The sequence below is a fragment of the Duganella sp. 1224 genome (genome assembly GCF_013408245.1).
GTDB lineage: Bacteria > Pseudomonadota > Gammaproteobacteria > Burkholderiales > Burkholderiaceae_D > Rugamonas.
In genome coordinates this window covers 2,503,539-2,560,845 of record NZ_JACBYS010000001.1, presented here as the reverse complement: position 1 = coordinate 2,560,845, position 57,307 = coordinate 2,503,539, and the positions used below count along the sequence as shown (strand labels likewise).

At 62.9% G+C, this 57,307-nt stretch carries 48 protein-coding genes and 1 pseudogene (1 of these 49 running past the window's edge); 32 read left to right on the top strand and 17 right to left on the bottom strand.

Going from position 1 to position 57,307, the window contains the following annotated elements:
* The first annotated feature begins 587 nt into the window (after positions 1–587).
* The 8 genes from FHW58_RS11435 (at position 588) to FHW58_RS11400 (ending at position 13,831) form a co-directional block, all read left to right on the top strand.
* Positions 588–962 carry a hypothetical protein gene (locus FHW58_RS11435; RefSeq protein ID WP_179673107.1) on the top strand — a complete coding sequence of 125 codons (375 nt, stop codon included), beginning with the start codon at positions 588–590 and terminating at the stop codon, positions 960–962.
* Positions 963–1,260: 298 nt separating this feature from the next.
* Positions 1,261–2,172: a WYL domain-containing protein gene (locus FHW58_RS11430; RefSeq protein WP_179673391.1), complete on the top strand. Its 912-nt coding sequence runs from the start codon at positions 1,261–1,263 to the stop codon at positions 2,170–2,172.
* A 46-nt stretch (positions 2,173–2,218) separates the two neighbouring features.
* A complete protein-coding gene (locus tag FHW58_RS11425; RefSeq protein WP_179673106.1) occupies positions 2,219–4,723 on the top strand; it encodes a class I SAM-dependent DNA methyltransferase in 2,505 nt (834 codons plus the stop codon).
* Positions 4,716–6,053 (top strand): restriction endonuclease subunit S, encoded by a 1,338-nt coding sequence (locus tag FHW58_RS11420; RefSeq protein WP_179673105.1) that lies wholly within the window; start codon positions 4,716–4,718, stop codon positions 6,051–6,053. Before FHW58_RS11425 ends, FHW58_RS11420 begins: the two co-directional genes overlap by 8 nt.
* Positions 6,053–9,370 (top strand): type I restriction endonuclease subunit R, encoded by a 3,318-nt coding sequence (locus tag FHW58_RS11415; RefSeq protein ID WP_179673104.1) that lies wholly within the window; start codon positions 6,053–6,055, stop codon positions 9,368–9,370. The genes FHW58_RS11420 and FHW58_RS11415 overlap by 1 nt, the downstream gene beginning before the upstream one ends.
* 4 nt (positions 9,371–9,374) lie before the next feature.
* A complete protein-coding gene (locus FHW58_RS11410; protein ID WP_218892660.1) occupies positions 9,375–10,133 on the top strand; it encodes a M48 family metallopeptidase in 759 nt (252 codons plus the stop codon).
* A 6-nt stretch (positions 10,134–10,139) separates the two neighbouring features.
* Positions 10,140–12,521, top strand: coding sequence for an McrB family protein (locus FHW58_RS11405; RefSeq protein WP_179673103.1), 2,382 nt, complete (start codon positions 10,140–10,142; stop codon positions 12,519–12,521).
* Positions 12,521–13,831: an McrC family protein gene (locus FHW58_RS11400; RefSeq protein ID WP_179673102.1), complete on the top strand. Its 1,311-nt coding sequence runs from the start codon at positions 12,521–12,523 to the stop codon at positions 13,829–13,831. Before FHW58_RS11405 ends, FHW58_RS11400 begins: the two co-directional genes overlap by 1 nt.
* 152 nt (positions 13,832–13,983) lie before the next feature.
* On the opposite strand, the pseudogene FHW58_RS11395 reads toward FHW58_RS11400, so the two are convergent.
* Both FHW58_RS11395 and FHW58_RS11390 read right to left on the bottom strand, forming a co-directional pair.
* Positions 13,984–15,179: pseudogene (locus FHW58_RS11395) on the bottom strand (IS256 family transposase).
* A 349-nt stretch (positions 15,180–15,528) separates the two neighbouring features.
* Positions 15,529–19,644: a HigA family addiction module antitoxin gene (locus FHW58_RS11390; RefSeq protein WP_179673101.1), complete on the bottom strand. Its 4,116-nt coding sequence runs from the start codon at positions 19,642–19,644 to the stop codon at positions 15,529–15,531.
* Positions 19,645–19,751: 107 nt separating this feature from the next.
* On the opposite strand from FHW58_RS11390, the gene FHW58_RS11385 reads away from it, so the two are divergent.
* Positions 19,752–20,558, top strand: a complete 807-nt coding sequence (locus FHW58_RS11385) for a LysR substrate-binding domain-containing protein (RefSeq protein WP_229265129.1) — start codon at positions 19,752–19,754, stop codon at positions 20,556–20,558.
* Between the two features lie 13 nt (positions 20,559–20,571).
* Here the strand turns inward: FHW58_RS11385 and FHW58_RS11380 are convergent, their stop codons facing one another.
* From FHW58_RS11380 to FHW58_RS11365, 4 genes are all read right to left on the bottom strand, one after another.
* Positions 20,572–20,937, bottom strand: a complete 366-nt coding sequence (locus FHW58_RS11380; protein ID WP_179673100.1) for an Arc family DNA-binding protein — start codon at positions 20,935–20,937, stop codon at positions 20,572–20,574.
* Between the two features lie 99 nt (positions 20,938–21,036).
* The gene (locus FHW58_RS11375) at positions 21,037–22,353 is read right to left on the bottom strand and encodes a bifunctional 2-polyprenyl-6-hydroxyphenol methylase/3-demethylubiquinol 3-O-methyltransferase UbiG (protein ID WP_179673099.1); all 1,317 of its coding nucleotides are present in this window, start codon (positions 22,351–22,353) and stop codon (positions 21,037–21,039) included.
* A gap of 43 nt (positions 22,354–22,396) precedes the next feature.
* Positions 22,397–23,533 (bottom strand): GDSL-type esterase/lipase family protein, encoded by a 1,137-nt coding sequence (locus tag FHW58_RS11370; protein ID WP_179673098.1) that lies wholly within the window; start codon positions 23,531–23,533, stop codon positions 22,397–22,399.
* The gene (locus FHW58_RS11365) at positions 23,530–24,111 is read right to left on the bottom strand and encodes a TetR/AcrR family transcriptional regulator (protein WP_179673097.1); all 582 of its coding nucleotides are present in this window, start codon (positions 24,109–24,111) and stop codon (positions 23,530–23,532) included. The genes FHW58_RS11370 and FHW58_RS11365 overlap by 4 nt, the downstream gene beginning before the upstream one ends.
* Positions 24,112–24,224: 113 nt before the next feature.
* On the opposite strand from FHW58_RS11365, the gene FHW58_RS11360 reads away from it, so the two are divergent.
* From FHW58_RS11360 to FHW58_RS11330, 7 genes are read left to right on the top strand one after another with little or no spacing between them, the layout of a single operon-like run.
* Positions 24,225–24,908, top strand: a complete 684-nt coding sequence (locus tag FHW58_RS11360) for a glutamine amidotransferase (protein WP_179673096.1) — start codon at positions 24,225–24,227, stop codon at positions 24,906–24,908.
* Entirely contained in the window at positions 24,908–25,600 is a 693-nt protein-coding gene (locus tag FHW58_RS11355) for an MOSC domain-containing protein (protein ID WP_179673095.1), read from the top strand. The genes FHW58_RS11360 and FHW58_RS11355 overlap by 1 nt, the downstream gene beginning before the upstream one ends.
* 58 nt (positions 25,601–25,658) lie before the next feature.
* Positions 25,659–26,045: a hypothetical protein gene (locus tag FHW58_RS11350; protein ID WP_179673094.1), complete on the top strand. Its 387-nt coding sequence runs from the start codon at positions 25,659–25,661 to the stop codon at positions 26,043–26,045.
* 60 nt (positions 26,046–26,105) lie between these two features.
* Entirely contained in the window at positions 26,106–26,741 is a 636-nt protein-coding gene (paoA, locus tag FHW58_RS11345; RefSeq protein ID WP_179673093.1) for an aldehyde dehydrogenase iron-sulfur subunit PaoA, read from the top strand.
* Positions 26,738–27,691: a xanthine dehydrogenase family protein subunit M gene (locus tag FHW58_RS11340; protein ID WP_179673092.1), complete on the top strand. Its 954-nt coding sequence runs from the start codon at positions 26,738–26,740 to the stop codon at positions 27,689–27,691. Before paoA ends, FHW58_RS11340 begins: the two co-directional genes overlap by 4 nt.
* 5 nt (positions 27,692–27,696) lie before the next feature.
* Entirely contained in the window at positions 27,697–29,889 is a 2,193-nt protein-coding gene (gene paoC / locus FHW58_RS11335; protein WP_179673091.1) for an aldehyde oxidoreductase molybdenum-binding subunit PaoC, read from the top strand.
* Positions 29,890–29,931: 42 nt separating this feature from the next.
* Positions 29,932–30,147, top strand: coding sequence for a hypothetical protein (locus FHW58_RS11330; RefSeq protein WP_179673090.1), 216 nt, complete (start codon positions 29,932–29,934; stop codon positions 30,145–30,147).
* A gap of 6 nt (positions 30,148–30,153) precedes the next feature.
* On the opposite strand, the gene FHW58_RS11325 is transcribed toward FHW58_RS11330, so the two are convergent.
* Together FHW58_RS11325 and FHW58_RS11320 are read right to left on the bottom strand one after the other, a co-directional pair.
* Positions 30,154–31,365 (bottom strand): serine hydrolase, encoded by a 1,212-nt coding sequence (locus FHW58_RS11325; RefSeq protein WP_179673089.1) that lies wholly within the window; start codon positions 31,363–31,365, stop codon positions 30,154–30,156.
* Positions 31,366–31,367: 2 nt separating this feature from the next.
* Positions 31,368–32,507 (bottom strand): pyridoxal phosphate-dependent aminotransferase, encoded by a 1,140-nt coding sequence (locus tag FHW58_RS11320; protein WP_179673088.1) that lies wholly within the window; start codon positions 32,505–32,507, stop codon positions 31,368–31,370.
* Between the two features lie 51 nt (positions 32,508–32,558).
* Here FHW58_RS11320 and FHW58_RS11315 point away from each other — a divergent pair, with 51 nt between their 5' ends.
* The 5 genes from FHW58_RS11315 (at position 32,559) to FHW58_RS11295 (ending at position 39,341) form a co-directional block, all read left to right on the top strand.
* The gene (locus FHW58_RS11315; protein ID WP_229265128.1) at positions 32,559–36,104 is read left to right on the top strand and encodes a DUF748 domain-containing protein; all 3,546 of its coding nucleotides are present in this window, start codon (positions 32,559–32,561) and stop codon (positions 36,102–36,104) included.
* A 1-nt stretch (position 36,105) separates the two neighbouring features.
* Positions 36,106–36,960: a DMT family transporter gene (locus FHW58_RS11310; RefSeq protein WP_179673087.1), complete on the top strand. Its 855-nt coding sequence runs from the start codon at positions 36,106–36,108 to the stop codon at positions 36,958–36,960.
* A 149-nt stretch (positions 36,961–37,109) separates the two neighbouring features.
* Positions 37,110–37,427, top strand: a complete 318-nt coding sequence (locus FHW58_RS11305; protein WP_179673086.1) for a hypothetical protein — start codon at positions 37,110–37,112, stop codon at positions 37,425–37,427.
* A gap of 100 nt (positions 37,428–37,527) precedes the next feature.
* On the top strand, positions 37,528–38,727 hold the full coding sequence (alaC, locus tag FHW58_RS11300; RefSeq protein WP_179673085.1) for an alanine transaminase: 1,200 nt from the start codon (positions 37,528–37,530) through the stop codon (positions 38,725–38,727).
* Between the two features lie 86 nt (positions 38,728–38,813).
* A complete protein-coding gene (locus tag FHW58_RS11295; RefSeq protein WP_179673084.1) occupies positions 38,814–39,341 on the top strand; it encodes a hypothetical protein in 528 nt (175 codons plus the stop codon).
* A gap of 3 nt (positions 39,342–39,344) precedes the next feature.
* Here FHW58_RS11295 and FHW58_RS11290 read toward each other — a convergent pair whose 3' ends face one another.
* A complete protein-coding gene (locus FHW58_RS11290; protein WP_179673083.1) occupies positions 39,345–40,361 on the bottom strand; it encodes a zinc-binding alcohol dehydrogenase family protein in 1,017 nt (338 codons plus the stop codon).
* Between the two features lie 99 nt (positions 40,362–40,460).
* Between FHW58_RS11290 and FHW58_RS11285 the strand changes: the two genes are divergently transcribed.
* Entirely contained in the window at positions 40,461–41,360 is a 900-nt protein-coding gene (locus FHW58_RS11285) for a LysR family transcriptional regulator (protein WP_179673082.1), read from the top strand.
* A gap of 85 nt (positions 41,361–41,445) precedes the next feature.
* On the top strand, positions 41,446–42,522 hold the full coding sequence (locus tag FHW58_RS11280) for an AI-2E family transporter (protein ID WP_179673081.1): 1,077 nt from the start codon (positions 41,446–41,448) through the stop codon (positions 42,520–42,522).
* A 72-nt stretch (positions 42,523–42,594) separates the two neighbouring features.
* Here the strand turns inward: FHW58_RS11280 and FHW58_RS11275 are convergent, their stop codons facing one another.
* Positions 42,595–42,825, bottom strand: coding sequence for a hypothetical protein (locus tag FHW58_RS11275; protein WP_179673080.1), 231 nt, complete (start codon positions 42,823–42,825; stop codon positions 42,595–42,597).
* Between the two features lie 228 nt (positions 42,826–43,053).
* Here FHW58_RS11275 and FHW58_RS11270 point away from each other — a divergent pair, with 228 nt between their 5' ends.
* From FHW58_RS11270 to FHW58_RS11260, 3 genes are read left to right on the top strand one after another with little or no spacing between them, the layout of a single operon-like run.
* Positions 43,054–43,677: a phosphatase PAP2 family protein gene (locus FHW58_RS11270; RefSeq protein ID WP_179673079.1), complete on the top strand. Its 624-nt coding sequence runs from the start codon at positions 43,054–43,056 to the stop codon at positions 43,675–43,677.
* 5 nt (positions 43,678–43,682) lie between these two features.
* Positions 43,683–44,579: a diacylglycerol kinase family protein gene (locus FHW58_RS11265; RefSeq protein ID WP_179673078.1), complete on the top strand. Its 897-nt coding sequence runs from the start codon at positions 43,683–43,685 to the stop codon at positions 44,577–44,579.
* Positions 44,580–44,588: 9 nt separating this feature from the next.
* Positions 44,589–45,407, top strand: a complete 819-nt coding sequence (locus FHW58_RS11260; RefSeq protein ID WP_179673077.1) for a metallophosphoesterase — start codon at positions 44,589–44,591, stop codon at positions 45,405–45,407.
* Positions 45,408–45,500: 93 nt separating this feature from the next.
* Here the strand turns inward: FHW58_RS11260 and cls are convergent, their stop codons facing one another.
* Positions 45,501–46,892, bottom strand: a complete 1,392-nt coding sequence (gene cls / locus FHW58_RS11255) for a cardiolipin synthase (protein WP_179673387.1) — start codon at positions 46,890–46,892, stop codon at positions 45,501–45,503.
* A 2-nt stretch (positions 46,893–46,894) separates the two neighbouring features.
* Positions 46,895–48,919 (bottom strand): site-specific recombinase, encoded by a 2,025-nt coding sequence (locus FHW58_RS11250; protein ID WP_179673076.1) that lies wholly within the window; start codon positions 48,917–48,919, stop codon positions 46,895–46,897.
* Positions 48,920–49,095: 176 nt separating this feature from the next.
* Here FHW58_RS11250 and FHW58_RS11245 point away from each other — a divergent pair, with 176 nt between their 5' ends.
* Positions 49,096–50,163, top strand: a complete 1,068-nt coding sequence (locus FHW58_RS11245; protein WP_179673075.1) for a porin — start codon at positions 49,096–49,098, stop codon at positions 50,161–50,163.
* 36 nt (positions 50,164–50,199) lie between these two features.
* Positions 50,200–51,036: a branched-chain amino acid aminotransferase gene (locus tag FHW58_RS11240; RefSeq protein ID WP_179673074.1), complete on the top strand. Its 837-nt coding sequence runs from the start codon at positions 50,200–50,202 to the stop codon at positions 51,034–51,036.
* 19 nt (positions 51,037–51,055) lie between these two features.
* On the opposite strand, the gene FHW58_RS11235 is transcribed toward FHW58_RS11240, so the two are convergent.
* The 3 genes from FHW58_RS11235 to FHW58_RS11225 form a co-directional block, all read right to left on the bottom strand.
* Positions 51,056–51,583, bottom strand: a complete 528-nt coding sequence (locus FHW58_RS11235) for a DUF3617 domain-containing protein (RefSeq protein ID WP_179673073.1) — start codon at positions 51,581–51,583, stop codon at positions 51,056–51,058.
* Positions 51,584–51,647: 64 nt separating this feature from the next.
* A complete protein-coding gene (locus FHW58_RS11230) occupies positions 51,648–51,794 on the bottom strand; it encodes a lmo0937 family membrane protein (RefSeq protein WP_019921959.1) in 147 nt (48 codons plus the stop codon).
* Positions 51,795–51,873: 79 nt separating this feature from the next.
* Complete coding sequence (locus FHW58_RS11225) at positions 51,874–52,497, bottom strand: glycine zipper 2TM domain-containing protein (RefSeq protein ID WP_179673072.1); 624 nt, start codon at positions 52,495–52,497, stop codon at positions 51,874–51,876.
* 121 nt (positions 52,498–52,618) lie between these two features.
* On the opposite strand from FHW58_RS11225, the gene FHW58_RS11220 reads away from it, so the two are divergent.
* On the top strand, positions 52,619–53,338 hold the full coding sequence (locus FHW58_RS11220) for a Crp/Fnr family transcriptional regulator (protein ID WP_179673071.1): 720 nt from the start codon (positions 52,619–52,621) through the stop codon (positions 53,336–53,338).
* 104 nt (positions 53,339–53,442) lie between these two features.
* Here FHW58_RS11220 and FHW58_RS11215 read toward each other — a convergent pair whose 3' ends face one another.
* Both FHW58_RS11215 and FHW58_RS11210 read right to left on the bottom strand, forming a co-directional pair.
* Complete coding sequence (locus tag FHW58_RS11215; RefSeq protein ID WP_179673070.1) at positions 53,443–53,667, bottom strand: glycine zipper 2TM domain-containing protein; 225 nt, start codon at positions 53,665–53,667, stop codon at positions 53,443–53,445.
* Between the two features lie 108 nt (positions 53,668–53,775).
* Complete coding sequence (locus tag FHW58_RS11210; protein ID WP_179673069.1) at positions 53,776–55,746, bottom strand: AsmA family protein; 1,971 nt, start codon at positions 55,744–55,746, stop codon at positions 53,776–53,778.
* A 128-nt stretch (positions 55,747–55,874) separates the two neighbouring features.
* Here FHW58_RS11210 and FHW58_RS11205 point away from each other — a divergent pair, with 128 nt between their 5' ends.
* The 3 genes in view from FHW58_RS11205 to FHW58_RS11195 are tightly spaced (at most 40 nt apart) and all read left to right on the top strand, a layout consistent with a single transcriptional unit that may run on beyond the window.
* Entirely contained in the window at positions 55,875–56,258 is a 384-nt protein-coding gene (locus tag FHW58_RS11205; RefSeq protein ID WP_373996655.1) for a DUF4398 domain-containing protein, read from the top strand.
* Positions 56,259–56,283: 25 nt separating this feature from the next.
* A complete protein-coding gene (locus tag FHW58_RS11200; protein ID WP_179673068.1) occupies positions 56,284–57,198 on the top strand; it encodes an OmpA family protein in 915 nt (304 codons plus the stop codon).
* Between the two features lie 40 nt (positions 57,199–57,238).
* Positions 57,239–57,307, top strand: partial view of a bacterioferritin gene (locus FHW58_RS11195; RefSeq protein WP_179673067.1) — the 5' end (the start) only. The gene runs 477 nt beyond the window's last position; the window shows 69 of its 546 coding nt (coding positions 1–69); its start codon is at positions 57,239–57,241; the stop codon falls past the right edge of the window.

The following is a 57,307-nucleotide window of genomic DNA, read 5'->3' as shown; positions in this document are numbered from 1 at the left end:
AGTGTCACCTGATACTAAAAACCAAACAACCGTACCAGCTTGTAAAGGTCATGTCTAGGCGGAGCCAGAAGGAAAATTGATTTCAGAAATGAATAGCAGCTTAAATTACTACCTGCGGTGCGTCCCATTGATCATTGCGGGCATGGTGTTCGACGCCACCGTATTTGACGGGTTAAGGCGTATCGAGCTAGAAAATTTCAGGAATATATTGTTGAAAGGAGAACGGCAAGTTAAGGCACTGTCGGTCGGCGTGACTGGCTTGGCTTAGCAAGGTAATCTCACCCATTGAGGGCATACTCCCGCAGCCAGCTTGGCTGCGGGAGTATGCCCTCTTTGCGTTTCTGTGGACGAATCGTCCGGATCATTTCAATTTTCACTTTCAAAGGAGTACCCACGCGACCATTCCCATCACCCCTGGAGCATCTCACTGCATTTGTCATCGTCTTTGCAGCGGGCGTCATATCGACGGCTAGCTTTATCGGCTACATGGAGCGTGTACGGCGTAACGCCGTCCGTGACCACTACAAGCGGGCCAATGTTGAACGTAACCTCTCAGCCGTACAGATGGAGCAAAGGAGCATCGAAAAATGACACTTCGTTGCCCTCGATGTGAATCTGACCAAATCGCCACTAAAAATTACGCAAGAATGGTCACCTGTTCAATCGGCACGATTGCTGGCGCGGTTCGTGGCTGGCTAGGCGCAGCAAGTGGCGCGGAGCTGGGCGCTTCCCTCGGGATTGTTGCAGGACCGCCTGGCATCGCTATCGGTGGCATAGCAGGCGCCATCGTCGGTGCGCTTGTGTGCGGTGCTACCGGTGCCTCTGCTGGTGCCGTGCTGGGAGAAATTATTGATGAGAGCGTTCTCAAAAACTTCCTATGTCTGAGTTGTGAATTCAGCTTCGGAAAGGTGAGCGCCGAAGACCCGGAGGCAGTCACTGCGTCGGAAATGGGGACGTGGTAACGACCACGCCGCGCTAACTCATACTAAGCGCACGGCGGCCTTCGGGCTGCTGTGCTCTTCCTTAGTAACACTTTCTCCAGGCGTCTAGACGTTCGATCCCGATAAGGATCGACGCCTATGCACGCACCTAGTAATGCCGTGGCCCCGAGTCCGTCGGGTCGACAATTTGGCCGCTTGCTCAAACTTGACCCTAGACGCATAATGTCATCATTTTGATGATATTAGGCGTGTGCAAATGAGAAAACGTGAAGTTGGCCTCGATCTTTCCGTCGTTTGCGGCGGTTGAGAGCGCTTGACCATGCACCCTCAACGCGTCACGCTCCTGAGTCATTCACAACGAGAGCGGCTCGCCTACATCGACTTCCGCCTATACTTCATTGGTCAGATCGGCCGACCTGATCTGAGTAGTCGCTTCGGAGTGGCACCGGCGGGGGCAACACGTGACCTGGCGCTGTACCGTGAGGTCGCCCCCCAAAACATTGAGTTCGACGGTAGCAATAAGATCTACCGTATAGGTAAGAGTTTCGTTCCGGTCTTCGAGCACGCACCGCAGCGTGTCCTGTCGGCGCTCTCGTTGGGTTTTGGTGATGGAGTGAACGGGGAGCCAGAGCCGTTATTGCCATGCGAGTCCCTTGCTGCACTAACCAATCCCTGCATGGATGTGCTGGCACCTATCTGCCGAGCCATCCACGCCAAGCGTCCTGTAGCCATCCGCTACTACTCAGTGAACAGCGGAGAGTCCGAACGGGTGATCGTCCCCTTCGCACTCGTTGACAGCGGCCTACGTTGGCACGTCCGAGCGTTCGACCGCAAGACCGGAGAGTTCCGCGACTTCGTCATCACCCGGATCGAATCTCCCAGGACACTAGACGAAAATCCCAAGGTTGGCGAACGCCCGGACGACGACATCCAGTGGACACGAATTATCGAGATCGAGCTGGTTCCGCATCCAGACCAACCTAGACCTGAAATCACTGCACGCGACTATGGCTTCACGGGCGGCGCGCTGGCGCTGAAGCTTCGTGCTGCTGCAGCTGGATACATGCTCCGGCGCTGGAGCGTCGACTGCTCCCCCGACCACCATCTGCGTGGCCCCGAATATCGCCTGTGGCTCAAAGACCATCTAGCACTTTACGGCGTGAAGAACGCAATGCTGGCTCCAGGCTATCGCTCGCCAGATACGCAAACAGCCTCGAGCAAGGCCGACTGATGCGCCGCGCCAATACAGAACAACCGACTTTAACTGGATCCCTTACATGCCCTTAACCCTGCCACAGCTAGAACGCCACCTCTTCAAAGCCGCCGACATTCTGCGCGGTAAGATGGATGCCTCCGAGTTCAAGGAGTACATCTTCGGAATGCTGTTCCTCAAGCGCTGCTCCGACGTGTTCGAACAGCGCCGTGCCGAGGTGATACAGCTCGAAATCGATGCGGGCAAGACGCCCGCCGAAGCAGAGTCCTCGGCCGAGAACAAACGTTGGTACAAGAAGGATGGCTACTTCTGGGTGCCCAAGGAGTCGCGCTATGGCTACCTGGTCGACAACTCGCGTCAGGCCAATGTCGGCAGCCTGCTGAGCAAGGCGCTGGCCGGGATCGAGGGTGAAAATGTCAGCCTCTACGACGTTCTGGAGCACATCGACTTCACTCGCAAAATCGGCCAGAGCAAGATTCCCGATATCAAGCTGCAGCAGCTCATCACGCATTTCAGCCTGCACCGCTTGTGCAACGAAGACTTTGAGTTTCCCGATCTGCTGGGAGCGGCCTACGAATACCTGATTGGTGAGTTTGCCGATTCGGCGGGCAAGAAAGGCGGCGAGTTCTATACGCCACGCTCAGTGGTGCGGATGATGGTGCGGCTAATCAAACCCGAGCTTCAGCACGACATCTACGACCCCTGCTGTGGTTCCGGCGGCATGTTGATCGCCGCCAAGGAATATATCGACGAGCATGGCGAAGACGGCCGCAAGGCCAACCTGTTCGGGCAGGAATTCAACGGCACGGTCTGGTCAATTGCAAAGATGAACATGCTGCTGCACGGCATCAGTACCGCCAACCTGCAAAACGAAGATACACTGGCGGAGCCGCAGCACGTAGAAGGTGGCGAGCTGATGCACTTCGACCGCGTGCTAACCAATCCGCCGTTTTCCATCCATTGGGGTAATACCGAGAAGGACGCCGACGGCAAGCCCGCCTGGAGGCCTAAATTCGAGGCCGAGCGCTTCCCCTACGGTCAGGTGCCGCTGGGTGCCAAAAAGGCCGACCTGATGTTCCTACAGCACATGCTGGCCGTCACGCGCGACGGTGGCATGGTGGCCACGGTGTTACCTCACGGCGTGCTTTTCCGGGGGGGCGAGGAAAAAAATATCCGCGCCGGCATCATTGAGGATGACCTGCTCGAAGCCGTTATCGGTGTCGCACCTAACTTGTTCTACGGCACACCAATACCGGCATGCGTATTGGTGTTGCGCCAGAGAGTACAGAACGGCGCCAAGCGCGTCAGCGGCAAGCCATCGGAGCGCCAGGGCAAGGTGCTGTTCATCAACGCAGATCGCGAGTTCTTCGAAGGTCGCGCGCAGAACTACCTGTTGCCCGAGCACATCGAGAAGATCGTCACCACCTTCGACGAGTTTCGTGCCATCGACGGCTTCTCGGCCATCGTCGACAAGGCCACACTCAAGGCCAACGACTACAGCCTCAACATCCGCCGCTACGCCGACAACGCGCCGCCGCCCGAGCCGCACGACGTGCGCGCCCATCTGGTGGGCGGCATCCCCAAAACCGAGGTGGTCGACAAGGCAAGCTTGTTCAGCGCACACGGCCTGAACCCGCTGGACCTGCTGGTGGAAAGGGATGCCAAGTATTTCGACTTCGCGCCTGCCCTCGATACACGGCAAGCCCTCAAACCGACCATCGAAACCAATGCTGGCCTAGTCGCCAAGGAAGCGGCTATCCGCGCCGCCTTCGAGCAATGGTGGCAAGGCCACAGCGCCCGCATCACGGCGCTGTCCGGGCAGATGGACAACGCCGCCAGCCTGGTCGCGCTGCGCAACGACCTGTTGGCCAGCTTCAGTCAAAGCCTAGAGGCTATTGGTCTGCTCGACCGCTTCCAGGTGCGCGGCATCGTAGCCGGTTTCTGGTACCAGACCAAATACGACTTCCTCACCCTGATGGCACGTGGAGCCAAGGGCGTGGCAGACGCCTGGCGCATCAGCATCGTCACCGCGCTGGAAGACAAGGCCAGCAAGGAAAGCCCGCTGGAGCACAAGCTGGTCAAGTTCCTGATGAGTGATTTCGTAGATGGCATCACCGAACTGGAAGCCAAGAAGGCCGAGCTGGACAGCCAGATCAAGGCCGCCGGCCCCAAGGATGCCGAGGACGAGGATGACGATGCTTCCGATGCAGTGGAGGATGAGGCCGACGAAGAAAATACCGTGGACGAAGCCCAGATCAAAGCCTGGAAGAAGGAGTTGACTGCAGTCAAGAAGCAGCTCAAGGCCAGGAATGACAGCTTCAAACAGCATATTGATGAAGCGGTGGGTGGTCTGACAGCGGAGGCATCCGCCGAGCTGCTGCTGACCATCCTGCACAACGACATGCGCTCAATAGTCGAGCGCTACATGGCTGCCCAGCTTAAGCAGATCGTGGCCGCGTTCGAGAACTGGTGGGACAAGTATCGCGTTACTCTGATCGAGATTGAGGGCAAGCGCGATGAGGCGGCGAAAGCCTTGCAGGAATTTTTGAAGGGGTTGCGGTATGTCTAATCAGCTCGCTACCGACCTTCCCGAGGGCTGGAGCTCCACAACCCTTGGGCAAGTATCTGAGTGCATCCTTGGCGGTACCCCATCGACAGAGGTGCGGCAGTTCTGGGGCGGTGACGTTCCTTGGATGGCGTCCGGTGATGTTCATCTCCGAAGGATCACCGATGTTCCCGGTCGGATTACGACGCTTGGCTTGCGTTCGTCGAATGCAACCCTGACTAACCCGCCCGCTGTCGCCGTTGGCCTAGCTGGTCAAGGAAAAACGCGGGGAACAGTAGCGGTTACTTTATGCGCCCTCAGCACCAATCAGTCCATCGCGCTTCTGAAAGCAAACGGAAGCGACCTGCGCACAGACTATCTGTTTCACAACTTGGATCGAAGATACGAGGAGCTCCGTGCGCGTTCGTCTGGTGGCGGTCGCGGCGGACTATCAAAGGCCATCTTGGAAGCCGTCCCGATCGAACTGCCTCCCTTAAGTGAGCAGCAAAAAGTCGCGCAGATCCTCGACACCCTCGATATCGCCATAGACGAGACAGAGGCGATCATCGCCAAGCTCAAGGCCGTCAAGCAGGGCCTACTGCAAGACGTGCTGACGTGCGGCATCGGTGCTAACGGCGAACTGCGCCCCCCGCAAGCCGAGGCTCCGCATCTCTACAAGGAGTCGCCGTTGGGGTGGATTCCGAAGGAGTGGGATGCAGTCAGGTTAGCTGCTTTGGTTTTAAGTATTGGACAAGGATGGAGCCCCGATTGCGACTCACTCCCTGCAGACTCTGGATCTTGGGGAGTCCTGAAAACTACTGCGATCACTTGGGCCGGTTACAGCGATCAAGAGAGCAAAGCATTGCCACCAATCTTCAAAGCGCGGCCCGATCTTGAGGTTAAGGCAGAGGACATACTGATTACACGGGCAGGACCTGCGAGCCGTGTCGGAGTTGTCGCCTATGTTGAATCGAGCCGTAAGAAGTTGATGATTTCTGACAAGATGTACCGTCTGCGGACTCTTTCTACAGAGATTCCCGCATACATCGCTTTGGCGCTATCAAGTCGAGTTGTCCAGACTGAACTCGGTCGTGCATTGAGTGGTATGGCTGAGTCTCAGACAAATATCTCGCAGGCAATTGTTAAAGATTTAATTGTCTTGCGACCACCATTCGAAGAGCAGTCCGCCATCGTCGATCGTGTCCGGGCGAGTGATGGTCGAATTCGCGCAGAGGATGAGTCTCTTGAGAAGTTAAAGGCATTTAAAGCTGGCTTGATGGATGACCTTCTCACCGGCCGCGTCCGCGTCATACCACTGCTGGCCGAAGCCGTACAACAACAAGGGGGCACCTGATGGGCTGGGAACTCAAAGACGTCGAAAAGCCTTTCCTGGCCCAGTTGCAGTCGCTGGGTTGGGCGCATATCGAGGGCAGCATTGACGACCCGTCGGTGACCGGCCGAACTGGCTTTGCCGAAGTAATTCAAGAGGGGCTGGTGCGCGAACAACTGCGCGCGCTGAACCTTGGGCCTGATGGTGCGCCGTGGCTGGACGAGGTTCGGCTGTCGGAAGCCATAGCTGCCATCACCCGGCTGGGCACGCACAAGCTGATGGAAGCCAACGAGAAGGCGACATCGTTGTTGATCCGTGGCCTGACTGTGGAAGGCCTGTCCGGCTGGGACGGCGGGCGTGGCCAGATCATACGCTACATAGACTGGGATACCCCGGCCAACAATCGCTTCACGGTGATCAACCAGTACCGCGTCGATTGCCCGCCCGGCTTCAACAGCGGCAAGCAATTCATCGTGCCCGATTTGGTGTTGCTGGTGAACGGAATCCCGCTGGTGGTAGTGGAATGCAAGAGCCCGTCCGTCCCTGAGCCGCTGGCCGCGGCCGTAGATCAACTGCGGCGCTACAGCAACCAGCGCAAGGCGGCATTTGAGGTGGATGACAATGAGGGCAACGAACCCCTGTTTGGCACCAACCAGTTGCTGGTAGCCAGCACCTTTGACGAGGCTCGCGTGGGCTGCGTGGGTGCGGCCTTCGAGCACTACGCCCAGTGGAAGACGGTAGTTGGCCCCGATGGCACCGGTACTGAGATTGAAGTGGCGCAAGGCTTGGGCAAGCCAGTCCTCTCCGAGCAGGAGCGATTGATCGCCGGGCTGCTGTCCCCATCGCATCTGCTGGATGTGGTGAAGAACTTCATGTTGTTCATGCAGACAGGCGGTCACACCATCAAGACGGTGTGCCGTTACCAGCAGTATCGGGCGGTAAATCGGGCGGTTGCGCGTCTCAAGACCGGCCAGACGCGACTACAGCACGGCGAGCACGACAAGCGCGGCGGCATCATCTGGCACACCCAAGGCTCGGGCAAGTCGCTCACCATGGTGTTCCTGGTGCGCAAGATGCGCGGGGACACGCAACTGAGGAGCTTCAAAGTCATAGTCGTAACCGACCGCAAGGACTTGCAGGGCCAATTATCCGTGACCGCCACGCTGACCGGCGAGTTGGTTGATGTTGCCGAGAGCACGGCGGGCGTCAAGGCATTGGCGCGGCGCAAGGGCCCAGGGCTGATCTTTGCCACGATCCAAAAATACCGCAACCCGGACAGCGTCGGTGATGCGCCGTTGACTGAGGACGATCTACCTAAGGTGGAGGAATCGAAGGCTACCTATAAAGTCGACGAAAATTTTGAGGTGCTGAACGAGGACGACAGCGTCCTCGTGCTGGTGGACGAAGCGCACCGCACCCAGGCGGGAGACCTGCATGCCAACCTCCTGGCAGGGTTGCCCAACTGCGCGCGCATCGGCTTTACCGGCACGCCAATCCTCATGGGAGACAAGAAGCGCACCCATGAGATTTTTGGCGAGTTCATTGACCGTTACACCATCAAGGAAGCCGAGGCAGACGGCGCCACGGTGCCGGTGCTTTACGAAGGCCGCACAGCCAACGGCGCTGTCAAAGACGGCTCCAGCCTCGACGAACTGTTCGAAGACCTGTTCCGCCAGCACTCGCCGGAGCAACTGGAGGCGATCAAGAAAAAGTACGCCACCAAGGGCCACATCTTTGACGCCCCGGCGCTGATCGGAGACAAAGCGCGCGACATCCTTCGCCACTACGTCACCAACATCCTGCCTAACGGCTACAAGGCGCAAGTGGTGGCATACAGCCGGTTGGCGGCGATTCGCTATTTCGAGGCCCTGCGGTCAGCCCGCGATGAGTTGCTGGCCGAGGCCCACGCGCTCTCGACTGAGGACAGAACGCTGGATGACGAGGCGCTGTGTCAGCGCCCTGTGAGCATGCAGGCGGTGGTGCAGGCCTGGCGTTACCGCGACACTCTGGCGCGCATTGAATTCGCGCCCATCATTTCGGGCAGCAACAACGACGCCCCAGCCTGGAAGCAGTGGACCGACGGTGCCGCGCACGAGCAGCTGATCAAGCGCTTCAAGAAGCCGCTGTTCCATGCCAAACCCGAGAAGACAGACCCGCTGGTCTTTCTGGTGGTGAAGTCGATGCTGCTCACTGGCTTTGATGCGCCCATCGAAGGCGTGATGTACCTCGATCGCCCGATCCGCGAGGCGGAGTTGCTGCAGGCAATTGCCCGCGTCAACCGCACTGGCTTCGGCAAGCGCTGTGGCATCGTGGTGGACTACTACGGCGTCGCGCAGCATTTGAAGGAGGCGTTGGCGGCCTATGCCGATGAGGACCTGGAAGGCGCGCTGGCCAGCCTGAAGGACGAGGTACCGGTACTGCGCGACCGGCACCTGCGCATGGTGGATCTGTTCCGCCAGCGGGGTATTGAATCGCTGGAGGACACCGAAGCCTGCGTCGAGGCGCTAGGTAGCGAGAAGTTGCGCGCCGAGTTCGCGGTCAAGCTCAAGGCCTTCCTCGGATCGCTCGACACAGTATTGCCGCGACCGGACGGGTTGCCGTACACCAGTGACGCCAAGAAACTCGCTTATATTTACGCTCGCGCCCGCAACCGCTACAAGGACACGCCGGTGCTGGGTAAGGATGTGGGCGCCAAGGTGCGCAAGCTGATCGACGATCATGTGATCTCAATGGGGATTGACCCCAAGATCCCGCCGATTCAGCTGACCGATGCCCAGTTCGACACGCACGTTGCGCGGTCCGCGAACGACCGCGCCAAGGCGTCCGAAATGGAACACGCTATTCGCTCGCACATCCGCAAGTACACCGATGAAGACCCCGTGCTGTACCGAAAGCTCTCGGAGCACTTGAACGACATTCTCAAAACGCTGGGCGAAAAGTGGAACGAGGTGATCTCGCAACTGCAGAAGATCATCGACGAGCTGCGCACTGGCAAGGCAGGTAGTGCTGATGCGCCAAGCGACTTGCCCGAGCATTGCGCGCCTTTCCTGCGCACCGTACTGGACGTGGTGTGTGCTGGACAGACGCCCACCGCAGCCGAATTGCTGCGACTGAAGGATGTGTCCGTGGAGTTGGTGGACCTTTTGGTGCAGGAGCTGCAAGGCAACCGCGATATCTGGAGCCCGCATAAACGTGCGGCACAGGAAGACCTAAATACGCAACTGTTCGAGCACTTGATGCGCCTGAGGCCCCCCTTGGTGGACACCGACAAGGCGGGCGTGCTGGCGGACAAATTGATGGAGCAGGCGCGCGCCAGTCACGACAAACTGGTGCAGGTGTAAAGCCATGCTGACGCCCCTGAAATCTACTAACCGCCACGTGGATGGCCCTGCGGCCAAGGCTGAGGCCGTGGCTAGTATCCACGTGGACGACTTGCAATTCACGATACGGCGCAGCGCCCGGCGCCGGTCGATGCAAATCACGGTGGAACGAACGGGGGAACTGATTCTGAGCGCGCCACCCGAGGTGGGCATCGACCAACTCCGCGAATTTGTCAGCGAGAAGCGCTTCTGGATCTACACCAAACTGGCTGAGAAGGATCGGCTACTACGCAAGGTGCCGCGCAAAGAGTTTGTTGGTGGCGAGGGCTTCCTGTACCTGGGGCGCAGCCATCGGCTGAAATTGGTCGGTGACCAAGACACGCCCCTGAAGTTGGTGAATGGTCGCTTTGCGCTGCGTCACGATGCGCAAGCAGGCGCACGGGAGCACTTCATCCGCTGGTATAGCGAAAGGGCTCGGGTCTGGCTGTCGGGCCGGGTGGGCGATTACCAGTCACGAATGGAGGTGACACCGGCTGGCGTGAAGGTGCAGGACCTCGGCTATCGCTGGGGTTCTTGCGGAAAGGGCGACTGGCTGTACTTCCACTGGAAGACTATTTTGCTGCCTGCCCGTATCGCGGAATATGTGGTGGTGCACGAGATTGCCCACCTTCACGAGCCGCACCACAACCCTGCCTTCTGGCTGCGCGTTGAGCGTGCAATGCCCGACTATGCGCAGCGAAGGGCCTGGCTGGCCGAACACGGAATTGATGTTGAGGGAATATAAAAAAACATGGCGGACTATTTCACCAGTGACCACTTCAAACTGCTGAACAAGTGGAAGGGGCAAAAGCGCGATGAATCCAACCCCGAGCAGAACCGCGCCTACGAAGAGTTGAAGAAGGCCTACGAGGTCACCGAGGCTTGGGCCAACGAGGTGAAGACCAAGTTGTTCCCGACGGGTGTGGTTAAGGTTCGCAAACGCCCGACCAGTCAGGCGAATTCCTTCTTGCCATACAACTGGGCACGCATCTACCCGGCAGCGGATTCCCCCAAGGAACTGGCTTATACCGTGGGGATTGGGGCTGATGATGGCTTTGTGGTCAAGATCGACACTGTCGCGCTTGATGAGGGCGCGCCTGTGCGTCGTGACTACCTTGCACTACGCGGCGCCTACGACAACGCGTCGCCCATCGTCGCTATGCTTCCGGCATCAGAAGGGCTGGGTAAATCGCTGGCTGAATTAGTCGATTGGAGCATCGAGGCCATTCGCAAATTCCGCTTCCGTTTTGACGAGGTGGTGACAAAGCTGGATTTGGCGGAAAAGCTCAGCGACGAAGATCTGCTCAAGCACTTCGATGGCAAGCCTGTCTTCAAAACCTTCCGGGCTTCTTGGTCGGCGCAGGACAAGGCTACGTTTTGCCGGCTGGCCAGAGTTGTTCACGCGGCGGGGCTAGATTGGTGGCATTTGGGCAAAGGAATTCAGGTGCGCTTTGGCCGCAAGAACCCAGGCAGTGAGCGTGCGATCGGCGTGCTCGGTGTGATCCGTGGGACCCGCACCCGAAAGATATCCTGGACACGTGATGTCGGTGCCGTGCCCAAGTTGAACCGGGAGCTACTGATCGATGATCTGGTGGCGAAAATTGAAGCCGCCTTGGTCTCCGAGCGTGAAACGCTGGACGAGTGGTTGGTGTTGGAAACCGAACGCCCAGGTCTGTGGCCAGATCAACTTCGGGATGATCCGACGGAGTCGGACGAGGAGTCCGATGACGAGGAGCCACCAATGGACGCCGCTGTCACGCAAGCCTTCAATCGCATCTACTACGGGCCGCCCGGGACCGGCAAGACATACGAAGTTTCTAAATTGCTCCGGCGGGACTATGAGCAGGCGATGACCTCGGTGTCTACGGCGGAATGGCAGAGCCAATTTATCGCTGACAGGATTGCTCCGCTGAAATGGTGGGAAGCTGCAGTCCTTGCGTTGATCGACCTTGGCGGCAAGGCCAACGTGAGCCAGCTATTGGGGCATCCCTTCATCGGTGCGCTGGCGATGGCAAAAGGCCGCAAGGAGAACCTGCGACAGACAATCTGGACGACACTGCAAGAACGTACGGTTGATGAATCCACGTCTGTCAAACAGAGGCTGCGCTTTAGCCCGCAGGTATTTGACAAAAGCGAGGAGTCTGTTTGGCAACTGACCGGTGAATGGGAAGAAGCCTGCGCCGACCTCGTTGCCTTACTCAAGGAGTACCGGGCTGGCGCTCAGTCTTCGGAAATCCTTCGTCACTACAGTTTTGTCACGTTCCATCAATCGTACGGCTATGAGGAGTTCGTGGAAGGCCTGCGTCCGGTGCTAGATGACGATACTGGCTCGGGTGCGATCAAGTACGAAATACGCCCAGGCGCATTCAAGGACCTGTGCCGCAAGGCACGCCTCGCACCGGAGCAGCGCTTTGCCATGGTCATTGACGAGATCAACCGGGGTAACATCAGCAAGATTTTCGGCGAACTGATCACATTGATCGAACCGGACAAGCGAGAGGGTGCTGAAAACACCATCTCGGTTACGTTGCCGTACTCGGGCGAGTCATTCTCGGTACCACCCAACGTTGACATCATCGGCACGATGAACACAGCGGATCGGTCGCTTGCCCTGCTGGATACGGCGCTGCGTCGCAGGTTCGACTTTGTACCTGTGCTGCCCGATGCTCGTGATGAGGCGGGTGCGCCACTTTTTGGTCTGCGGGTGACATTGGGTGGGCAGGTGATCGACATCCCTCGAATGCTGTCTGTCATCAATCAGCGAGTCGAGGCGCTTTACGACCGAGATCATTGCATCGGTCATGCTTACTTCACATCGCTTGCGCAAGTTCCTGACGGAGACGAACGGCTCGTGGCGCTGTCGCAGGTCTTCAGTAATCGCATCGTCCCCTTGCTCGAGGAATACTTCTTCGAGGACTGGCAAAAAATCCGGCTTGTGCTGGCAGACAACCAGAAGCTCGAGGCGGCTCGGTTTGTGATTGAAAGCCAGGATCATGAAGAGGATCTGGCGCGCTTGTTCGGCAGCGATCACAGCCTGGACACCTATGCCACCAAGCCGCGCTACGTGGTTCAGGATGCGTCATTCACCAACCCGGACGCCTACATCGGCATCTATCAGACACTTCCAGCCTGATGAATGGCTTGACGATTTACGAGTTTGACGCCCTGGTAGCAGTTGGGGCGGACTTCTCTGGTATCGATGGTGTGCACCTGGTTCCGGCCAGCGTATTTGGCTGGCTTGAGGAGCAATGCCTGCGCGCTGCAGACGCGGGAGATGCCGCTTGGCTGCGTTTGGCCCAGCGTCGTGGGCGCCGTGTTATCCAGGTGACCAGCTTTGTCGGCGTCATTCGTGCGCCGGACGGTTACCAGATAGAAGTGCTGCCGAAAGTCGGTAAGGCCATCGGTGGCGGTGCGGTCGAGGCGCGTCAGTTGCTGATTGAAATGCTGTGCTGTCTGCATGGCTTTCGGCACGTGTTGACCAATAGAGCCCAACTTTGTGCGGCGCGGATGCCGCTACTGGAAATTTTCATCAGCGAGTTTCTACGTGCTGTCGAGCACGTCGTCAAGCGTGGGCTTCGGAGTGACTATCGCCAACGGCAAGACAACTTGTTTGCCTTGCGTGGCAAGCTCCTAATGTCGCCACACTTGCGGCAGAACCTGTTCCGGGCAGACCGCTTTTTCACCGAGCACGATGAGTATTCGACGGACCGACCAGAAAACCGACTACTGCACGCTGCGTTACGGCGCGTGGTGATTCTGACTGGAACGCCGGCCAGCCAGCAGCTGGCCCGAGAGTTGGATTTCGTTTTTGCGGAAGTTCCGCCTTCCACGCAAACACGAATCGATTTCCAGCAGGTGCGCCTGGACAGAGGCATGGGCTACTACGTCGATGCCCTTGCTTGGGCACGCCTCATCTTGAACGAAGAATCTCCGCTGACGGGCTCGGGGCGCCACACCGCTCCATCATTGCTGTTTCCGATGGAGGCCGTCTTTGAAGCGTATGTGGCCAAGCATCTTGTACGGCAGCTGGCCCCAACTCTTATCTTGAAGACCCAGGCACGCAGTCATCACTTGGTTCGCCACCGCGAACAGAATTGGTTTCGGTTGAAGCCAGATTTGCTGATTCGGGATTTAGATAGAGATTTACTGGTGCTCGACACCAAGTGGAAGCTGCTTGATAGCCTGAAGGCGAACGGAACGGACAAATACGGTTTGTCCCAGAGCGACTTTTACCAGCTGCAAGCCTATGGATTGAGTTATCTGGATGGCACCGGGGATGTTGTGTTGATCTACCCCAGAACGGATGCATTCGACCACGCGCTGCCCGTTTTTGATTTTCCGAAGGCCAGCGGGATGCGTCTTTGGGTACTTCCGTTTTGCCTTAAGGAGCGTCGTCTGATGCTCCCAGCATTCCTGCAACTGGAATCGATCTTTGTTGCGTAGAACAGGAACGCACGCGTCATGACGCCATCTAGTCGCAGTTTTGCATCATCGTCCACGTTCATTGGGAGCGGTGAGGTGGTCGTGATCTGTATCTGGATGGTGTCCCCAGAAGTGGTGTACGAGAAGTGATTCTCAAGGGGCTGGGTCCCCGGTTAGTTGATCACGGCAGAGAGCCGTGCAGACTGATTGTCGCTCAAGCTTTGTAATCCTTCAAGCTGCATGTAGCGCCGCTGCAGCGACCATTCGTCATTCTGCTCCAGCATCATGGCGCCCACCAGACGCACGATGGCGCGGTCGTTGGGGAAAATGCCGACCACGTTGGTGCGCCGTTTGACTTCGGCGTTCAAGCGCTCCAAGGGATTGGTGCTATGGATTTGTGTTCGGTGCGCGCGCGGAAAACTCATGAAGGTTAGTACCTCGCTTTCGGCATCGTCCATCATGGCGGCCAGTTTGGGGAACTTGGCGCGTAGTTGGTCGGCCGCGATGCGCCACTGACCAGCGGCCGCTTCCGCCGTTTCCTGCACAAAGATCGTGTTGATCATTGCCAGTACCGCCTGGCGCTGCCCCTTTCCGACATGGGCCAAGGCGTTGCGGATGAAGTGGACGCGGCAGCGCTGCCAACTGGTCTTTAAAACCTTGCTGGCAGCTGCTTAAGCCCCTCGTGGGCATCTGAAATGACCAGCTTCACGCCACGCAGGCCGCGGCGGGTCAGACTGCGCAGGAAATTGGTCCAGAAAGTTTCGGCCTCGGATGCGCCAGTGGCAACGCCAAGAATCTCGCGCACACCGTCGGTATTAACGGCAACTGCGATTATTACTGCTACGGACACGACGCGCCCACCTTCGCGGGATTTGACGTAGGTGGCATCGATCCAGAGGTAAGGCCAGTCGCCCTCGATGGGGCGCTTCAGGAAGGCGTGAACCCGCTCGTCAATCTCCTCGCACAGTCGTGAAACCTGGCTTTTCGACACGCCACTCATGCCCATGGCCTTGACCAGCTCATCGACCGAGCGGGTGGAGATGCCCTGAATGTAGGCTTCCTGAATCACGGCCGTGAGGGCTTTCTCGGCGGTACGGCGCGGCTCCAGGAAGCCTGGGTAATAGGTACCGCTGCGTAACTTGGGAATCTTCAGGTCTACCTTGCCGGCCCGTGTCTCGTACGCTCGATCGCGGTAGCCATTGCGGCTGTTGATACGCTCATCAGTCCGCTCGCCGTAAGCAGCCCGGCACAGCGCCTCGGCATCCATCTCCATGAGACGTTGCAGCGCATGCTGCAGGGTCTGGCGAATGAAATCTGCGTCTGCTCCCTTTTCGGCGAGCTCAGAAAATGCGATAGTGGCGGTGGTCATTGTGGCTTCCTATTGGTTGAGTTGAGTCTTCGCAAACCCAAATTTACCTTAAGAATCACAATGACCGCCCCTTCAGGCAGCCTTCCTAAACGCCGGTTCCGGCGCAGTCTTCATACACCACTCGGTGGGACACCATCGTAAAGACTACCGGGCCAAAGCCCCCAACGGCGTGGGGGGTGAGGGCGAAGGGGCGATCTTGCTTTAGCTTTTGCTTTAGCCTAGGAGGCTGGCCCTTCCTCTCAGTAAGGGTGGCCCTCCCTAAAAGCGCCAACTAGGCTGACTGCTACTGTTCGTTCAGCCGCTCCGCGTGTCCGACAACCAGGCGGTGTTGTCGGAGTCGACGACGAGCCTACCGGAGGCGTCGATTGATTTGCTCCTCGGTGTCCTCCCGCACGGCCTCCCTCTCGTAGGTATCGGTCAGCCTCAGGAGAAGCTCAGATGCCACGTACGGCGACGAGGCGCGGATTTGCTGGGCCAATTTCCTGTACTTCTCGGCCAACTGCCGCTCCTGGTCTCCACCGGGGCCTCGAGTGTGTACCCCGCGGGAGTTGTAGACACCGGTGTGCGCTCCGCGCATCATGTCTTCGGACTGGATGTCTTCCATGACACGCCTTACCGCCTCGCAAGGCCAGGTGCCGTCCTTTCCGGCCGGCGCAGATGCAAGGAGCTCTCCGAGCATAAGGTCAGCGACCCCGGCTCTGGAAAGTTCAGCGCAGGATTTCCGAACTGTGCCAACCCATTTTGCAAGCCGGTCAAAATCTACGTCACCGTGCTCGTCGCTTCCTGGGATTCGCTTCAACGCCTGAATGAGCTTGTAGCCACGCTCCGCCATCGCTTGGGCCTTGTCGGCTTCCACTTTGAATTGTGGAGGGTCTTCGGCGCGATCCTTGCGCTTGTAGGTCCAGACGATGGCCTGGACCAGAACTTCCGGATGGTCTTCTATGTAACGCTCCAGGTTGGGGATCATGGACTTTGCGTGCCGATCCCAAGCGCGGTCCAGTACATCAATGTACGCAAACTCAAGCCCAGCTTTTTGCTCAAGTGACAGCTCGGCAGACTGATCGATGCACTCGAATGCTTTTTCTACGTGGTAGTGTTCAAGTAGGTATTCGCCCGGTTTGTCATCACCACTTTGTGACATGGCCGTGAGTAGCTGGACAAGCGTGCGTATCGGCAGCTTCTCAGGCGAGTGCTTGGCGAGCGCGAACGCAGCCCGCGGTCGCTTGGCGTTCATTAACATGTCGGCTGCCTTCGCCAATTCGACCGGGGATTCGTGCAGCCAACCAGGAATGATTTCCTTCCAATACTGAGTCTCAGCAGCCTCACCATGTGATCCGACCAACGTCCAAGTGGCCTTACCGAATGGTGCAAGCATCAGAACACGAATCGCGTTTTCGGAACCTACGGCTGCAATGACGGACCTGAGGAATGCATCGCGCTCCGCATCGTCCGAAATTGCGCCGAAAATGCCTTGTATTAACCATTCCGAGGCGCGAGCAGCGGGGCCGCTTTGGAGCATTTGCTGATAAGCGAGCTCAACGAGCGCAAGCAACTTCTCCGTATTCAGCACTCGGTCGACAGAAAGGGAACCGATAATTCCCGGTGCCCCGCTATGAATTGCGAGGTCGAGCAGGCCACCTATTCCTTGTTTCTCGTTAATTTCCAGTAAAGCACCAACTCGCTGGTCGCGGATGCGCCTGTCGCGCTCTTCGAAATCCATGTTATCAATGTCTTCTAGCTCGTCGGCCGACTCTTCAATCCATGAGTTTTTGAATAGCCATGCGTGCTTGTCAGCCAGGTTGCTCGGCTCGAGTGCGGCATATACGCCTTTCGCGATGGTTGCAATCTGGGACGGCGCACCATTCTTCTTGGCTCGCAATGCCGCCCGCCGGGACAGCGTAGAGGTGCGGATTTTTTCGCGTAACGTTACCTTGTCCCGATCATTGGCGGTCCCTGCCCAGGTCTCGACAAGTTCCCACACGCGGGATTGGTCGACTTCTAAGAGGGCGTGGAGCCGGTCGATAAGATCGCAAAGCATCGAGACCGTGTAGCTGGTCTGCGTAAGCGCCAGTTTGACCATCTCGGCCTTGAACTCCAGGATGGGACCCCATGTCGGGAAAGGCTCGCCATGACCGTAGCCATCTGGCCGCCACGTCGGTTTGTGGCTGTGATGCCCGATCTGATGATTATTGCCGAACTGTGCGACGCAAATTTTCCAGGCGACACTGGGGAATTTTACGAAAAGCGTTTTCATCAACTCTAGCCGCTCTTCGTTGCTGGCCGCCGTTTGGGGCATCCAGGCTCGGAATATGGCTTCCAGAGAATTTTCAGGTTTATTCACCCAGTTGTCATTGATCTCAATTTGAGCGAGCCTTGCAAGGATCAGCGCGGCGCGAGGGAGGGTCTCCACATTCCATGCCAATCCCTCCAACGCCCAGAGCAGGCCTGTCCGGCTGGGACTACCGAACATGCCCGTCCCTGCAGGGCGTAGGAGGCCAAAGACTGCGGGGTTTTCCGCTTTAAGATCGCGGTCAATGATTGCGAGGAACTCGGCCGGTGCCGCTTCGGCGTAGAGAGGTAGGTCCCGGTCATTGGCCTCGAGGATGCGCGTGGTCAGCGGAGTCAGCAGTTCGCGTACTACCTTGGTCGCCTCCACCTCCGTATCGATACCGAGGCGTCCCTTGAATAGGCCTACGCCGTGGACGGCTAAGAGTACGAGCGTTTCTGAAATCCCCTGGCGGAACGTTGGGGAGAACTCCCGGGTCTTGCCTCGGATAGAGGCAGCCCAACGCTGGTCCTCATCAAGGTCAAGAGATGGATCATCCTCACCAAGCACCATTCGCGCGACGTCGAAGTAGCGCTTCAGGTTTTCGCTCGTTACGTTAGGAGCAATGGCGTAAAGCAGGTCGATCTTGGAGACCACGCCGCGATATGTGCCAATGGACCAGACAGGTGCGTCGTTCAATTGGACCAAGCGCTGGCAGTCTTTCTCCAGCTCTTCGAAGTTTCGGTCTCCGGCCATCAGTGACAGCCCGGCCTTGTCGGTCTCGTTGAGCACATGCCATGCACCTACCAGCATAAACGCGATGAGATTCTCCGATGCGTGTTGCTGCGTGGTCCACAGTGGCATCCGCACCGCATGGACGGTCGCTAGCCGACGACGAAGCACGGTCAAAGACCTTCCCGATTCATTCGCCAGGTTCTTGATCTCGTCACGGTTCTTGCCGACACTTTTCAGCGCGGACTCAAAGGTTTCGAAGCCGACCGGCTCGAGAATGATGTCGGGCTCAGCATTGACCGAATTTCTTGGATACACGACGAAGGCGTGCATCTGGCCGGCATACGGCGCGAATTCCACCTCGACATCCCGTGAATGGATGACCGGTATAAAGGACTTTGCTCCTTCGGCCAGTCGTGGCAAGACCCCCACTTTGTCGAACACCAGAACGCGGTCCCGGAAGGGGAACAGTTCCGGGCCACCATCGGGGCCTAAGCACTGGGCGATGAATGCCAACGCTTCGTCCGTAGAATCTGCCGCGATCACGATCAGCCCTGCAGAAGACTTTATGAGGCGGGAACCGAGCTTGCGCTTTGCCTCTTCGATGGCCGAACTGAAAAGCGCCCCTGGCAGCGGCGGGTTCGCCACGTTTGCCCAGTCTGCCCAGCACCTATCAAGTGACCGCACCTCATGGGACGGTGCCTTCGTTTCGTTCGCGAACCAAGCTTGGGCTGGTAGCGACTGTTCCAGCCACTGCTCAAGGTCACTGGAATCGTAGGCTCGCACATCCTTCCACGCACCGTCGGCCTGCTTCTCTTTTACCCAGTTGTTTTTGCCGGGCCACCGACGAGGCGTTACGAAGACGAATACCATATCCGCCAGCTCTTCTGCTGAAGCTGCTTTCAGGCTCTTTTGGTAGTCGGCCTCGGCCTTGGTCTTGGGGTCCTCGTTGGTGCCGAACTCCCAGCCAGAACGTTTGGCTGGAACCCAGGGAGTTCCCTCGCTGGCTTGTACCTTGCCGTCCCAGCCCGGACGTTCGGCATCGTCGTTCCCAGGAAAATCCACTTCCGTAAGTCCAATCCCCGTCGAGTGAACCAGGGTCCTCAGGAAGACCGCGAACCGGCTACGGGCCTGGATGTTGTGCCCCGCCCAGTTTTCAATGTCGTTGGCCTTGAACGATAGGAACGGCGGGACGTACATCTTCGCGTTTGCCGGGGCACTTTTCTGCTTTGCCGTAAAAGCGTCATACTGGGCCTGCATTTCAAGCAAGTCCTCTCGCGGAACGCCGAAAGCCTTCTCGATGCGGGTCGCCATATCAGCGGAAAGGGATGCATTCCCGTTGAGTAGGTTGGAAAGAGCCGGGCGACCGACTCCGATCAGCTCGGCAGCTTTCGTGACAGACATCTTTGCTGGAAAGACCTCAGCTTTGATGCGCGCTCCTGGATGAATGGGTTCGGTAGTGGTCATGCATCGCCTCTGGTTATGTCGACCGATCAGGTCAATGGATGCGATAGTATTGTATTGTGTAGCGTTACGCAATACAGTTTTTCAACTTTTATAAAAAAGCGGCCGGATTGGCCGCCCTGGCCTCCATGCAGTTGCGCGAGTTGTCGGAGTCGATCGGGGTGCCGCTGTATGAGCAGGTGGGCAAGCAGATGTATCTGACCACGGCGGGCGAGGCGCTGGCGCGCTCGGGGCGGGCGATGATGGATGAATGGGCGGCGTTTGAGCAGGTCATCGACGGCCTCAAAGGCGTGGCCAGCGGCCGCCTGCGGCTGTCGATCGTCAGTACCGCCAAGTATTTCGTGCCGCGTTTGCCTGGCACGTTTTGCGCCGCCCATCCCGGCGTCGATATCGCGCTGGAAGTGCTGAACCGCGACCGGGTGGTGCAGCGCCTGACCGACAATCTGGACGATTTGTATGTGATGTCGATGCCGCCGGAGGACATGGCGCTGGAGCGGCAGGAGCTGATGGCCAACCCGCTGGTGGTGATCGCCGAGCGGGGTCACGCCTTGGCCGGTCAGCGCGGCGTGTCGCCGGAGGCGTTGCGCGCCAGCCGCTTTATTCTGCGTGAAAGAGGCTCGGGCACGCGGCTGGCGGGGGACCGCTATTTGCGGGCGCTGGGCCTGGCGGTCGATGTGCGGATGGAGATGGGTAGCAACGAGGCGATCAAGCAGGCGGTCGCGGCCGGGTTGGGGCTGGGCATCATTTCGCGCTATGCGCTGGCCCAAGAGCCGGCGGAAGAGGGGCTTGCCGTACTGGACGTGGACGGCTTTCCGATTCAGTGCAGTTGGTGGATTTTGTATCGGCAGGGCAAGAAACTGTCGCCATTGGCGTCCGCGTTCCTGGCGCATATGGCGGCGACTACCGCGCTAAGCTAGGGGAAAGTGATGGTTAAGGCTTTGCCTTGGCCGAGCGCACCACCTTGGAGCTTTGTTCGGCCACAAAATCCGCCAGGGCGTCGCCGGGCTCGGGTTCGAGCGCCCATTTCCCACCTGCAATTTCTGCCGGACGTTCGTCGAGTTTGCCGCCGAGGTTGATGCCGAAGCTGTAGCGCATGGCCGGATTGCGCAGGGAAAGGCGTTCCAACGTTTCGAACAGGATACGCAGGTCGATTTCGTTCGAACTGTCGGCGAGGCTGCGTTCCAGCCGAGCAACCAACTCAGCGTTGGCGCTTCGCTTGGACTTGCCAGCCTCACTCTTCAGCTTTTCGAAGAGCGCGAGCGGCATACGGAATTGGCTTCGATAAATGTCGGACATGGACTATATCTTGCCGGTAATCCGTAAAACTGGCTAGTGACTGAAAACCTATAAATAGTGACAACCTGGATGAATACTTAAAGATCCCGGCGGCTGGCCTCACACCGCCGGCGGCGGTGTCGCGTCGCGGTGGCGCAGCAGCAGGCGTTCGATGGCGTTGAGCACCTCGTAGCTGGCGCGGAAGTCGGCGAAGAATTCGGCATCGGTCAGCGGACGCTGGCCGGCGGCGCGCTGGAAGCCGCGCATCAGGTCGAAGATGTCGCCGAAGCTGCGCTGGCCGTCGATCAGCCGCAGGATGCTGGCGCCGTGCTTGCCCGGATCGACCATCACCGACACGCCGCTGTGCGCATGGTTCAGCACGAACGGCTTGCCGTGGTTGGTGCTGAAGACCTTGGCCATGGTGTCGCCGTTGATCGGCTCGTGGTAGTAGAACGGCACATAGCTGGCGTCGCCGTACGGCGCCGTCCGCGTTGCGCTGGCGGTGGCGTAGAACGAGTGCATGATGATTTCGCCGGTCAGCAGTTCGGCGATTTCGTGCTGGCGGCGCATGGGCATGGCCTGGATGGCGTCCAGCCCCGGCAGCTTGTAGCGGCTGGCGACCAGGTGCGGCAGATACGGTGCGCGGCCGCGCTGCACGTCGGAGAAGGTCAGGTGCAGGCCGTGTTGCTGCCCGAACCAGTCGAACACTTCGCCGACCGTGTAGGCGCGGTCCTGGCTGTGCAGCAGCAGGTCGTAGATGCCGGCGTCGCCGATCTTGTGGTCCTGGTGCAGGTCCTCGCCGCGCTTGAACCAGTTGCTGGGCGGCAGGGCGCCCAGCACGCCCTTGGCATGCGCCACTTTATCCGCCTCGTCGTGCATGTCCTGTTGCATCAGGCGCAGCAGCGACTGCATCTGGTAGACGCCGGTGCGGCCGTAGGTGGCGTACACCATCACGCCCAGCGCGCCGTCCTCCTTCAGCACCGCGCGCAGCGCTTGCAGGCCGGCGTCCGGATCGGCCAGGTGGTGCAGCACGCCGCTGCAGTTGATGTAGTCGAATTTGCCGAGGCCGAGCGAGGGCAGATTCAGCAGCGAGTCGCGGATGAAGGTGATGTTGTCCAGTTGGCGGATCGCCGCCCGTTCGCGCGCGATGGCGATGCTGGCGCCGCTGAAGTCGAGGTGGACGATCTGCGCGTCAGTGTCCTTCAGTTGCTCGGCCAGGAAGATGCTGGCGTCGCCGGTGCCGCCGCCCGCCACCAGCACGCGGAAGCCGTGGCGAAAGTCCTGCCGGCCGGCGTAGCAATAGTGGTTGATCATGGCCAGGTCTTCCAGCCACGTGCGCAGCAGACGCTGGCGTTCCTCCGATGGTTTGCGCGGCGGGTAGGGCAGCGCTTCGTACTGCGAACGGACTTCGGCTAAACCAGCTTTGTTGTCGGACATGGGTGGCATTCGGTAGTGACGCGGGAGGCGCATCTTAGCATGCTCATACGCCCCAGTGACCCGTCAAAAACGCGGCCTGATGGAAGCGCTCGCCGATCAGGCGGTGCGTGGCGGCGTCCGGATGCAGTTCGTCCGGCAGCGGCAGGCGGGCGTTGTCGCCGGCGCCGTAGAGCCGCGTGCCGTCGAGGTAGTGCAGGTGCGGATCGCTCGTGCGGCGTTGCTCGACGATCGCTTGCAGTTGCTGGCGGATGATGCGCAGCGTGAGCTTGCCTTGTCGGACATCGCCGGGCTTGCCGGCGGCGCGGAACAGCAGCCGGCCCTGGCTCAGCGCGTTGACGTCGAACAGGCAGGGGCCGGGCGTGTCTTCGTGGATGGGGCAGTACAACGGCGAGATCAGCAGCAGTGGCGTGTGCGGATGGCCGTCGCGGATGGTGTCCAGGAAGCCGTGCACGGCCGGCACAAAGGCGCGCAGGCGCAGCAGGTCGGTGTTGACCACGTTGATGCCGATTTTTATGCTGATCAGGTCGGCCGGCAGGTCGCGCAGGGTGCGCGCGGTGAAGGGGTCCAGCAGGGCGTTGCCGCTGAGGCCGATGTTGACGAGGTCGACGCCGGCCATGCCGGCCGCCACCACCGGCCAGATGCCGGACGGGCTGGCGGCGTTCGAGCCCTGGCTGATCGAGCTGCCATGGTGCAGCCAGCGCCGCTTGCCAGTCGCGGCCAGCGGCGTCAGGGCGGCGTTGGCGCGCAGGTCGATCAGTTCGGTGGTTTCGTCGTGCGGCAGCCAGATGTCGATGGTTTTGTCGCCGTCCGGCAGCGCGTCGAACCGCAGCGTTTGCGCGGCGCCCGCCTTTGTGGTGGCGGTGCCGGCGGCCATGTCGATGTTCAGCGTCTTGCCGCCAGGCGCGCTGAGCTGGCGGACCAGTGTGCCGTTGATGTGCAGGTCGTAGACGCCGTCCGGCCGCGCCGCCATGCCGGCGTAGACGCGCTTGGTGGGCAGCGTGTCGAGCTCGATGGCGGTGGCGGCGGTCCGGAACGACAGCCGCACGCCCGAGGGCTGCGATGCCGCCATGGCCAGCGAGGCGTCGGGACATTGCGCGCGGGCCCAGGCCGGCAGGCGATGCGGCAGCAGGCCGTCGGCGGTGCGCTCGATGTCGACCGCGCCGTGGATGAAATCAATCATGTTGCGTCCTTGTGGGTGGGCCAGTTGCGCAGCATGTGGTCGAGCGCGTCCAGGCTGCGCAGCCAGGAGCTGTGCGGGTCCGGCTGACTGTGGTTGAAACTGCCCGCCAGTTCCAGCATCGGGTAGCCGAGGAAGACGCTACCGAGCAGACGCATGGCGTCGGTGCAGGCGCGGTCGTCGAGGGCGTAGCCGCGCAGCATGGCGCGGGTGACGCGCGAGATGCGCGCGCCGCCATTGTTGTCGGGTAACGGTGCGGACAGGCGATAGCGCGCGGCCTCGAACAGGCCGGGGTGCTGGCGCGCGAAGTCGCGATAGACGTTGGCGACGGCGACCAGGGCGTCCTTGCCGGCGCGGCCGGCCACGGCGTCGTCCGCGAGGTCGGCCAGCTTGTTCAACGCAAACAAGGCGACGCGGGTGTTGAGGTCGTCAGCATTGGCGATGTGGGCGTACAGGCTGGCGACCTTGACGTTGAATTGGCGGGCGAGGGCAGTCAGCGTCAGCGCGCCGAAGCCTGCCTGGTCGGCAAGGGTGGCGGCGGCGGTGACAAGGATGTCGGGCGTTAATCCGGTTCGGGGCATGGCGGAATTTGAAAACTAACTTGATCCGATTATTTCCTAATGATGTTAGGTTTGTCAATCGGCTTCAATTCTGTGATAATATTTAGGAGTCCTATTGTTATGAGGTTGTGGCCATGAACTGCATCGCGCTGTATCACGTTGGTTTTGAAAATCTGGGCGCCTGGGCGGCGCCGCTGGAGGAACACGGTTACACCATCACCTACCAGCACGCTGGCACGCCGCTGACCATGGCGCAGTGGACCGACACCGATCTGGTGGTGGTGCTGGGCGGGCCGATCGGCGTCAACGACACGGCGCTGTACCCATGGCTGGCCGATGCGCTGGCGGGGCTGAAGCTGCGTCTGCAATTGCAGCGGCCGACGCTGGGCGTGTGCCTGGGCGCGCAGCTGATGGCGTCGGCGCTGGGCGGCACGGTGACGACGCGTGGCGCGGGCAAGGAAATCGGCTGGTCGGCGCTGGAGCTGGCGCAAGATGCCGGGCCGCTGGCGCCGCTGCGCGGGCAGCCGGTGCTGCACTGGCATGGCGACAACATCGCATTGCCGGACGGCGTGATGGCGACCGCGTCCACGCCGGGGACGCCGTGCCAGGCGTTTCAGGTCGGCCTGCATGCGTTGGGTGTGCAGTTCCATGCGGAGTTTGAACCGGCGGCGCTGGAGCAATGGCTGACGGGGCATGCGGTGGAACTGCATCACGCCGGCGTCGATCTGGCGCGGTTGCGGGCCGATACCGCGCGCTACGGCGATGGCCTGGTGACTGCGGGGCGCGAGGCGCTGCGCGCGTGGTTGTCGGGGTTCTGATGAACGTGCGGATTGCGTCGCTGTTTGTCGGTCCGGCGCGGCCGCTGCCGCGGGCGGGACGAGAGGACGTGCCCAGCGGCATCGTGAAGGCGCCGCAGCCTGGCAAGGTGTGGCTGGGTGTGAGCGGGCTGGAGGGCGACGAGCAGGGTGACCGCGTGTTTCATGGCGGGCCGGAGAAGGCGGTGCATCACTATGCCACCGAGCATTATCCGTTGTGGCGCTTGCGCTATCCGGACAGCCCGGTGGCGCTGGCGCCGGGGGCGTTTGGCGAGAATTTTTCCACGGCCGGTATGACGGAGCTTAATGTGCACATTGGCGACGTTTATCGTGTCGGATCGGCGCTGCTGCAAGTGTCGCAGGGCCGGCAGCCGTGCTGGAAGCTGAACCGCTTGCTGCGGAGGGATGACGCGGCGCGCAATATGCAGGAGTCGGGCGCCACCGGCTGGTATTACCGCGTGCTGCGCGAGGGCTGGATCGCCAGCGGCGATGCGCTGGAGTTGGTCGAGCGGCCGCAGCCCGCGTGGCCGATGGCGCGGCTGATCAGCGCATTGTTCGCATCAGACGCGCAACAGCAGGAGTGGCGGCAAGCCGCGCAGATTGCGCAATTGACTGCGAACTGGCGGACCACGTTTGAGCGGCGTGTGCAGTCAGGAAAGGTTGAGGACTGGACGCGGCGCTTGTGTGAGGCTTGACGAGCGCAGGCGTGGGCGGGGCATAGATGACAATCGGCGCCGGCGTCCTGGGCGCGGATTGCGCCACCAGCAAGGTGGTTGCGGAAATGGTGATGGCCGCGCTGGCGGTGCAAATGGCGGCGACCCACTTGATGATCTCCCCCTGGCTTCGAGTGACTTCGCTCTGACTTTTAGTCACTTCGCTGACCATCTTTTGCAAATACGCTTCCATCTGTGCCCAGTAGATTTCGTTATCTTTCCGCTGGGATTCGAATCCCGCCTCCATGACTTGATTGACCTGCACAAAGCGGGCGTCAGTGGCGATTTGATGCGCGCGGGCATCGCCGTTCAGTCGTTCGATAACGGCTTGCAACTTTGCATCGATGTAGTCTTTGTCGTTGGTCTCCATCCGCCCATTTTGCGCGCGACACTCGCGCTGTCAATGATCCCGGTCAATCGTGTTTAACCTGAAGTCGTAACGCATTTACCATAAAGCCTAACCCTACAGGCAGAAGGATGCGACGACATGAACGATTTCAGCGACATCAGTCTTTCCCGGCGTAATTTATTAATTGCGGGCGCGCTGTCGGCGACCACCACGGCGGTCCCGCTGATGGCGGCCGAGGAGCAGGGCAGCACGCCGCCGCCCACCCGGACCAAGTTTTCCCTCACCGTCAACGGCAAGCCGCAGACACTGGACGTCGACACGCGCACCACGCTGCTCGATGCGCTGCGCGAACATATGCATCTGACAGGCACGAAGAAAGGCTGCGACCACGGCCAGTGCGGCGCCTGCACCGTGCATGTGAACGGCCGCCGCATCAATTCCTGCCTGACGCTGGCCGTCATGCACGACGGCGACAAGATCACCACCATCGAGGGCCTCGGCACGCCCAACCAGCTGCATCCGATGCAAGCCGCCTTCGTCAAGCACGACGGCTACCAGTGCGGCTACTGTACGCCGGGGCAGATCTGTTCCGCCGTGGCCGCCCTGGATGAAATCAGGCAAGGCATCCCGAGCCATGTCAGCGCCGACATCAACGCCCAACCGCTGCTCAACGAGGCCGAACTGCGCGAGCGCATGAGCGGCAACATCTGCCGCTGCGGCGCCTACTCCAACATCATCGATGCCATCACCGAGGTGGCGGGGAGGACCGCATGAGAGCCTTCACCTATCAGCGTGCGCAATCGCCGGCCGAGGCCGCCGCAGCGGCGCAACGCAATCCTGGCGCGCGCTTCATCGCCGGCGGCACCAATCTGCTGGACCTGATGAAGCTGGAGATTGAAACGCCGCAGCACCTGATCGACGTCAACGGCCTGGCGCTGGACAAGATCGAGCCGACGCCCGGCGGCGGCCTGCGCATCGGCGCGCTGGTGCGCAACACCGACCTGGCCGCCGACCAGCGCGTACGGCGCGATTACGCCGTGTTGTCGCGCGCCTTGCTGGCCGGCGCCTCGGCGCAGTTGCGCAACAAGGCCACCACCGCCGGCAACCTGCTGCAGCGCACCCGCTGCCCGTATTTCTACGACACCAACCAGCCATGCAACAAGCGGCAGCCGGGCAGCGGCTGTTCGGCGATCGGCGGTTACAGCCGCAACCACGCCATTCTCGGCGCCAGCGAATCGTGCATCGCCACCCATCCGAGCGATATGGCAGTGGCCATGCAGTTGCTGGACGCCACCGTGGAAACGGTGAAGGCGGACGGCGTCACGCGCACCATCCCCATTGCCGACTTTCACCGCTTGCCGGGCAACACGCCGCATATTGAGCACGCGCTGATGCCGGGCGAACTGATCACCGCCGTCACGCTGCCCAAGCCGTTGGGCGGCACCCATGTCTACCGCAAGGTGCGCGACCGCGCCTCGTACGCGTTTGCGCTGGTGTCGGTGGCGGCCGTGGTGCTGCCGGACGGCAGCGGCCGCGTGGCGCTGGGTGGCGTCGCCCACAAGCCGTGGCGCGTGCCGGCCGCCGACGCCAGCATGCCGCAGGGCGCCAAGGCGGTTGCCGAGCAGTTGCTGGCCGGCGCCAGGCCCAGCGCCGAGAGCGCCTTCAAAGTCCCGCTGATACAGCGCACGCTGGCTTCGGTGCTGGCCGATGTGAAGAAAGGCTGAACAACATGAAATTTGCCACTCCCGCCACCACCAATCCCATCGACCAGCTGAAGGTGATCGGCCACCCGACCGACCGCATCGATGGTCCGTACAAAACCTCGGGCACCGCGCCCTACGCCTACGAACACCAGATACCGAACGCGGCCTACGGCTACGTGGTCGGCGCCGGCATCGCCAAGGGCCGCATCAAGAGCATCGACACCAGCGCGGCGCAACGCGCGCCCGGCGTGCTGGCGGTCGTCACCGCCGACAACGCCGGCAAGCTGAGCAAGGGCAACTTCAACACCGCCAAGCTGCTGGGCGGCCCGGACATCCAGCATTACCACCAGGCGATCGCGCTGGTGGTGGCCGAGACCTTCGAGCAAGCGCGCGCCGCCGCGCAGCTGGTCAAGGTGCAGTACAGCGCGGAGCAGGGCGCCTACGACCTGGCCAAAGTCAAGGACAAGGCGGTGGAGCCGGACGACAAGGACGCCAAGGACAAAAAGGTCGGCGACTTCAACGGCGCCTTCAACGCCGCGCCGGTCAAGCTGGACGCCACCTACACCACGCCGGACCAGTCGCACGCGATGATGGAGCCGCACGCCTCCATCGCCGAATGGCAGGGCGACAAGCTGACCGTGTGGACGTCCAACCAGATGATCAACTGGGGCCGCGGCGACATGGCCAAAACGCTGGGCATCCCGAAAGAGAATGTGCGGCTGGTGTCGCCCTACATCGGCGGCGGCTTCGGCGGCAAGCTGTTCCTGCGCGCCGAGGCCTTGCTGGCGGCGCTGGGCGCCAGGGCGGTGCGGCGGCCGGTCAAGGTGGCGCTGCAACGGCCGCTGATCATGAACAACGCCACGCACCGTCCGGCCACCATCCAGCGCATCCGCATCGGCGCCACGCGCGAGGGCAAGATCAGCGCCATCGCCCACGAGAGCTGGTCCGGCGATCTGCCGGACGGCAAACCGGAAACCGCCGTGCAGCAGACGCAGCTGTTGTACGCCGGCCCCAACCGCATGACCAAAATGCGCCTGGCCGTGCTCGATCTGCCGGAAGGCAACGCCATGCGCGCGCCTGGTGAGGCGCCGGGCCTGATGGCGCTGGAAATCGCCATGGATGAAATGGCCGAGAAGCTGAAGATGGACCCGATCACCTTCCGCATCATCAACGACACCACGGTCGATCCGGCCAAGCGCGAGCGCAAGTTCTCGACGCGGCGCTTTGTCGATTGCCTGCGCACCGGCGCCCAGCGCTTCGGCTGGGACAAGCGCAATCCGCAGCCCGGCAAGGTGCGCGATGGCCGCTGGCTGGTGGGCATCGGCATGGCTTCGGCCTTCCGCAACAACCTGGTGCAAAAGTCCGGCGCCCGCGTCAAGCTGGACGGCAAGGGCCTGGTGACGGTGGAAACCGACATGACCGATATCGGCACCGGCAGCTACACCATCATCGCCCAGACGGCGGCCGAGATGATGGGCGTGTCGCTGAGCCAGGTGCAGGTCAAGCTGGGCGACTCGGACTTTCCGGTGTCGGCCGGTTCGGGCGGGCAGTGGGGCGGCAACAGCTCGACGGCGGGCGTGTACGCGGCCTGCGTCAAGCTGCGCGAGCTGGCGGCGCAGAAGCTGGGGCTGGATCCGCGCCTGGCCGAATTCGCCAACGGCAATGTGCGCGCCGACGGCCGCACCTTGCCGCTGACCCAGGCCGCCGCCAACGGCGAGCTGGTGTGCGAGGACACGATGGAATACGGCGACCTCGACAAGAAATTCCAGCAGTCCACCTTCGGCGCGCATTTCGTCGAGGTGGGCGTGGACGCGGCCACCGGCGAAACCCGCATCCGCCGCATGCTGGCGGTGTGCGCGGCCGGCCGCATCCTCAATCCCAAGGCGGCGCGCAGCCAGGTCATCGGCGCCATGACCATGGGCGCCGGCGCGGCGCTGATGGAGGATCTGGTGATCGACCAGCGCGCCGGCTTCTTCGTCAACCACGACCTGGCGGGCTACGAGGTGCCGGTGCACGCGGACATTCCACATCAGGAAGTCATCTTCCTGGATGAAACCGACCCGATATCGTCGCCGATGAAAGCCAAGGGCGTTGGCGAGCTGGGCATTTGCGGCGTGGGGGCGGCGGTGGCCAACGCCATTTACAACGCCACCGGGGTGCGGGTGCGGGATTATCCGATCACGCTGGACAAACTGATCGCGAAAATGCCGGAAGTGTGAGTTGGTGCTATCCTGTTCGGACGGTTTGAACAAGGAGGATATATGTCTGCTTCTCACGACACCTATACGCGCAAACAGGGGCTGAAAAAGACCTATGACGTCGAATACACGGCCCTGCGCTACAAGATATCCTTGGGCAACAAGGTGCTCAAGGATATCCAGCTTGGTCTGCAGTCCGCCCCGGTGCTCGATCCGGAAGTCGCGTGGCGACACGCGGTGGCCGATATCGAGAACTTGCGGGGCATGACCGAGCAGTAGCGCGGTTCAACGTCCGCAGCCGGGGCTCAGCTCCGGCCGCTCGCGCGCCTGCAAGCCCATCAGGTCCGGCCGGTCGTAGGGGATGTAGTTCATCCAGAACCATGGCAGGCAGGTCTTGCCATAGACGTACTCGGTGGCGGGGAAATACATATTGTTGGCGTTCGAGCTGTTGCTCAGCATGACGATGCCGTTGCGCGACTGGCGGAAACCCAGTGCAAAATTGTTGGTGCCATCGTCGGCGCCTTCCTTGAAGAATGCCGGTCCCATCGGCGAGTTGTACAGCGGCCAGCCGAGGCCGATGGACAGGCCGATGCCGCGCCATAAAGCCGTATCGCCGGGCCAGTGCGAGGGAAACTGCTGTACCGACACGATCGCCATTTGCGGCGACAGCATTTCGTTATACGCGGCGGGCGACAAGCCCTCGCCGCGCAGCACGCCCGCCAGGAAGGCGGCGTAATCGCCGACGGTGGTGTCCATCGAGCCGGCGGCGCGGGCGTCGCTGCGGCGCTTGTGCGGGATCACCGTGCCATCCTTGCCGTAGTGCGTGGTTTCGCGGCCGGCCCAGCTGTCGCGCCAGACCATGCTGGTGTCGCGCATGCCAAAGCGGTCGAATACGCGCTGCTGCATCAGCGTTTCCAGCGGCACGCCGGTGCGCTCCTCCACCACGATCTGCAGGATGTTCAGGCCCTCGCCCGAGTAGACGTAGCGGCTGCCGGGCTCGAATTTGAAATCCAGCTTGTTGTTCTCGTTGATGTAGCGCCAGTTGAGCAGGCCGCTGGTGTGGGACAGCAGCATGCGCGGCGTCAGGCGCTGCCAGCGCGGGTCGTCCTTCAGGTCGGCAAATTTCGGATAGTCGGGCAGCGGTTTTTTCAGCAGCGTGGGCAGCGGCGCGTCCAGCGTCAGCACGCCTTCGTCGACCAGTTGCATCACTGTGTAGGCGAACACGGCCTTGGTGAGCGAAGCGGCGTACATGATGGTGTCGGTGCGCAGCGGTTGCTGTTGCTCGACATTGGCATAGCCGTAGGCGTGGGTGTAGGTGACCTTGCCGTCCTGGATCAGCGCCAGTTGCAGGCCGGGCACGCGCGCCGCCGTCATCAGGCGCTGGATTTCGGCATCCAGGCCGGGTGGCGCGGCCGGCGCCGACGCGGTGCTTGCGCATCCTCCCAGCATCACAACGGCGGCCAGTACGGCGGAGTGGGGCAGGGAGGCGAGGCGCATGGTCAGTCCTTTCTGGGTTGGGCCGCGAACCAGGGTTTCAGGCGGCGGATCGCTTCTTCGATTTCCGCCGTGGAGACGGCGAAGCTGAACCGGATGAAGTGCTTGCCGTCGACCGGATCGAAGTCGATGCCGGGCGCGCTGGCGATGCCGGTGTCTTGCAGCAGGCGCTTGCAGAACGCCAGGCTGTCGTCGGTCAGGTGGGCGATGCTGGCGTAGATGTAGAACGCGCCGTCGGGCGGCGCCACCGTGGTCAGGCCGAGCTCGGGCAGCGCGGCCAGCAGCAGGCGGCGGTTTTCGCGGTAGACGGCGATGTGGCCGTCCAGCTCGTCCAGCGCGTCGAAGGCGGCCAGGCCGGCGTGCTGGCTCAGCGAGGGCGCGGTCAGGAACAGGTTGCCGCAATAGGCTTGCGCGCGCTCGACGTGCTCTGGCGGCGCCAGCAGCCAGCCGAGGCGCCATCCGGCCATGCTGAAATACTTGGAAAAGCTGCTGACCACCAGCGCGTTCGGTTCGTGGGCGAGGATGGTCTGGGCCGGCTCGACGTAGCTCAGGCCGTGGTAGATCTCGTCCGAGATGATCCGGATGCCGCGCGCGCGGCACACTGCCACAATGGCTTTCAGTTCGTCGGCCTTGATCAGCGTGCCGGTCGGATTGGCCGGGCTGGCGATGATGACGCCCTGTGGCGCCGGCTCGACGGCGGCCAGCGCGGCGGCGGTCAGCTGGAAGCCGACGTCGGCGCCGCAGGCGATTTCCACCGGCTGCATGTGCAGCGCCTTCAGCGTGTTGCGGTAGGCCACGTAGCCGGGACGCGCCATGGCGATACGCTCGCCCGGCGAGAACATCGAACTCAGCGCCAGCACCAGCGCTGGCGAGGCGCCGCAGGTCAGGATGAACTGGTCGGCGTCGACCGTCACGCCGTAGCGTTCGGTGTAAAACCGTGCCAGCCGCTGTTTCAGCGGCGCGCTTTCCCAGTAGCCCATGCTTTCGGCGTCCAGCACGGCGTGAGCCCTGGCGATGGCGGCTTGCGGCGCGCCGGTGGACGGCTGGCCGAATTCCATGTGGATAATCGAGCGGCCCTCAGCTTTGAGGGCGTGGGCCTGCTTGCTGATGGCGATGGCGTGGAAGGGTTCGAGTTCTGCTTTCATGCATCGATTATACTGTTGCCTGTTACATAAAAATAGTGAAGGTTGTAGGGTATGGCAATACGGTGGAAGCGGTGGGGACTGGGCGCGGTCGGTGTCGTCGGCGTGTATGCGCTGGCGGGGGCATGGTTGTTGCCGAGCGTGATCAAGAGCCAGTTGCCCAAGTATGCCGAGACGCAGCTGGAGCGCAAGGCCAGCATTGGCCAATTGACGTTTAATCCCTTCACGCTGCGGCTGGAGGCGCACGATGTGCGTCTGACCGAGGCCGATGGCACGCCCTTGTTTGCGGTCGGTGAACTGGCGATGGAGATGCAGTGGCGTTCGCTGTTCCGCCGCGCCTGGAGTTTTGCCGAGATCCGCATCACGCAGCCGGCCGTGCAGCTGGCCATCGCCAGAGATGGCAAGTTCAACATCGCCGCGTTTCTGGCGACGCTGGAGAAGCACAAGAAGCCGGATGAGCCGGATTCGCCGATGCCGCGTCTGGTCATCGAGCATTTTGCGTTGGACAACGGCCAAGTGGCCATGCACGACAAGCATGCGGGGTATGACGATACCTTCGCGCCGATCACTTTTGCCTTGAACAACTTGAGCACCTTGCCGGATGAGGATGGCGATTACACGCTGAGTGCGGATGCCGGCCTTGGCGGCAAGCTGTACTGGAAAGGCGTGGCGTCGGTCAATCCGATCGCGGGCAGCGGTTTGCTGACCTTGGAGAACGTGGCCTTGCCGGGCATGGCGGCGTATCTGAAGTCGTTCTCGCGCGTGGTGGTGGAGAGCGGCAAGCTGTCGGCCAGGCTGCCGTACAAGTTGGGCTACAAGGATGGCAAGCTGGATGCAAGTCTCGCCGGCGCCGGTCTGAGCTTGAGTGAGTTGTCGCTGAAGCGCGGCGCCGATGCGCCGTTTGTGAAGGTGAAGCAGTTGGCGGTTGGCGATGTGGGCGTGGATCTGCTGAAGCAGTCGGTCAGCGTGGGCAGCCTGCAGCTGAACGGCGGCGCGTTGACGGTGCGGCGCGATGCGGTGGGGCAGTTGGACGTGGCGAATCTGGTGCTACCGTCGCCTGCTGCCGCCAGGCCGGCCACAGTGCCAGCGTCGGTGCCGGCGTCCGCGTCGGCTACGGCGGCGGCCAAGCCGGGCGGTTGGAAGCTGGCGTTCAAGCAGATCGGCCTGGACGCGGTGGCGATCAACTATTTCGACCAGACCGTGAGCCCGGCGCTGAAGATCAGCACCGACAAGGCCCGGCTCAAACTTGGTTTGCAACTGGATGGCGGAAAGCTGAACATCGCCGATGCTGATTTCTCGATGGAGAATCTGTCGATGAACAGCGGTGCGCAGGTGCCGCTCAAGCTGTCGCGTATTGGCTTCGATGATGCGTCGCTGGATATGGAGGGGCGCAAGGCCAGCGTGGGGCGCTTGTACGCGGACGGCGGCCAACTGGATTTGTCGCGCGACGCCAAGGGGCAGTTCCTGTTCATGAGCATGTTGCCGACGGCGGGCCGGCCCGCGTCAACGCCGGCAGAGGCGCCGGCCAAGTCGCCTGCGCCGTCCGGTACGCCGTGGGAGGCCGCCATCAAAATGGTGGAGCTGAACAAGTTGGGCGCGCGCTTTGATGACGCGGCCACCGGCATCAAAATCAATCTGCAAGACTTCAACCTGAAAGTGCGCGACGCCAGCACCGACCTGAAAAAGTCATTGGCGTTTGAAGGCGGCGTCGGCCTGCGCGAAGGCGGTCTGCTGAGCGCCAAGGGCAAGGTGGTGCCGTCCACCGGCGCCGTCGACACGGACCTGAAGCTGAGCAAGCTGGCGCTGGCGCCGGTGCAGCCACTGTTGGGCAAGTATGTCAAGCTCAAGCTGGTTGATGGCGCCATCAACGCGCAAGGTCATTTGCGCACCGGCGCGGGCGGCAGCAAGACCGATCCGGCGTTGCGTTACGATGGGTCGTTCGAGGTGGCCAGTCTGGCGCTGAATGAGCTGGATAACGACCGGTTCGCCAACTGGACCAGCGTGCGCGCAGACAAGCTGGCGTTGAGCCTGAAGCCGGATCTGCTCGACGTGGCCGAGCTACGCGTGCTGGAGCCGAAGGCGATTCTGATTATCGAGAATGATCGCAGCTTCAACGCGCAGCGCTTGCTGGTGGAGCAGCCGCCGGCGAGCGCGATGGCGGCGACGACGGCGACGGTAGCGGCAACCGGGCGCGAGGTCGCCGCTGCGTCCTCCGCGCCGTCCGCTGCTGCCAGTCCGTCCGCCTCGGCCGCGCCGGAGCCATTCCCGATCCGCATCCGCCGCGTGCGCCTGCAGGACGCCAAGCTGGACTTCACCGACCTCAGCCTGCGGCCGCAATTCGGCGCGCATATCTACGAGCTGAACGGCATCATCACCGGCCTGTCCTCGAAGCGTGATGCGCGCAGCCAGATCGAACTGGATGGCCGCGTGGATGACTACGGTTTGGCCCGCATACGCGGCCAGCTGAATCCGTTTGTGCCGGCCGATAACACCGACCTCAACGTGCTGTTCAAGAATGTCGACATGGTGTCCGCCTCGCCGTACAGCATGAAATTCGCCGGCTACAAAATCGCACAAGGCAAGATTTCGCTGGACCTGCAATACAAGGTCCGCAACAGCCAGCTGGAAGGCAACAACCAGGTGGTGCTGGACAACCTGACGTTGGGCGAGCGCATCGACAGCCCGGACGCGCTCAAGTTGCCACTGGAACTGGCGCTGGCCATCCTCAAGGACAGCAATGGCCGCATTGATCTGGGTATCCCGGTGTCGGGCAATATGAACGACCCGAGCTTCAGCTACGGCGCGGTGGTGTGGAAGGCGCTGGGCAATATCATGACCAAGGTGGTGACCTCGCCGTTCCGCGCGTTGGGCAATCTGTTCGGCGTCAGCGGCGATAAGCTGGAGGTGGTCGAGTTCGACGTCGGCAGCGATGCCGTGCTGCCGCCAGAGCGCGAGAAGCTGAAGCAGGTGGCGCAGATGTTGGCGAAGAAACCGGAACTCAAGCTGTCCGTGCCCGGCCTGTACAGCGAAGCCAGGGATGGCGCCGCCCTGCGTCAACAGGCGCTGCGCCGCGTCGTGCTGGCCAAGGCCGACATCAAGCTGGCCGCCGGGGAGGCGCCCGGCCCGCTGGACATCGGCCAGCGCAAGATCCGCGGCGCCTTGCGCGACCTGTACGCCGAACGCTTCGGCGCCGCCGAGCTGGACAAGGAAAAGAAGGCCGCTGAAGCCGCTGCAGGCGCTGGCTCCAGCGTCGCCCCCGTCGGCGCCAGCGCCACTGCGGGCGCGGGCGCGCAAAAGCTGCCGGTGCTGCAGCGGCTCGGCAAGCTGGTGCAGGGCGAGCCGCAGGTGGCCGATGCGAGCGCCTTCTACGGCAAGTTGCAAGATCGCCTTGCGCAGACGCAGCCACTCGCCAACGACGCCCTGCCGCAACTGGGCGCCCAGCGCGCGGCCAACGTGGTCGCGCTGCTCAGGGAAGCCGGCGCCACGACCGCCTCGGTCGGCGCGCCAGCCGCCACCGATAGCGGCACCGGCACCGGCATCAACAGCGGCACCGGCGCCGGCAAGCCCGTCGCCGTGAAGCTCGAACTGTCGGCAAAATAATATGGCCGAGGCAAACCAACATCCCGCCGGCAATCCCCTGCTGGCCGGGCTGGCGCTGCTGTGCAGCCAGCTGTCGCTGAACATCGGCGCGGCGATTGCCAAACACCTGTTCCCGCAAATCGGCGTGGAAGGCGTGACCGCCTACCGCGTCGGCATTTCCGCGCTGGTGATGCTGCTGATCTTCCGGCCGTGGCGCACGCCGCTGACCGGAAAGCAGATCATCAACGTGGCCGTCTACGGCTCGGTCATCGGCCTGATGAACCTGCTGATCTACCGCGCCTTCTCCCGCATCCCGATGGGGATCGCGGTGGCGATCGAGGTGGCCGGGCCGCTGACGGTGGCGGTGCTGGCCTCGCACCGCCCGCGTGACTTCGTGGCCGTCTGCCTGGCGGTGGCCGGGCTGTATTTCCTGCTGCCGATACATGGGCAGGTTGACCAGCTCGACCCGGTCGGCGTGGCTTATGCCGCCGGCGCGGCTGTGTGCTGGGCCTTGTACATCGTGTACGGCAAGCGCGTGTCGTCGATGTCGGGCGGCCAGTCGGTGGCGTGGGGCATGCTGGCGGCCTCGCTGTTCATCGTGCCGATCGGCGTTGCGCACGCGGGCGCGCTGTTGTTGACGCCGTCGTTCCTGCTGACCGGGCTGGCCATTGCCGTGATGTCGAGCGCGGTGCCGTACACGCTGGAGATGCTGTCGATGCGGACGCTGTCGTCGCGCACCTTCAGCATGTTCAGCAGCGCCGCGCCGGCGCTCAGCGCGCTGGCGGGCATGGCGGTGCTGGGCGAACATTTGACGCTCACACAGTGGCTGGCGATCGGCGCCATGGTGGTGGCGTCGGCGCTGACTTCTTTGCGCTAGCATTCACCCCGCACGGCCAGGCAGGGTCGGACCCGCCGGGTCCGACCCTTAAGTGGTGACGCCGAGGTCGTGGCAAAAGCGTGCGGGGGAGGTCGTTGCTTTTGTGTCTATTTCGTGGCAGCATAGACCCTTCTACCAACGGAGGTGCCATGCAAATCGCCCGTGCTCAACAACCGATTGCTGCCGCTGCCGTCACGCTGATCCTGTGGATACTCAGCGTGGCCGCGTTCCTGCCGCCGCTGTTCAAATACACCAGCCAGTCCGTGCTGCTGATCATCGCCGCCGGCATGGCGATCTTCATCTGCCTGGTGCTGCACCTGATCTTCATCGGCATGGCAGCCAAAAGCCTCGGCCGGTCGCCGGCCTTGTGGGTGGGCGTGTCGCTGATCTTCATGCCGCTGGCCTCGATCATCGGCCTGATCCTGTTCGAATGGTTCAGCGAGCAGGCAAAACAGGCCACCACCTGATCCCCTTGCCAGACACGGACCGGATCGTCTAGTATCGATCCCGGTGCAACCTGCATCGACGTCGCTCGGACGGTTCCGGGCGCTTACGTGAAATCACTCCATGAACGACATTCCATCGTCGCGCAGCTTTGCGCGCATCGATCGCTTACCTCCCTACGTTTTCAACGTCACCGCCGAACTCAAGCTGGCCGCGCGCCGGCGCGGTGAAGACATCATCGATATGTCGATGGGCAATCCGGACGGTGCCACGCCGCCGCACATCGTGGCCAAGCTGGTCGACACCGTGCAGCGCCCGGACACCCACGGCTATTCCGCCTCCAAGGGCATTCCGCGCCTGCGCCGCGCCATCGCCCGCTGGTATCAAACCCGCTATGACGTCGCCTTCGACCCGGACTCGGAAGCCATTGTCACCATCGGCTCCAAGGAGGGCCTGGCGCACCTGATGCTGGCCACGCTGGACCAGGGCGACACCGTGCTGGTGCCCAACCCGAGCTACCCGATCCACATCTGGGGCGCGGTGATCGCCGGCGCCAACATCCGCTCGGTGCGCATGACGCCCGGCGTCGACTTCTTCGACGAACTGGAACGCGCGGTGCGCGAAAGCTACCCGAAGCCGAAGATGATGATCCTCGGCTTCCCGTCCAACCCCACCGCGCAGTGCGTCGAACTGGAGTTCTTCGAGCGGGTGGTGGCGCTGGCCAGGCAGCACAACATCCTGGTGGTGCACGACCTGGCCTATGCCGACATCGTGTTCGACGGCTGGAAGGCGCCGTCCATCATGCAGGTGCCGGGCGCGCGCGATGTGGCGGTGGAATTCTTCACGCTGTCCAAGAGCTACAACATGGCCGGCTGGCGCGTCGGCTTCATGGTCGGCAACAAGGAACTGGTGGCGGCGCTGGCGCGCATCAAGAGCTACCATGATTACGGCAGCTTCACGCCGGTGCAGGTGGCGGCGATCGCCGCGCTGGAGGGCGACCAGAGTTGCGTCAGCGAGATCTGCGCGCAGTACCAGAGCCGCCGCGACGTGCTGCACAAGGGGCTGGTCGAAGCCGGCTGGCCGGTGGACAAGCCGAAAGCCTCGATGTACATCTGGGCCCGCATTCCGGAAGCGTACCGCCATCTTGGTTCGCTGGAATTCTCCAAGCTGCTGCTGGCCGAGGCGAAAGTTTGCGTGTCCCCCGGCATCGGCTTCGGGGAGTACGGCGACGAGTATGTGCGCTTCGCGCTGATTGAAAACGAGGCGCGCATCCGCCAGGGGCTGCGCGGCATCAAGGCCATGCTGCGCAAGACGCCCGCGTAAAATCTGCCGTGAGTTTAAGCCGCATCAAACCGTTGTTTGATGCGGCGGCTACTGTAGCTCACTGGACCACCTAAGGAGCTACCATCATGCCGCAACTTCCCACCGGAGCCAGCGCGCGTCGCCTGGTCAACGCTGTCCAAAAACTCGAACGTAACCTGGCCACCGCCGGCTTGCCGCGTTTTGTGGCGCGCCTGCCGGTGTGCTGGCTCAGTTGGCATTACTGCCGCCTGCTGGACCAGAAAATCGCCCGCATCAAGCGCATTCGCGGCAAGTTCGACCGCTGGGGGCCGGCCATCTGCGAAGCCTCGCCGGTGGCGCGGGAAAAAAAGGAAATGCTGGATCTGGACCACAGCATGCGCACCGACATCGAATTCACCAAGAGCACCATGATGGAACTGCGCGACTACTGCGAAGACATCGGCCGCCTGTTCGATCAGCTCGGATACGATTCGGCCGGTCTGAAGAAGCGCCAGGCCGCCTTCCTGGAAATGCTGGACGCGTCCTGCGCGTCGGCCACCCGCATGCAGGAAGCGCTGACGCGCCATGACGACGCGGTGCTGGCGCTGTTGCGCGCCGAGGCCGATGCCGCCGTGGCCCACGCGGCGCGCGCCTAGCGCTTAAAAGCCTTCCAGCACGATCTTGCCTTTGGCGCGGTTGCTCTCGATGAGGGCATGCGCGCGCTTCAGGTTGTCGGCGTTGATCTTGCCGAAGCGCTCGGCCAGCGTGGTCTTCACCGCGCCGGTTTCCACCAGCTTGGCCACGTCATTCAGCAGCTGATGCTGTTGCTGGATGTCGTCGGTCTGGAACATCGAGCGGGTGTACATGAACTCCCAGTGCAACGACACGCTCTTGCGCTTCAGCGTGCGCACGTCGATGGCGGCCGGGTCGTCGATCAGCGCCACCTTGCCCTGCGGCGCCACCAGCTCGCTGATGGCCGGCCAGTGGTGGTCGGTCTGGTTCAGCGACGCCACGTAGGTCACCGGCGGCAGGCCCAGGCGGGTGATCTCCTCGTTCAGCGGCTTGCTGTGGTCGATGACGTAGTGCGCGCCCAGTTGCTTGACCCAGTCGCCGGTTTCCGCACGCGAGGCGGTGCCGATGATGGTCAGGCCGGTCAGCTGGCGCGCCAGCTGCACCAGGATGGAGCCAACGCCGCCGGCCGCGCCGATCACCAGCAGTGATTTGCCCTGGGTGGCGCCGGCGTCGCGGCTCACGCCCAGGCGGTCGAACAGCAGCTCCCACGCGGTGATGGTGGTCAGCGGCAGGGCGGCGGCCTGGGCGAAGTCCAGATTTTTCGGCTTGTAGCCGACGATGCGCTCGTCCACCAGGTGCAATTCGCTGTTGGTGCCGGCGCGGGTCAGGTCGCCGGCGTACCACACTTCGTCGCCCACCTTGAACAGGCTCACGTCCGGGCCGACCGCCTTCACCACGCCGGCCGCGTCCCAGCCGATCACCTTGGCCTGGCCGTCGGCCGGCGCCACGTTGCGGCGGATCTTGGTGTCGACCGGATTGACCGAGATGGCGCGCACTTCGACCAGCAGGTCGCGGCCGGTGGGCTGCGGCGCCGGCAGGTCGATGTCGATCAGCGATTCGGCGTCTTCGATCGGGAGCGATTTGCGGTAGGCGATGGCTTTCATGGGATTCTCCAATGAGTTTTCGATGGAAAGTATGATATTTTGTTTTCTGGCGCGAAAAAAGCGCCAGATGGCGAAACTCTTTCAAAGGAATGAAGATAATTGTTGCGCTTAGATGATCTGAACGTATTTGTTCGTACCGCCGACCGCAGCAGCTTGTCGGCCGCCGCGCGCGAACTGGAAATCTCGCCGGCGCTGGCCAGCGCCGCCGTCAAGCGGCTGGAGGGCGAACTGAAGCTGCGCCTGTTCGCCCGCACCACGCGCTCGCTGCGGCTGACGGAGGAGGGTGAACACTATCTGCGCCACGCGCGCGAGGCGCTACGTCTGCTCAAGGAAGGGCACGACGCGCTTATCCAGGGCAAGGAAACGCTGGGCGGCACGCTGAAAATCTCCATGCCGTCCGATCTCGGGCGCAACCTGGTGGTCGGCTGGCTGGACCAGTTACAGGCGCAATATCCCAAAGTGGTGCTGCAGCTGGGCATCAGCGATCGCGTGTCGGACATGTACCGGCAGCCGATCGACATCGCCATCCGCTACGGCAAGCAGGAAGACTCCAGCCTGATCGCCTTGCCGCTGGCGCCGGAAAACCGCCGCGTGCTGGTGGCCTCGCCCGACTACATCAAGCAGCATGGCAGGCTGAAGTCGCTGGACGATCTGGCCCAGCACAACTGCCTGCGCTTCATGCTGGACGACGTCATCCACGACCGCTGGAGTTTTTACAGCGAGCAGCACGCGGCGCCGGACGTGGTGCACGTCAGCGGCAACCGCACGGCCGACGATGCCGACGTGGTGCGGCGCTGGGCGGTGGCCGGTGTCGGCATCGCCTACAAGTCGCGGCTGGACGTCAGCGCCGACATCCGCGCCGGGCGCCTGCAGGTGCTGCTGCCTGATGTGCTGGGCGAGCCGACGCCGCTCAGCATGGTCTGCATGCACCGTTCGCAGATCACGCCGACGGTGCTGCAGCTGCGCGACTTCCTGCGCGCCCAGTGCGAGAAAGCTTAAGGGCGACTGAAACCGGCCATCGGTGTGGTGGCAGCGCGACAAAATGCGCTTACCATAGCGCTAATAACAACATCGGGAGAGAGCAATGACCGAAACCCAGCGCGACATCCTCAGCGCCGGTTTTTCGCTGACGCTGATCGCACTCGCGGCATTTGTGATGCAGCGCTTCTTCCTGCCGCTGGTGTGGGCCGGAATCCTGTGCGTGGCGACCTGGCCGATGTACCAGCGGCTGCGCGCGCGCCTGGGCCACAGCATCCTGTCGGCCGCCTTGCTGACCTTGTTGGTGGCGGCGATCTTCATCGTGCCGGCCTTGCTGGGCGCCGCGCAGGCGGCGCGGCAGGCGCCAGACCTGGCCACCTACATCGTCACCGCCAACACCGACGGCATTCCGGTGCCGGACTTTGTCGCCCACCTGCCCGTGGTCGGCGACCCCATCGCCGAATGGTGGCAGGCCACGCTGAGCCAGCCGCATGGCCTGGCGCATCTGTTCTCGGAACGCAAAATCAATGGCTTCCACTCGGCCAGCGACATGATCAAGGTGGCCGGCGTCGGCTTTATGCACCGGCTGGTGGACTTTGGCCTGGCCTTTTTGTGCTTGTTCTTCTTCTACAAGGACGGCGACGTGCTGAGCCGCCAGATCACCAACATCGGCAGCCGCTGGTTCAGCGAACAGCGCTGGGCGCGCTACTCGGAGAAGGTGCCGACCGCGATCCGCGCCACCGTCAACGGCCTGGTGCTGGTGGGCCTGGCGGAAGGCGTACTGATCGGCATCGCCTACTGGCTGGCTGGCCTGAAGTCCGCCGCGCTGTGGGCGGCCGCGACCGGCATCCTGGCCATCATTCCCTTTGGCGCGCCGCTGGCGTTTGTCAGCGCCGCGGCCGTGCTGGCCTTCGGCGGGGCGCTGCCGGGCGCCATCGCCGTGGTGGTCTGGGGCACGGTGGTGCTGTTTGTGGCGGATCACTTCGTCCGGCCAGGCATCATCGGCAACGCCACGCGGCTGCCGTTCCTGGCCGTGTTATTCGGCATACTCGGCGGGGTGGAAACCCTGGGCCTGGTCGGACTGTTTATCGGTCCGGTGGTGATGGTTCTGTTTGTAACGCTGTGGCATGAAGCCCAGAGTCATCATGGGGATGTCGGCTCGCCAGTTGCCACACCCAGGTGAGGAGCGCAAGCGAGGCGGCGGCGTCTGCCGGCCTGTCTTGTGCATGGGCGTGGCAACTGGCACCGGCAACCATTAGTGCGCCTTCGACTTCGACAGGATCAGCAGCCAGCGGCGGAACAGCAGTACCTCCAGATGGCCCGCCTGTACGCCGGTGTCGCACTCGATGATGGGGTTGACAGCGTAGAAACGCTTGCGGAAGTCACGGCACACCATCATTTCGCGTTTGCCCATGCGAACCATGAAGGAGGTAGGCAGGTATTCCAGACCGAAGCGGGAGCCAAAGCTGCTATTCAGAGTGCTCATGACAGTTCCTTTGTTGGAGTTGTGTTTAACGAGGAGTTCAGAATAGCACAACTACTGTATGAATAAACAGGTACTGTGCAAATAAACAGTAAATTCGTTGTTTTGTGGTTTTTACGTTAACTTCATCGGCAGTCGTGCACGGAGGACCAAATTTCTAACAAATTGCTCAGTTTCGTCGAGGCAAGACTGTCTCCGCAGGGCGAATTCGGTTTACATTTGACCGTTGGCATGGCGCTGCTGATCATTGCCGGCGCCATTTTCCATGACCTGGCGGAAGCGGTGATGGGGCGGGAAGCCATCACCGTGCTGGACGTGCAGGTGGCGCACTGGTTCAACGCCCATGCGTTCGAGCCGCTGACCAGCATCATGTATGCGATCTCGGCGATGCACTCGGTGGCCGGCATGCTGGTGCTGTTCTGTCTGCTGGCCTGGCATTTGTGGCGGCGCGGAGCGCGCTACTGGCTGCTGGCGCTGGCGTTCGCCGTGCCCGGCGGCATGGTGCTGAATGTGGCGCTAAAGTTCTACTTTCAGCGCGCGCGGCCGGTGTTCGAGGACCCGCTGGTGACGCTGTCGACCTACAGCTTCCCCAGCGGCCACACCACGGCGGCCACCTGTTTCTATGGCCTGCTGGTCAGCTACCTGGTCATCGCCCGGCCGGCCTGGAGTGTGCGTGTGGGAACAGTGGCGGCCTGCCTGACGATGGTATTGTTGGTGGCGTTGAGCCGTGTCTATCTGGGCGCGCACTATGTCAGCGATGTGCTGGCCGCCATGGCTGAAAGCGTCGCCTGGCTGGCGGTGTGCATCACGGCGATCTCCACGCTGCGCCGCCGGCGCGAGGGAAAAACGGTATAAAGCATATGCAGACAATTGTCGTCATCGTCAATGCGAGTGCGGGCCTGGGCTATTGCGGCGGCTGGGCTGCCTCGCTGGCGGAAAAATTCCGCAGCCAGGGCGCCGCGGCCGACATCACGCTGGCCAAGAGCGGTGAGGAAATGATCCAACGCGCCGAGCGCGCGCTGAAGGAGGGCGCGCCGGTGGTGGTGGCGGGCGGCGGCGACGGCACCATCAATGCTGTTGCCTCGGTGCTGGCCGGCACCGACACCTGGCTGGGCGTGCTGCCGCTGGGCACGCTGAACCACTTTGCCAAGGATCTCAAGATCCCGCTGGAACTGGATGACGCGGTGGCCAACATCGTACGCGGCAAGGCCAGCAAGGTGGACGTTGGCGAGGTCAACGGCCGCATCTTCCTCAACAACTCCAGCCTCGGCATCTATCCTGACATCGTGCGCGACCGCGAACAGCAGCAGCGCCAGCTGGGGCGCGGCAAATGGCCGGCGTTCGGGCGTGCGCTGTTTGCCGCGCTGCGGCGCTTCCCGTTTCTCAGCGTGCGGCTCAAGATCAACGGCGACGAGCATTTGCGCCGCACGCCGTTCGTCTTCATCGGCAACAACGAATACCTGCAAGGCCTGACCCTGGGCGCGCGCGAGCGGCTCGACACCGGCAAGCTGTGCCTGTACGTGGCGCAGAAGCCGACGCGTCTCGGCCTGTTGCGCTACGCGCTGCACGCGCTGTTCGGCAAGCTGCAGGCGGCGCGCGATTTTGACGTGCTGTCGGCCGCGTCGCTGGAAATCGAAACCCGCCACCACCACCTGCGCGTGGCCACCGACGGCGAAGTCACGCTGATGAAGCCGCCGCTGTGCTACCGCTCGCGGGCGGCGGCGCTGAACGTCATCGTCCCGGCCGCCGCCGTTTAGGAGAGCAGCATGCGCACCATCGTCCATTTATCCGACCTGCACTTCGGCCGCGTCGACCAGGACTTGCTGCGGCCGCTGCAGGAACTGGTGACGCGGCTGGCGCCCGACGTGGTGGTGGTGTCCGGCGACCTGACGCAGCGCGCCAGGACCGAAGAATTCAAGGCCGCGCGCGCCTGGCTGGACACCTTGCCGGGGCCGCAGATCGTGGTGCCGGGCAACCACGACATCCCGCTGTACAACGTCGCCAGCCGCTTCCTGACGCCGCTGCGCAAGTACACGCGCTACGTCACGCTGGACCTGGCGCCGGAATACGTGGACGATGAAATCGCCGTGCTTGGCATCAACACCGCGCGCTCGCTGACCTTCAAGGATGGCCGCGTCAACCAGGCGCAGCTGGCGCAGATGCGCCAGCGCATGCAGGCGGTGGGGCCGGAGCACACGCGCATCATCGTCACCCACCATCCGTTCGACTTGCCGGCGACGTTTGATCCGGACGACCTGGTCGACCGCGCGCCGATGGCGATGCGGGCGTTTGCCGAATGTGGTGTCGACGTGCTGCTGGCCGGGCACCTGCACGCCAGCCATGCCGGCAACAGCGCGCAGCGCTACAAGATCGAGGGCTACGCGGCGCTGGTGGTGCAGGCCGGCACGGCGACGTCGACGCGCGGGCGCGGCGAATCCAACTCCTTCAACGTCCTGCGCGTCAATCCCGACGATGTGCAGGTGGAGCGCTACAGCTGGATCGAAGGCACGGCCAGCTTCGAGCCGGTCCGCACCGAATGCTTCCGCCGCAGCGGCGACGTCTGGTCACTCGCCGCCGAGGCCTAATCCGGGGTCAGGTCCTCCATTTCTACACGGCCTCTGCCGTAGCGGAACGCTACGGCAGAGGCCGTGTAGAAATGGAGGACCTGACCCCGGAGCTCAGAGCCAGTAGTCCATGAAGCGGGCGGCCCATTCCTTCATGCGGTTGGCCCAGGGGCGGTGGCGCCACTGTTCCAGCGTGATGACGTTGGAGTCCTTCATGTCCTCCTGGAAGGCTTTTTCCATCTCGGTGCCGAATTCTTCGCCCATGACGATCACGTTCAGCTCGCTGTTGTGCAGGAAGCTGCGGGTGTCGATATTGGTCGAGCCCACCGTCGACCATTTGCCGTCGATGACCGCGGTCTTGGCGTGCAGCACCGCCAGCTTGAGCTGGTAGATCTTGACGCCGGCGGCCAGCAGGTCGTCGTAGAAGGCATGGCCGGCATAGAACACCAGTCCGCTGTCCGACACGCCCGGCAGCACGATCTTGACGTCCACGCCGCGCCGGGCGGCGGCGATCAGCGCGTCCACCGTCTGCCGGTCCGGCACGAAGTAGGCCGAGGTGATGTGGATCGATTTTTTCGCCTCCTGGATCGCCAGCGCGTAGGCCTTGTAGATTTCAAACTGGCCGCCCGGATCGCTGCCCAGCACCCGCACCACCTTGTCGCCGGCAATCACCGGCTTGGGGAAGTAGTCGGCCTCGCGCAGGTCGTCCTTGTCCTGCGATGCCCACTGGCGCACGAACAGCCACTGGAACGCCTGCACCGCCGGCCCCTCGACCTTGATGTGGGTGTCGCGCCAGCCGACGTCGGCCTTGCTGGTCGGCTTGGAGGCCGAGCGGAACAGCGAACTCTTGGCATAGGTGGCGCTGATGTTGATGCCGCCGGTGAACGCCACCTTGCCGTCGACGATCAGCACCTTGCGGTGGTCGCGGTTGTTGATCTTCCAGTCATTGCCGCTGACCTTGGCCGGGTTGACCGGGTTGAACTCGATCAGCTTGATGCCGCCGTCGCGCATGCGCTTGAAGAATTCGGCCGGCACGCCGATGGTGCCGACGCTGTCGTACAGGATGTTGACCGTCACCCCTTGCCGCTGCTTGTCGATCAGCGCGTCGGCGAACTTCAGCCCCAGTTCGTCCTGGTCGAAGATGTAGGTTTCCAGATTGATGTTGTTGCGCGCGGCGGCAATCGCCTTCAGCATTTCCGACATGGTCTGCGGACCGTCGAACAGCAGCGTGGTCTTGTTGCCGGCGATCAGCGGCACGCCGGTGGCCGCTTCTTCCAGCGCCGCCTGCTCCTTCAGGTCCAGCGTGCCCTTGGACCAGCGCTTGGCCAGCAGCGCCTTGGCGCGCGCGTCGCTGAGTTCGCCGTTCGGGCCCTTGACGGTGGGCGCGCCGGACGGCTCCAGCTTGTCGCCCAGCGCCGTCACATTCGGCAACGATGCGCAGGCCCCCAGCAAGCCCCAGCACATCAAGCACAGAGGTAACCAGAAACGCATGTGCAACGCTTTCATCATCAGGCCTTTTCAATAGGTTGGTGGTCGTCGGACGAGCCGAACAGGAAGGCGATCGGCCCCGTGCGGAAGCGGCGCCCCAGCGCCTTGGTCAGCTGCCAGCCATGCTGGAAGCGCACCTGCCGCGAGCGCAACGCCACCCACAGCGCCAGGCCAAAGCTGACCAGCAGATTGACTGTCCCTATGGAAAGAAAACCTGCTACCGAGGTCACAACCAGTTCCCAGCTGACATTGTGATCGAGTCCCACAATTGCTGTCGCAAAGTTGGCGGATGAGAACGTGACGTGGCGGATGTCGAGCGGTATCCCCAGCACGAAGCCGAGGAAGGGCATGATGCCCAGCAGGATGCCGAAGTAGAAGTTACCCATCAGCCCGCCCAGATTGCCTTCCAGGTAGCGCCCCAGCCGGTCCAGCCGTTCCTGTCCCAGCAGCCAGCGCAGGCCGCGCAGCTGCGCAATGCGCTGCGCCCAGCGCGTGTACAGCGCCTTGTTGTCGTAGTAGCCGGAGATCAGGCCGGCCACGAACAGGCAGACGCCGGCGATGGCCGCGTAGATCAGCGTCGGCGCGTGGATCGGGTCGATGTCGTGCAGCAGGTGCATGGCCTTGTCGGGCGACACCAGGTGGTGGCCGGTCATGTAGGGCCAGGCCATGGCGATCAGCCAGGCGGTGGGGATGCACACCGCCAGGTTGCCCAGCACCGCCATGTTTTGCGTGCGGATCACCTTGGCGCACAGCTCGGCCATGCTGTCGATGTCGATATTGCGGCCGTCCTTGCTATGCAGGCCGGAGGCGATGCGCGAGGCGGTCATGGCCGGCTGCTTGGTGGCCACCGTGAAGTGCAGCAGGTGGATGAAGACGAAGCCCAGCGAGTAGTTCATGCTGAACAGAAAGGCTTCCACCAGCGGCGCGGCGCGCAGATAGGACATCAGGATCTTGAACAGCGCCATGAAGCCGATCACCAGCCCGGCGCCGGCCGAGGACACGAACATGGCGCCCAGCTCGCGCCGGGTGTCGGCCACGTAGTGCTCGCCGGTGTGGCTGGCGTTTTCGGTGACGTTGCGCGCCAGCAGGTTGATGTTGTCGCTCAACAGGTCGCGCACCATGTACTTGTTGTTGTGCGCCGCGATCAGTTCCAGCGCCAGCGCGATGGCGGCGGCGCGGCGCGCCTGGTCGTGCGCCTCGCCGGGCGCGTGCACGTCGACCAGGAACAGCAGCTTGCGCATGCGGTCCAGGCTCTGCGTCAGCGACACCAGCAGGTAGGTGAGGGCGATGCTGGTGCCCTGGCTCAGCGCCTTCTTGCGGATCTTGGCGATGACGGCGTCGCACTGCTCCAGCATCACCAGCAGGTGGCGCGTATCGTCGAGGTCGGTTTCCTGGCCGGCCAGCTTGCGGTGGTAGGCGTCCAGGTAGCTGTTGACCTCGTAGTTCTGCACCATGAAGGGCGACTCGTAGGTCTCCATCTCGGTGTGGAAGTTGGTCAGGCGCGGCTCCAGGCCGATGGCGCAGACGCGGTAGGACAGGGTGCGGATCGCGTCCAGCAGGCCGGGCAGCATCAGGTTGCCGCCCTGTGCGGCCTCGGCGCGGGCGTCGGCGCGCTGCTCGGCGTGCGCCACCACGTCGATCAGGGCCAGCCAGTCGGCGGCCGGCACCGCGGCCATCCAGAGATGGTCGGTGCGCTTGTAGACGATCTGGTCCAGCGCGTCGCTCAGGTATTCATTGCCCAGCGCCGGCGGCAGGATGCGGTAGGCGATGCGGGTCTTCAGCTCGCTGAAGAAGCCGTCGTTCGACAGCACGCCGATCTCGGTGTACAGGCTGGCGTGGCGGCGCGAGGCCAGCAGGTTGCGGATGTGGTTGCGCAGCGCGATGGCCTGCGCCGGATTGCCTTTCAGTAGCTGGCACAGCGTGCGCACATTGGCGGCGGCGCGCGCGCCGTCGGTGGCGCGCTTGGGACGCAGCGTGTCAAACAGCGCCACCAGTACACCGATGTCGTTGCTGTCTGCGTCTATGCGTTCCAGGAGGTCGAGCATCAGGGAGCCTCGTTCGATAAAAATGCAGTATAGCGGCAGCCGCTCGCCAAGTATGTACGCTAACGAACATAAGTTTCCTTAGCGAAATCTAGAGGGTGCGTGAACATGCGCACAGAAAGCGCGCCAGGCGGCGACTACACTGGTGCTTAACCGCTCACCCATGCTTTCGCAAGACCATGAAACCCGCTCTCGTCACGTTGGCTTTGATCGCACCGCTCGGCGCGCTGGCGCAGACCGAGGTGTACGGCGTGCTGGACGCCGGCGTGGTGGCCGAGCGTGGCTGCCAGGCCGATTGCGCCAAGACCCGCGTCGACAGTGGCGTCTCGACCGGCTCGCGGCTCGGCGTGCGCGGCAAGGAGGACCTGGGCAATGGCACCTCGGCCGTCTACACGGTGGAGGCGGGCATTCTCAACGACACCGGCGCGTCCGACCAGAACGGCCGGCTGTTCGGCCGCCAGGCCTTCGTCGGCCTCGATGGTCCGCTGGGCGTGGTCACGCTGGGCCGCCAGTACAACCTGGTGTACGACACGCTGACCGATGTGGCCGATCCCTTCCACGGCGGCATGGCCGGCAGCGCGGCCAACCTGGTCGGCTACACCACCAAGCGCTATGACAACACCATCAAATACAAGTCGCCGCGCTCGCGCAGCGGGCTGATCGGGTCGGTGATCTACAGCTTTGGCGAATCGCCGTTCAACAGCAAGGTCAACCGCGCCTATGGCGCCACCATCGGCTATGAAAAAGGCCGCGTCAACCTCAGCATCTCGCACCAGCGCAAGGACAATCTGCTGGACGCCACCGGCACCACGCCGCCGGTCGACCAGTCGGCGCACAACACGCTGGTGGCGGCCAATGTGGATTTCGGCCGCTTCGTCGGCTACGCGGCCTACGGCCACAGCAAGGGCGACGGCAGCATGCAGTGGGACGAAACCAATCCCTACGGCGCGGTGGCGCGGCGCGACTGGTCCGATAACAGCCGCGACGTGCTGGTGGGCGTGGCGGTGCCGATGGGCGCCACCACTTTCCTCGCATCCTACATCCACAAGGACGATCGCGGCCCGGCCGACCGCGACGCCAACCAGCTGGCGGTGGGCGCCAGCTACGCCTTCTCGAAGCGCACCAACGTGTACGCGTCGCTCGCCAAGATCCAGAACCGCAACGGCGCCGGCTACACGGTCGGCAACGCCAGCAACCGCGGCAGCGGTGACCGCGCGATCAATATTGGCCTGAAGCACAGCTTCTAAACATGCTACATTGCTGGTTTTTGACCAGGAAGCGGCATGTATCTCACTTACTTCAACGGCACTTGGGCCGAGGGCAATGCGCCATTGTTTGGCGCCATGGACCATAGCGTCTGGCTGGGCTCGTCGGTATTTGACGGCGCCCGCTCGATCCGCGGCCACATGGCGGACCTGCGCCTGCACCTGCAGCGCGTGATCACGTCGGCCGAGCGCGTTGGCCTGGTGTGTCCGCTGGGCGTGGATGAGATGGAGCAGCTGGTGCGCGAGGGGGTGGCCAAATTTCCGGCCGATGCCGAGCTGTACATCCGGCCGCTGGTGTTCGGCACCGACGGCCTGCTGATCCCCGTGCCGGAGAAGAGCGCGTTTGCGCTGACCCTGTTCGACGCGCCGGTGCCGCCGTTCACCGGTTTCTCGGCCTGCCTGTCGCAGCTGCGCCGTCCGGATGCCTCGATGGCGCCGACCGACGCCAAGGCGTCGTCGCTGTACGCCAACACCAGCAAGGCGCTGCGCGAGGCCAGGGAGCGCGGTTACGACAACGCGGTGGTGTGCGACAGCGCCGGCCACGTCGCCGAGTTTGCGACCGCCAACCTGTTCTTCGTCACGCCGGCGGGCAAGGTGGTGACGCCGGTGGCGAATGGCACTTTCCTGTCCGGCATTACCCGTGCGCGCGTGATCGACCTGCTGGCCAAGGAGGGCGTGGCGGTGGAAGAGCGCAGCGTGCTGCCGGAGGAGTTGACTACGGCGGTGGAGATTTTTAATACCGGTAACTTCGGCAAGGTCACGCCGTGCATCCGTTTCGAGGGGCGCGCCTTGCCGATTGGTCCGGTCGCCACGCTGGCGCGCGAGCGCTATATGGCCTACTCGGACAGCCAGTAATCGCCTGCGGACCGGCCGCTCAGGGCTTGGCCGGGCAGGTGGCGGCCACCCAGCGGCCGGCCGATTCCACCGTGGCCTGCTGCGGGCCGGCGCCGGTGTTGTTGGTCACCTGCATGGTGGCGCTGTAGGCGCTGTCGCCCTGCAGCCGCACCTGGCCGTTGCCGCTGGAAGCGGGATCGGTGCAGCTGAAGGCCACGTCCACGCCGCCGGCCACCGGCGTCTGCTGCGAGGTGCACTTGCCTTGCGTCCCCAGCGGCAGCTCCTTGCGTGCCGCCATCTCCGGCGTCACGCAGGCAGTCATGCGCAGGCTGCCGTCGCTGCCCGCTTGCGGCATCGACACGCCGTTCTGCGCCATCATCGCCTGCACCTGCGCGCGCTGCGCCGGCGGCAGCACCGCCAGTTGCGACAGCGCGGCGCTCACCGCCTGGTCGGTCTGGGCGTTGCCGGTTCTGACCTTGCTGTTCAGTTCCCACAAGCCGGGCTTGACGGTTTGCGCGTTGGCCTGCGCGACGGCCAGCATGGCCAGCGTCATCAACAGTCGTTTCATGATCAACCTCCGTTAAAAATAAAAACGGCGCCGGAGGCGCCGTTTGATCCGATGGCGGAGAAGGCTACACGCCGCGTCCGCTAATCAGGCGCAGCAGCACCATGATGATGGCGACCACCAGCAGGACGTGGATGAAGCCGCCGATGGTGTACGAAGTCACCAGGCCCAGCAGCCACAGGATCAGCAGAACTACAGCGATGGTATAAAGCATGATTAATCTCCTCGGGTTGTGTTGAGTTCATTATCAGCAATACCGGTTCTGCTTTCTGTACGTTGCCGTACTAAAATCATTAGTCCAGCGGACGCAGCTGGCCCTTGACGATGCGCACGCTGTCGCCGTTGCGCCATTCCGGCTGGTGCGAGGTGTGGATGACGCGGCGGGTGCCGTTGTCCATGCGCACGGTGACGTCCCAGCTATAGGTCTTCTTCATATTGCCTTCGATCTGGTTGCCGGCGACCGCGCCGCCGACGGCGCCAGCCACGGTGGCCAGTTGACGACCATGGCCGCTGCCCACCTGGTTGCCCAGCAGGCCGCCCAGCACCGCGCCGCCGACCGCGCCGACGCCGCTGCCTTGCGCGCGGTGTTCAATGCTGCGCACCGATTCCACCACGCCGCAGTTGCCGCACGGGGCATTGCGCGCTTCCTGTTGCGGCAGCTGGCCCTGGCCCTGCATCGCGGCGACCGGCGCGCCGGCTGCGGTGGCAGCTGCGGCCGGTGGCGGCGCGTCGTTATACGCCAGTTGCTGCGTGGCTGGCGGCGCCGGTGGCATGCCGCTGACCTGTTCCGGCACGGTGGCCTTGGAGGTGGGCAGCCAGCCCAGAATCGCCGCGCTGCCGACGCCGCAGAACAGCACCACCGCCACGGCGGCGATGACCATCATCGGGTGGGTACTTGGTTTGTTTGGGGTGTCCATAGTCGCTTCCTTTTTTCTTGGTTGAGGTGGTGCATTGCAGACCATATTTTCCCCGCGCGCTTCTATTGCTTCCGTGCGTCACCGTACATACACAGCAAATAATTGCCCTTAATCTGTTTCCATGCATACCTCTATTTCACATTCCCCCGACGATGACCGCGCACAACCCCGGCTGGCCAACAATCGCTTGCTGGCCAGCTTGCCGGATGAGGACCAACTCCAGCTCGCTGCGCGCTGCGAAACGGTGCGGGTGGATAACGGTCAGGTGTTGTCGGAGCCGGGACAGGAGATGCGGTATGTGTATTTCCCCATCGATTCCCTGCTGTCGCTGCTGGGCGTGGCCGAGGGCCGCATGACGCTGGAAGTCGGATCGGTCGGACGCGAGGGCATGCTGGGCGCGTCCCTGGTGCTGGGCCATGAGCTGGCGCAGGTCCGGGCGGTGGTGCAGCGCTCGGGGCGCGTGTACCGCATGGCGGCCGGTGATTTCGTCACCGAGTTCCATCGCATGGAGTCCTTGCAGCGCCTGCTGCACCGTTATATCGATACCCTGCTGGCGCAGACCATCCAGATCGCCGTGTGCAGCCGCTTCCACGTGCTGGAGGCGCGGCTGGCGCGCTCATTGCTCATCACCCGTGACCGGCTGCAGTCGGAAAAATTCCACCTGACGCACGAGTTCCTGGCGCATGCGCTGGGCGTGCGGCGCGTTGGCGTGACCAAGGCGGCCAGCGCGTTGCAGCAGCAGCGCTTGATCACGTACAGCCGCGGTAATATCGAGATCCTGGACTCGGCCGGCCTGGAGGCTGCCTCGTGCCACTGCTACGAAATGTTCAAGGATAAGTGAGAGAAGAGGCCGGGGCCGGGCGGAGGGCGCCGGCGCAAAACGCAAAAACGCAAAAACGCCATTCCCGCGCGAGCGGGAATGGCGTGGGTTGGTCAGGCCGGCGATTAACGCGGTGGCTTCTGCACCTGGTTACCGATCACGCCGCCCACTGCCGCGCCGCCCACGGTGCCGACAGCGCTGCCGCCGGTCAGCACCGAGCCGGCCACGGCGCCGACGCCGGCGCCCACCGCGGTGTTACGGTCCTGGTTCGACATGCCTGCGCAGGCGCTCAGGCCCAGGGTGGCCGCCAGCATGGCGGCGGTTGCTGCGATACGCTTCACGTTGTTCATGATTTTTCTCCTCTGGCAGGTTCGGCGCGGTATTGCGCCTTCACCGATGGCTCCAGAGTACAAAACCTCGGATTGTGCTTCCGTTCGTCAGCACACATTGCGACAGAATCAATGCCCGGGCGCCAGCTTGCCCACCCGCGCCATCAGCGTCTGGCAGCCCGGCGTCGCGCCCGGCCCGGTGCTGACCAGCGGCACGATGGCCGCCACCGGCGCCACCACCGCCAGCGCCAGCGCGCCGCCGGCGCGCAGCGCCACTGCGCTCTTGTCGACGCTGACGTCGGGATCCTTGAACGTGCCGCGCACATAAATCGGTGCCCGCAGCGAAATCACCCGCACCGACTTGGCGTCCGGCTTCAGCGTCAGGTCCAGCTTCTCGTTGCCGAGGTTGACCGTGCCGTTGATGTCGATCTTGGCCTCGGAGGTGTCCACCACGAACAGCCGCGACTTCATCACGCCGTTGCTGACGGCGAAGTCGGTCACCATGCAGTTCAGCTTGACCTGCTTGTCGCCGGCCAGCCGCGTCAGCACCACGCTGCCGATGTTCAGGCCCATGGTTTCCAGCAGCAGCTTGCTGACGCTGCCCTGGTTGACCACGCCTTTGAGTTCGCCGTTCGACGAGCCCAGCAGGCTGGCCACCGAGTTGCCGGTGGCCGCCAGCGACACGTCGGCGTTGACCTCGCCCACCGTGGCCTGCATGCTGTCCAGCGGCACCAGCTGCTTCAGTTGCAGGTGGCGCGCGTCCGCCTTCAGCTCGGCGCGGATGGCGTGCGGATTGACCTTGCCGCTGCCATCCAGCATGACGGTGGACGCGAAGCGGCCGCCGGCGATGTCGAAGTCCATCGGCTTCAGCGACAGCACGCCGTCCTTCATGTGGATCTGCGTTTCCAGGTTCTGGATCGGCAAGTCCTTGTCGCGCGTGATGCGCGCGGCCTTGAAGTTGACGTCGGCGTCGATGGCGGTCCAGCGCTCGGTGCGGAAGGTTTCCACCGGCAGCACCTTGTTGCCCGGCTGGCGTTCGTCGGCGCCGCGCGCCGCCTTGCTGGCGTTGGAGTCGGCGCCGATCAGCGGGCCGAGGTCCGACACCTGCAGCAGCTTGGACCGGATGGTGCCGCTCAACAGCGGGCGCGGCTGGCCGGTTTTGAAGTCCAGCTTGCCGGCGATGTCGCTCTGGCCGACCTTGCCGGTGAACTGGTCGTAGACCCAATGGCTGGCGTTGGCGCCGAGGTTGCCGGTCAGGTGGCCCTCGGTGACGAAGGGCGGCGTTTCCGGCAGCAGCACGCCGGTCAGGCCGTACAGGCGCGCCATGCTGGGACCGGACAGCTTGAGGCGCATGTCGAGCGCGGCCAGCGCGGCCGGCTTGGTCAGCGTGCCCTCGAAGGCGATGTGGGTGCCGCCGACGTCGAGACTGGCCGCCAGCGGGAACGGCGTGGTCTGCTGGCGCAGCGACAGCACGGCGCCGGCCTTGCCGCTGCCGCTGACGTCCTGGTTATTCCACTTGCCGCGCAGCTGCCAGGCCACGCCGTAGCGCGCGTCGTTGATGGTATCGACCCGCGCGCTGGCGTCCACGTGCGTGACGGCGTCGATGTAGCGCACCGTGCCCTTGGTCAGCACCACGCGCTGCACGTCCAGCGTCCAGGTGGACGGCTGGTCGTCGCGGTGGAAGGTCCAGTTGTTGCGGCCGTCGGCGTCGCGCTGCAGCAGCAGGTTGGGGTTGTCGAAGCGCAGCTCGGGAATCTCGATGCGCTGGCGCAGCAGCGGCAGCAGCTCGACTGCAAACGCAAACTGGCTGACGCTGACCATCTCGGCCGGGGCCCGCATCGCGCGCGGATTGCCGATGTGGACATCCCGCGCCACCAGGTGCGGCAGCGGCAGGATGCGCCCCTGCTGGCGCCACGCCAGCGCCACCTGGCCGCGGATCTCGAACGGGCGGTCGATGGCCGCGCTGATCCTGTCGTTCAGCCAGGGCCGCGCCCGGTTCCAGTCGACGCTGGCCAGCACGGCGGCGGCGAGCAGCGGCACGGCCACCACGAGGGTGGCGCCGACGGCGAGGGCGAGGCGGGTGCGGCGCGGCAGGGGCATGGTGTTCCTGTGTTCTTATCGTTGCCTCATTTTACACACTCCGGCTTTTTGTGCGTCACCGTACTGATGCTGTCTCGCCATCGGCATATAAAGTCAACCATCCCATTCATATTTTGAGGAGAACAATAATGATGACGATGAATACGCAATGGCTGATCGGTATGGCGGTGCTGGCCGGCCTGGCTGGCTGCGCCAGCGAAAAAACCCCGGCCACCGCCGATGTGGCGGTGTCGCGTGAAGCCGTGTCCGCCGCGACCGCGGCCGGCGCCGCCGATCTGGCCCCGGCCGAAATGAGCTCGGCCCGCGACAAGCTGATGCGCGCCAACCAGGCGCTGGCCGCGCGCGACTACAAGACCGCGCAGGACCTGGCCAACCAGGCCTCGGCCGACGCCCAGCTGGCGCAGAGCAAGGCCAACTCGGCCAAGGCGACCGCCGCGTCCGATGAACTGCAACAAAACATCCGCCTGCTGCGCGAAGAACTGGCCCGCGCCAGCGCCACGACGCAACAGTAATCAACAATAAATAACGGAGCCCATCATGAAGAAACTGATCCTGCTGCCTACCGCGTTCGCCGTGTCGATGATGTTTGCCGCCTGCAGCAGCACGCCGACCACCACCAGCCAACTGGACCAGGCGCGCGCCGACTTCGTCGCCGCGCAGAGCAACCCGTCGGTGGCCGCCAACGCGCCCCTGGAATTCAAGGCCGCGTCGGACGCACTGGATGCCGCCAACGCCGCCGCCGCCAAGCGCGAAAGCCTGAACGACATCGACAAGCTGGCCTACATCGCCAAGCAGAAGATCGCCACCGCGCAGGAAGCCGCCAAGGCCAAGCAGGCCGAGGCCGACGTCGCCAACGCCGCCCGCCAGCGCGATGAAATCCGCCTGCAGGCGCGCACCGCCGAAGCCAACCAGGCGCGCGTGGCCGCCGACCGCGCCAAGTCGCAGGCCGAGCAGGCCAAGGCCGACGCCGACGCCGCCCGCGCCCAGGCCGATGCCGCCGCCAGCTCGGCGCGCGACGAGCAGGCCAAGAACGCCGCCCTGCAACAGCAACTGGCCGACCTGCAGGCCAAGCAGACCGAGCGCGGCCTGATCATCACGCTGAGCGACGTGCTGTTCAACGTCGACCGCGCCGAGCTGAGCGCCGAAGGCATGCGCACCGCGCAAAAACTGGCCGACGTGCTGATGCAGGAACCGCAGAGCGTGGTGCTGGTCGAAGGCTTTACCGACAGCACCGGCACCTCGTCGCACAACCTCGACCTGTCGCAGCGCCGCGCCGAAGCGGTGCGCAACGCGCTGATCGGCCTGGGGGTGCCGGGCAACAAGATCGCCACCCGGGGTTACGGCGAAGCCTACCCGGTGGCCAGCAATGCCGACGCCGGCAGCCGTCAGTTGAACCGCCGCGTCGAAATCGTGCTGTCGCAAAACGGCGCCCCGATCGCCAACCGTCGCTAATTCGCGCCGTTTTTATCTCTTACTTAGGAAGGAAAGACTCATGGCTGAATCCCATCCCACCCAAGCGGCAGGCCTCGACAAGGAAGCCATCCGCGCCGCCGCCCGCAAC

Bases quoted from the DNA above. Each gene is read 5' to 3' on its own strand.
- FHW58_RS11340 (WP_179673092.1), top strand. From the start codon at position 26,738: ATGAGAGCCTTCACCTATCAGCGTGCGCAATCGCCGGCCGAGGCCGCC.
- FHW58_RS11365 (WP_179673097.1), bottom strand. From the start codon at position 24,111: ATGCCCCGAACCGGATTAACGCCCGACATCCTTGTCACCGCCGCCGCC.
- FHW58_RS11380 (WP_179673100.1), bottom strand. From the start codon at position 20,937: ATGTCCGACATTTATCGAAGCCAATTCCGTATGCCGCTCGCGCTCTTC.
- FHW58_RS11410 (WP_218892660.1), top strand. From the start codon at position 9,375: ATGCTGACGCCCCTGAAATCTACTAACCGCCACGTGGATGGCCCTGCG.
- FHW58_RS11280 (WP_179673081.1), top strand. From the start codon at position 41,446: ATGACCGAAACCCAGCGCGACATCCTCAGCGCCGGTTTTTCGCTGACG.
- FHW58_RS11230 (WP_019921959.1), bottom strand. From the start codon at position 51,794: ATGCTTTATACCATCGCTGTAGTTCTGCTGATCCTGTGGCTGCTGGGC.
- FHW58_RS11305 (WP_179673086.1), top strand. From the start codon at position 37,110: ATGCAAATCGCCCGTGCTCAACAACCGATTGCTGCCGCTGCCGTCACG.
- FHW58_RS11215 (WP_179673070.1), bottom strand. From the start codon at position 53,667: ATGAACAACGTGAAGCGTATCGCAGCAACCGCCGCCATGCTGGCGGCC.
- FHW58_RS11235 (WP_179673073.1), bottom strand. From the start codon at position 51,583: ATGAAACGACTGTTGATGACGCTGGCCATGCTGGCCGTCGCGCAGGCC.
- FHW58_RS11320 (WP_179673088.1), bottom strand. From the start codon at position 32,507: ATGAAAGCAGAACTCGAACCCTTCCACGCCATCGCCATCAGCAAGCAG.
- paoA (WP_179673093.1), top strand. From the start codon at position 26,106: ATGAACGATTTCAGCGACATCAGTCTTTCCCGGCGTAATTTATTAATT.
- cls (WP_179673387.1), bottom strand. From the start codon at position 46,892: ATGAAAGCGTTGCACATGCGTTTCTGGTTACCTCTGTGCTTGATGTGC.
- FHW58_RS11370 (WP_179673098.1), bottom strand. From the start codon at position 23,533: ATGATTGATTTCATCCACGGCGCGGTCGACATCGAGCGCACCGCCGAC.
- paoC (WP_179673091.1), top strand. From the start codon at position 27,697: ATGAAATTTGCCACTCCCGCCACCACCAATCCCATCGACCAGCTGAAG.
- FHW58_RS11315 (WP_229265128.1), top strand. From the start codon at position 32,559: ATGGCAATACGGTGGAAGCGGTGGGGACTGGGCGCGGTCGGTGTCGTC.
- FHW58_RS11425 (WP_179673106.1), top strand. From the start codon at position 2,219: ATGCCCTTAACCCTGCCACAGCTAGAACGCCACCTCTTCAAAGCCGCC.
- FHW58_RS11330 (WP_179673090.1), top strand. From the start codon at position 29,932: ATGTCTGCTTCTCACGACACCTATACGCGCAAACAGGGGCTGAAAAAG.
- FHW58_RS11240 (WP_179673074.1), top strand. From the start codon at position 50,200: ATGTATCTCACTTACTTCAACGGCACTTGGGCCGAGGGCAATGCGCCA.
- FHW58_RS11220 (WP_179673071.1), top strand. From the start codon at position 52,619: ATGCATACCTCTATTTCACATTCCCCCGACGATGACCGCGCACAACCC.
- FHW58_RS11295 (WP_179673084.1), top strand. From the start codon at position 38,814: ATGCCGCAACTTCCCACCGGAGCCAGCGCGCGTCGCCTGGTCAACGCT.
- FHW58_RS11415 (WP_179673104.1), top strand. From the start codon at position 6,053: ATGGGCTGGGAACTCAAAGACGTCGAAAAGCCTTTCCTGGCCCAGTTG.
- FHW58_RS11325 (WP_179673089.1), bottom strand. From the start codon at position 31,365: ATGCGCCTCGCCTCCCTGCCCCACTCCGCCGTACTGGCCGCCGTTGTG.
- FHW58_RS11310 (WP_179673087.1), top strand. From the start codon at position 36,106: ATGGCCGAGGCAAACCAACATCCCGCCGGCAATCCCCTGCTGGCCGGG.
- FHW58_RS11270 (WP_179673079.1), top strand. From the start codon at position 43,054: ATGGCGCTGCTGATCATTGCCGGCGCCATTTTCCATGACCTGGCGGAA.
- FHW58_RS11360 (WP_179673096.1), top strand. From the start codon at position 24,225: ATGAACTGCATCGCGCTGTATCACGTTGGTTTTGAAAATCTGGGCGCC.
- FHW58_RS11400 (WP_179673102.1), top strand. From the start codon at position 12,521: ATGAATGGCTTGACGATTTACGAGTTTGACGCCCTGGTAGCAGTTGGG.
- FHW58_RS11250 (WP_179673076.1), bottom strand. From the start codon at position 48,919: ATGCTCGACCTCCTGGAACGCATAGACGCAGACAGCAACGACATCGGT.
- FHW58_RS11210 (WP_179673069.1), bottom strand. From the start codon at position 55,746: ATGCCCCTGCCGCGCCGCACCCGCCTCGCCCTCGCCGTCGGCGCCACC.
- FHW58_RS11435 (WP_179673107.1), top strand. From the start codon at position 588: ATGACACTTCGTTGCCCTCGATGTGAATCTGACCAAATCGCCACTAAA.
- FHW58_RS11260 (WP_179673077.1), top strand. From the start codon at position 44,589: ATGCGCACCATCGTCCATTTATCCGACCTGCACTTCGGCCGCGTCGAC.
- FHW58_RS11390 (WP_179673101.1), bottom strand. From the start codon at position 19,644: ATGACCACTACCGAACCCATTCATCCAGGAGCGCGCATCAAAGCTGAG.
- FHW58_RS11265 (WP_179673078.1), top strand. From the start codon at position 43,683: ATGCAGACAATTGTCGTCATCGTCAATGCGAGTGCGGGCCTGGGCTAT.
- FHW58_RS11375 (WP_179673099.1), bottom strand. From the start codon at position 22,353: ATGTCCGACAACAAAGCTGGTTTAGCCGAAGTCCGTTCGCAGTACGAA.
- FHW58_RS11205 (WP_373996655.1), top strand. From the start codon at position 55,875: ATGATGACGATGAATACGCAATGGCTGATCGGTATGGCGGTGCTGGCC.
- FHW58_RS11420 (WP_179673105.1), top strand. From the start codon at position 4,716: ATGTCTAATCAGCTCGCTACCGACCTTCCCGAGGGCTGGAGCTCCACA.
- alaC (WP_179673085.1), top strand. From the start codon at position 37,528: ATGAACGACATTCCATCGTCGCGCAGCTTTGCGCGCATCGATCGCTTA.
- FHW58_RS11200 (WP_179673068.1), top strand. From the start codon at position 56,284: ATGAAGAAACTGATCCTGCTGCCTACCGCGTTCGCCGTGTCGATGATG.
- FHW58_RS11405 (WP_179673103.1), top strand. From the start codon at position 10,140: ATGGCGGACTATTTCACCAGTGACCACTTCAAACTGCTGAACAAGTGG.
- FHW58_RS11245 (WP_179673075.1), top strand. From the start codon at position 49,096: ATGAAACCCGCTCTCGTCACGTTGGCTTTGATCGCACCGCTCGGCGCG.
- FHW58_RS11355 (WP_179673095.1), top strand. From the start codon at position 24,908: ATGAACGTGCGGATTGCGTCGCTGTTTGTCGGTCCGGCGCGGCCGCTG.
- FHW58_RS11290 (WP_179673083.1), bottom strand. From the start codon at position 40,361: ATGAAAGCCATCGCCTACCGCAAATCGCTCCCGATCGAAGACGCCGAA.
- FHW58_RS11225 (WP_179673072.1), bottom strand. From the start codon at position 52,497: ATGGACACCCCAAACAAACCAAGTACCCACCCGATGATGGTCATCGCC.
- FHW58_RS11430 (WP_179673391.1), top strand. From the start codon at position 1,261: ATGCACCCTCAACGCGTCACGCTCCTGAGTCATTCACAACGAGAGCGG.
- FHW58_RS11275 (WP_179673080.1), bottom strand. From the start codon at position 42,825: ATGAGCACTCTGAATAGCAGCTTTGGCTCCCGCTTCGGTCTGGAATAC.